Source organism: Photobacterium gaetbulicola, assembly GCF_003025515.1.
GTDB classification, from domain to species: domain Bacteria; phylum Pseudomonadota; class Gammaproteobacteria; order Enterobacterales; family Vibrionaceae; genus Photobacterium; species Photobacterium gaetbulicola.
Genome location: NZ_PYME01000008.1, coordinates 115,343 through 173,013, shown reverse-complemented (window position 1 = coordinate 173,013; position 57,671 = coordinate 115,343). Strand labels below are relative to the sequence as shown.

At 49.4% G+C, this 57,671-nt stretch carries 50 protein-coding genes and 1 riboswitch (1 of these 51 cut by a window edge); of the genes, 29 read left to right on the top strand and 21 right to left on the bottom strand.

The window, feature by feature from the left end:
• Positions 1-166: 166 nt before the first annotated feature.
• The 7 genes from C9J03_RS09390 to ppsA all read left to right on the top strand — a co-directional run bounded on the left by C9J03_RS09390 (position 167) and on the right by ppsA (position 9,305).
• Positions 167-709, top strand: coding sequence for an RNA polymerase sigma factor (locus C9J03_RS09390; protein WP_044620796.1), 543 nt, complete (start codon positions 167-169; stop codon positions 707-709).
• The gene (locus C9J03_RS09385; protein ID WP_044620795.1) at positions 709-1,446 is read left to right on the top strand and encodes a hypothetical protein; all 738 of its coding nucleotides are present in this window, start codon (positions 709-711) and stop codon (positions 1,444-1,446) included. The genes C9J03_RS09390 and C9J03_RS09385 overlap by 1 nt, the downstream gene beginning before the upstream one ends.
• A gap of 177 nt (positions 1,447-1,623) precedes the next feature.
• Positions 1,624-3,369: an acetate--CoA ligase gene (gene acsA / locus C9J03_RS09380; protein WP_044620794.1), complete on the top strand. Its 1,746-nt coding sequence runs from the start codon at positions 1,624-1,626 to the stop codon at positions 3,367-3,369.
• A complete protein-coding gene (gene pdhA / locus C9J03_RS09375) occupies positions 3,366-5,396 on the top strand; it encodes a pyruvate dehydrogenase (acetyl-transferring) E1 component subunit alpha (RefSeq protein ID WP_044620793.1) in 2,031 nt (676 codons plus the stop codon). Before acsA ends, pdhA begins: the two co-directional genes overlap by 4 nt.
• Entirely contained in the window at positions 5,386-6,642 is a 1,257-nt protein-coding gene (locus C9J03_RS09370; RefSeq protein ID WP_044620792.1) for a dihydrolipoamide acetyltransferase family protein, read from the top strand. Before pdhA ends, C9J03_RS09370 begins: the two co-directional genes overlap by 11 nt.
• Entirely contained in the window at positions 6,639-6,881 is a 243-nt protein-coding gene (locus C9J03_RS09365; protein WP_052829576.1) for an acyl carrier protein, read from the top strand. The genes C9J03_RS09370 and C9J03_RS09365 overlap by 4 nt, the downstream gene beginning before the upstream one ends.
• 15 nt (positions 6,882-6,896) lie before the next feature.
• Entirely contained in the window at positions 6,897-9,305 is a 2,409-nt protein-coding gene (gene ppsA / locus C9J03_RS09360; RefSeq protein WP_044620790.1) for a phosphoenolpyruvate synthase, read from the top strand.
• Here ppsA and C9J03_RS09355 read toward each other — a convergent pair.
• The 4 genes from C9J03_RS09355 to C9J03_RS09340 all read right to left on the bottom strand — a co-directional run bounded on the left by C9J03_RS09355 (position 9,302) and on the right by C9J03_RS09340 (position 14,173).
• Positions 9,302-10,135 carry an iron-sulfur cluster-binding protein gene (locus C9J03_RS09355; RefSeq protein ID WP_044620789.1) on the bottom strand — a complete coding sequence of 278 codons (834 nt, stop codon included), beginning with the start codon at positions 10,133-10,135 and terminating at the stop codon, positions 9,302-9,304. The genes ppsA and C9J03_RS09355 overlap by 4 nt on opposite strands.
• Entirely contained in the window at positions 10,128-11,159 is a 1,032-nt protein-coding gene (locus C9J03_RS09350) for a 4Fe-4S dicluster domain-containing protein (RefSeq protein ID WP_044620788.1), read from the bottom strand. The genes C9J03_RS09355 and C9J03_RS09350 overlap by 8 nt, the downstream gene beginning before the upstream one ends.
• Positions 11,152-13,248: a formate dehydrogenase subunit alpha gene (gene fdhF / locus C9J03_RS09345; RefSeq protein WP_044621847.1), complete on the bottom strand. Its 2,097-nt coding sequence runs from the start codon at positions 13,246-13,248 to the stop codon at positions 11,152-11,154. Before fdhF ends, C9J03_RS09350 begins: the two co-directional genes overlap by 8 nt.
• A 109-nt stretch (positions 13,249-13,357) precedes the next feature.
• The gene (locus C9J03_RS09340) at positions 13,358-14,173 is read right to left on the bottom strand and encodes a formate/nitrite transporter family protein (RefSeq protein ID WP_044620787.1); all 816 of its coding nucleotides are present in this window, start codon (positions 14,171-14,173) and stop codon (positions 13,358-13,360) included.
• Between the two features lie 96 nt (positions 14,174-14,269).
• Between C9J03_RS09340 and C9J03_RS09335 the strand changes: the two genes are divergently transcribed.
• The 4 genes from C9J03_RS09335 (at position 14,270) to C9J03_RS09320 (ending at position 19,401) form a co-directional block, all read left to right on the top strand.
• Positions 14,270-16,978, top strand: coding sequence for a cation-transporting P-type ATPase (locus C9J03_RS09335; RefSeq protein ID WP_044620786.1), 2,709 nt, complete (start codon positions 14,270-14,272; stop codon positions 16,976-16,978).
• 273 nt (positions 16,979-17,251) lie between these two features.
• Entirely contained in the window at positions 17,252-17,560 is a 309-nt protein-coding gene (locus tag C9J03_RS09330) for a hypothetical protein (protein WP_039463444.1), read from the top strand.
• 48 nt (positions 17,561-17,608) lie between these two features.
• Positions 17,609-18,100, top strand: a complete 492-nt coding sequence (locus C9J03_RS09325; protein WP_039463446.1) for a copper chaperone PCu(A)C — start codon at positions 17,609-17,611, stop codon at positions 18,098-18,100.
• Between the two features lie 311 nt (positions 18,101-18,411).
• The gene (locus tag C9J03_RS09320; protein WP_044620785.1) at positions 18,412-19,401 is read left to right on the top strand and encodes a calcium/sodium antiporter; all 990 of its coding nucleotides are present in this window, start codon (positions 18,412-18,414) and stop codon (positions 19,399-19,401) included.
• Positions 19,402-19,570: 169 nt separating this feature from the next.
• On the opposite strand, the gene C9J03_RS09315 is transcribed toward C9J03_RS09320, so the two are convergent.
• The 3 genes from C9J03_RS09315 to C9J03_RS09305 all read right to left on the bottom strand — a co-directional run bounded on the left by C9J03_RS09315 (position 19,571) and on the right by C9J03_RS09305 (position 24,390).
• Positions 19,571-21,337, bottom strand: coding sequence for a sodium:solute symporter family protein (locus C9J03_RS09315; protein ID WP_044620784.1), 1,767 nt, complete (start codon positions 21,335-21,337; stop codon positions 19,571-19,573).
• Positions 21,338-21,452: 115 nt separating this feature from the next.
• Positions 21,453-23,681 carry a right-handed parallel beta-helix repeat-containing protein gene (locus C9J03_RS09310; protein WP_044620783.1) on the bottom strand — a complete coding sequence of 743 codons (2,229 nt, stop codon included), beginning with the start codon at positions 23,679-23,681 and terminating at the stop codon, positions 21,453-21,455.
• Positions 23,682-23,694: 13 nt separating this feature from the next.
• Positions 23,695-24,390 (bottom strand): oligogalacturonate-specific porin KdgM family protein, encoded by a 696-nt coding sequence (locus C9J03_RS09305; RefSeq protein WP_044620782.1) that lies wholly within the window; start codon positions 24,388-24,390, stop codon positions 23,695-23,697.
• A gap of 372 nt (positions 24,391-24,762) precedes the next feature.
• Here C9J03_RS09305 and C9J03_RS09300 point away from each other — a divergent pair, with 372 nt between their 5' ends.
• From C9J03_RS09300 to C9J03_RS09270, 7 genes are all read left to right on the top strand, one after another.
• Positions 24,763-25,665, top strand: coding sequence for a LysR family transcriptional regulator (locus C9J03_RS09300; RefSeq protein WP_039458550.1), 903 nt, complete (start codon positions 24,763-24,765; stop codon positions 25,663-25,665).
• A 141-nt stretch (positions 25,666-25,806) separates the two neighbouring features.
• A complete protein-coding gene (locus C9J03_RS09295) occupies positions 25,807-26,985 on the top strand; it encodes an efflux RND transporter periplasmic adaptor subunit (RefSeq protein WP_082060444.1) in 1,179 nt (392 codons plus the stop codon).
• Positions 26,986-26,994: 9 nt separating this feature from the next.
• The gene (locus tag C9J03_RS09290) at positions 26,995-30,084 is read left to right on the top strand and encodes an efflux RND transporter permease subunit (RefSeq protein WP_044620781.1); all 3,090 of its coding nucleotides are present in this window, start codon (positions 26,995-26,997) and stop codon (positions 30,082-30,084) included.
• Positions 30,071-31,525, top strand: coding sequence for an efflux transporter outer membrane subunit (locus C9J03_RS09285; RefSeq protein ID WP_044620780.1), 1,455 nt, complete (start codon positions 30,071-30,073; stop codon positions 31,523-31,525). The genes C9J03_RS09290 and C9J03_RS09285 overlap by 14 nt, the downstream gene beginning before the upstream one ends.
• A 211-nt stretch (positions 31,526-31,736) precedes the next feature.
• The gene (locus C9J03_RS09280; protein ID WP_044620779.1) at positions 31,737-32,486 is read left to right on the top strand and encodes an MBL fold metallo-hydrolase; all 750 of its coding nucleotides are present in this window, start codon (positions 31,737-31,739) and stop codon (positions 32,484-32,486) included.
• A 73-nt stretch (positions 32,487-32,559) separates the two neighbouring features.
• Positions 32,560-33,114 (top strand): sigma-70 family RNA polymerase sigma factor, encoded by a 555-nt coding sequence (locus tag C9J03_RS09275; protein ID WP_044620778.1) that lies wholly within the window; start codon positions 32,560-32,562, stop codon positions 33,112-33,114.
• 643 nt (positions 33,115-33,757) lie between these two features.
• Positions 33,758-34,345 (top strand): hypothetical protein, encoded by a 588-nt coding sequence (locus C9J03_RS09270; RefSeq protein ID WP_044620777.1) that lies wholly within the window; start codon positions 33,758-33,760, stop codon positions 34,343-34,345.
• A 79-nt stretch (positions 34,346-34,424) separates the two neighbouring features.
• Here C9J03_RS09270 and C9J03_RS09265 read toward each other — a convergent pair whose 3' ends face one another.
• Positions 34,425-35,015, bottom strand: coding sequence for an AAA family ATPase (locus C9J03_RS09265; protein WP_044621845.1), 591 nt, complete (start codon positions 35,013-35,015; stop codon positions 34,425-34,427).
• Positions 35,016-35,335: 320 nt separating this feature from the next.
• On the opposite strand from C9J03_RS09265, the gene C9J03_RS09260 reads away from it, so the two are divergent.
• The 4 genes from C9J03_RS09260 (at position 35,336) to C9J03_RS09245 (ending at position 38,498) form a co-directional block, all read left to right on the top strand.
• On the top strand, positions 35,336-36,343 hold the full coding sequence (locus C9J03_RS09260) for a permease (RefSeq protein WP_044620776.1): 1,008 nt from the start codon (positions 35,336-35,338) through the stop codon (positions 36,341-36,343).
• A gap of 29 nt (positions 36,344-36,372) precedes the next feature.
• Positions 36,373-36,612 carry a thioredoxin family protein gene (locus C9J03_RS09255; RefSeq protein WP_039458532.1) on the top strand — a complete coding sequence of 80 codons (240 nt, stop codon included), beginning with the start codon at positions 36,373-36,375 and terminating at the stop codon, positions 36,610-36,612.
• Between the two features lie 183 nt (positions 36,613-36,795).
• Complete coding sequence (locus C9J03_RS09250) at positions 36,796-37,197, top strand: cupin domain-containing protein (RefSeq protein ID WP_197078566.1); 402 nt, start codon at positions 36,796-36,798, stop codon at positions 37,195-37,197.
• Positions 37,198-37,275: 78 nt separating this feature from the next.
• A riboswitch (purine riboswitch) is annotated at positions 37,276-37,375 on the top strand.
• A gap of 112 nt (positions 37,376-37,487) precedes the next feature.
• Positions 37,488-38,498: an adenosine deaminase gene (locus C9J03_RS09245; protein WP_044620775.1), complete on the top strand. Its 1,011-nt coding sequence runs from the start codon at positions 37,488-37,490 to the stop codon at positions 38,496-38,498.
• A gap of 116 nt (positions 38,499-38,614) precedes the next feature.
• Here C9J03_RS09245 and C9J03_RS09240 read toward each other — a convergent pair whose 3' ends face one another.
• The 3 genes from C9J03_RS09240 to norV are packed head-to-tail and all read right to left on the bottom strand — an operon-like array spanning position 38,615 to position 41,553.
• On the bottom strand, positions 38,615-38,959 hold the full coding sequence (locus C9J03_RS09240; RefSeq protein WP_044621843.1) for a TehB family protein: 345 nt from the start codon (positions 38,957-38,959) through the stop codon (positions 38,615-38,617).
• 17 nt (positions 38,960-38,976) lie between these two features.
• The gene (gene norW, locus C9J03_RS09235) at positions 38,977-40,134 is read right to left on the bottom strand and encodes an NADH:flavorubredoxin reductase NorW (protein WP_044620774.1); all 1,158 of its coding nucleotides are present in this window, start codon (positions 40,132-40,134) and stop codon (positions 38,977-38,979) included.
• A gap of 3 nt (positions 40,135-40,137) precedes the next feature.
• Positions 40,138-41,553: an anaerobic nitric oxide reductase flavorubredoxin gene (norV, locus tag C9J03_RS09230; protein ID WP_044620773.1), complete on the bottom strand. Its 1,416-nt coding sequence runs from the start codon at positions 41,551-41,553 to the stop codon at positions 40,138-40,140.
• Between the two features lie 212 nt (positions 41,554-41,765).
• Here norV and norR point away from each other — a divergent pair, with 212 nt between their 5' ends.
• Positions 41,766-43,346 (top strand): nitric oxide reductase transcriptional regulator NorR, encoded by a 1,581-nt coding sequence (gene norR / locus C9J03_RS09225; RefSeq protein WP_044620772.1) that lies wholly within the window; start codon positions 41,766-41,768, stop codon positions 43,344-43,346.
• A gap of 5 nt (positions 43,347-43,351) precedes the next feature.
• On the opposite strand, the gene C9J03_RS09220 is transcribed toward norR, so the two are convergent.
• The 7 genes from C9J03_RS09220 to C9J03_RS09190 form a co-directional block, all read right to left on the bottom strand.
• Positions 43,352-45,238 (bottom strand): methyl-accepting chemotaxis protein, encoded by a 1,887-nt coding sequence (locus C9J03_RS09220; protein ID WP_044620771.1) that lies wholly within the window; start codon positions 45,236-45,238, stop codon positions 43,352-43,354.
• 223 nt (positions 45,239-45,461) lie between these two features.
• The gene (locus C9J03_RS09215) at positions 45,462-46,805 is read right to left on the bottom strand and encodes a sigma-54-dependent transcriptional regulator (protein WP_044620770.1); all 1,344 of its coding nucleotides are present in this window, start codon (positions 46,803-46,805) and stop codon (positions 45,462-45,464) included.
• A gap of 296 nt (positions 46,806-47,101) precedes the next feature.
• Entirely contained in the window at positions 47,102-47,611 is a 510-nt protein-coding gene (locus C9J03_RS09210; protein WP_039465726.1) for a hypothetical protein, read from the bottom strand.
• Between the two features lie 8 nt (positions 47,612-47,619).
• On the bottom strand, positions 47,620-48,294 hold the full coding sequence (locus C9J03_RS09205) for a C39 family peptidase (RefSeq protein WP_044620769.1): 675 nt from the start codon (positions 48,292-48,294) through the stop codon (positions 47,620-47,622).
• 82 nt (positions 48,295-48,376) lie between these two features.
• A complete protein-coding gene (locus C9J03_RS09200) occupies positions 48,377-49,024 on the bottom strand; it encodes a hypothetical protein (protein ID WP_044620768.1) in 648 nt (215 codons plus the stop codon).
• A 176-nt stretch (positions 49,025-49,200) separates the two neighbouring features.
• Positions 49,201-49,536, bottom strand: a complete 336-nt coding sequence (locus C9J03_RS09195) for a hypothetical protein (RefSeq protein ID WP_044620767.1) — start codon at positions 49,534-49,536, stop codon at positions 49,201-49,203.
• A 41-nt stretch (positions 49,537-49,577) separates the two neighbouring features.
• The gene (locus C9J03_RS09190; protein WP_044620766.1) at positions 49,578-50,162 is read right to left on the bottom strand and encodes a hypothetical protein; all 585 of its coding nucleotides are present in this window, start codon (positions 50,160-50,162) and stop codon (positions 49,578-49,580) included.
• A 430-nt stretch (positions 50,163-50,592) separates the two neighbouring features.
• Here C9J03_RS09190 and C9J03_RS09185 point away from each other — a divergent pair, with 430 nt between their 5' ends.
• The 3 genes from C9J03_RS09185 to C9J03_RS09175 all read left to right on the top strand — a co-directional run bounded on the left by C9J03_RS09185 (position 50,593) and on the right by C9J03_RS09175 (position 52,569).
• Entirely contained in the window at positions 50,593-51,627 is a 1,035-nt protein-coding gene (locus tag C9J03_RS09185) for a transporter (RefSeq protein WP_231580618.1), read from the top strand.
• Between the two features lie 122 nt (positions 51,628-51,749).
• Entirely contained in the window at positions 51,750-52,148 is a 399-nt protein-coding gene (locus C9J03_RS09180) for a DUF2750 domain-containing protein (protein WP_039465715.1), read from the top strand.
• Positions 52,149-52,209: 61 nt separating this feature from the next.
• A complete protein-coding gene (locus C9J03_RS09175) occupies positions 52,210-52,569 on the top strand; it encodes a HopJ type III effector protein (protein WP_039465713.1) in 360 nt (119 codons plus the stop codon).
• A 16-nt stretch (positions 52,570-52,585) separates the two neighbouring features.
• Here the strand turns inward: C9J03_RS09175 and C9J03_RS09170 are convergent, their stop codons facing one another.
• The gene (locus C9J03_RS09170; RefSeq protein ID WP_231569065.1) at positions 52,586-52,918 is read right to left on the bottom strand and encodes a hypothetical protein; all 333 of its coding nucleotides are present in this window, start codon (positions 52,916-52,918) and stop codon (positions 52,586-52,588) included.
• A 352-nt stretch (positions 52,919-53,270) separates the two neighbouring features.
• Here C9J03_RS09170 and C9J03_RS09165 point away from each other — a divergent pair, with 352 nt between their 5' ends.
• The 3 genes from C9J03_RS09165 to C9J03_RS09155 all read left to right on the top strand — a co-directional run bounded on the left by C9J03_RS09165 (position 53,271) and on the right by C9J03_RS09155 (position 55,598).
• Positions 53,271-54,059, top strand: a complete 789-nt coding sequence (locus C9J03_RS09165; RefSeq protein WP_044620765.1) for a RelA/SpoT domain-containing protein — start codon at positions 53,271-53,273, stop codon at positions 54,057-54,059.
• A gap of 258 nt (positions 54,060-54,317) precedes the next feature.
• Positions 54,318-55,103, top strand: a complete 786-nt coding sequence (locus tag C9J03_RS09160) for a RelA/SpoT domain-containing protein (RefSeq protein ID WP_044620764.1) — start codon at positions 54,318-54,320, stop codon at positions 55,101-55,103.
• A 213-nt stretch (positions 55,104-55,316) separates the two neighbouring features.
• Complete coding sequence (locus tag C9J03_RS09155; RefSeq protein ID WP_082060442.1) at positions 55,317-55,598, top strand: Rho-binding antiterminator; 282 nt, start codon at positions 55,317-55,319, stop codon at positions 55,596-55,598.
• A 49-nt stretch (positions 55,599-55,647) separates the two neighbouring features.
• Here the strand turns inward: C9J03_RS09155 and C9J03_RS09150 are convergent, their stop codons facing one another.
• Complete coding sequence (locus C9J03_RS09150) at positions 55,648-56,934, bottom strand: L-cysteine desulfidase family protein (protein WP_039465704.1); 1,287 nt, start codon at positions 56,932-56,934, stop codon at positions 55,648-55,650.
• Between the two features lie 359 nt (positions 56,935-57,293).
• Positions 57,294-57,671, bottom strand: partial view of an NUDIX hydrolase gene (locus C9J03_RS09145; RefSeq protein WP_044620763.1) — the 3' portion only. It continues 201 nt past the right edge of the window; 378 of the gene's 579 nt are visible here — the last part of the coding sequence; its start codon lies off the right edge, out of view; the stop codon is at positions 57,294-57,296.

Genomic DNA, 57,671 nt, shown 5'->3' with positions numbered 1-57,671 from the left:
GCCACTCCTTTTCCAAATACTACGACCAACCTCCTTGTTTCACAGGTAAGAGACAGAAGTCGAAAACTTGTTCCATGTCGAGATTAAGAAAAATGATCCCTCTCGTTCAGCCTATGCTTATCGTAAAAATATGGAACAAGAACCAAACTTGAAGCCTCTTACTAGCATGAGTAGATACTCTCAACCACAGCATGACTATGACCAGCTCGTCGATTTGTACTATGCCAAGCTCTACCGGTTTGCCTACAGCCTGACGAACTCACAAGCCGATGCCAGTGACCTTACCCAGCAGGCCTTTTGTATCTGGCTGGAAAAAGGCCACCAATTGCGCGAGCCGGGCAAAGAAAAAACATGGCTGTTTACCACGCTGTACCGAGAGTTCCTGCGCAATAAGCGTAAGATCAGCGTACTAGCGAGTGATGAAGATATTACCGAAGGGGCTACCGAAGAGTTGGACATCCAAGAGCCATTGTGTATTGCCCCCTCGAAAGCCATCGCAGCCATATCGAACTTGAATGAGTTTTATCGCACGCCATTAATCTTATTTTATATGCATGAGCACTCGTATCAGGAGATTGCAGACATCATAGGCGTACCCATCGGTACAGTTAAATCTCGAATTTCAAGGGGAAAAGTAATGCTGTGCAAGATCATTGAATCAGATTTAACTGACTTCGACGAAAGCTTGGAGCAAGTAGGAGCTAAATAATGGACAGCAACAGCATCAAGTCGATATTAAGACTCTACCGTCCCGGGATTGATGATGAAACACAGGTCATCAAAGAAGCGCTACTCCGGGTCGAAAATGATCCCGAACTGAAAGTTTGGTACCAGACGTACTTACAGAATGAGGAGGCTCTTCACCAGAGCTTCAACGACATCGCTATCCCGCCAGGCTTGAAAACAGAGCTTACAAAGCAGTACGCAAAACATAATGCCCCAGCCAAGCGCAACATGTGGCTGGTGCCAACCGCCATTGCTGCCTCACTGATGCTGCTTGTCCTGTCGTGGCTGATGATTGGCCCTGAAGCCAAACCCCGTTTCACCCACTTCCAGCACGACATGCTCGCTTTTGTCACCCAACCTTATGAAATGGATATTGTGGAGGATAATCTAGCGTCGATAGACCAAGGGTTTGCCAATGTTAACTGGCCTACTGGTTATGTGCTGCCCGCATCACTCAATACCCTGCATATCTTGGGCGGAGTCATGCAGCAATGGCAAGATGAGAAAGTCTCCATCGTCTGTCTAGAAAACGATGCCGGCAAGTACATTTGGCTATTTGTCACTACGCTCAGCACGTTCAGTATAGATAAGACTATCCCGATAGAAGCCGAGGTACTACAAAGGGCGCCGCTCCTTACCCATACAGCATGGCAAGATCAGCACTTCACCTACTATATGATTGCCGAAGGTGATATTGATTTTATCAAGAGCTATTTATAACCATCTCTGGACCAAACCTTACTCCATCAGGGTGGCTGAACGCTCCCTAGCAGGTGCCATTTGTCCCTTTCTCTCAACACTGCAATAGCAATTGGCCGTAAATTAACCACAATTTGTTCGAGGCTAGCTTCTGCTGAAGCGCTGTATTCATCCTAACTCATTGTCCCGGGCATCATGATGATAAAGCCAATTTTCAACAAGGTTTTGGCTGAAAACGCCAACCTCGTCAATTACGCACAAGCGAAGACCCAACCGCCTCCGCGCTGTACACAGCCCAAGGGGCTTTCATCCGGAGGGATCAATATCGGCTATGAAGCGGTCGATCGGCATCTCGGAACCCCTTTCGAAGACAAAGTTGCCCTTCGTTGGATCAGCAAGAAGGATCAAATTGTCGAACTGAGTTACCATCAGCTCAGCAAACAATCCAGTGCCTTTGGCTCACTGTTAAACCAACTTGGCCTCGCTTCAGGCAGTCGCATCTTCAGCCTTATAGGGCGACGGCCAGAACTTTATATTGCCGCATTGGGCACATTAAAAGCCGGTTGTGTTTTCACCCCTTTGTTTTCCGCATTTGGCCCCGAGCCCATCCGCTCCCGAATGGAAATCGGCGAAGCAAACGTGGTGGTTACTACCGTTAGCCTCTACCGCAAAAAGCTTAAAAGCTGGTGGCGCGAACTGCCGCACCTGAAGGCAATACTGCTGGTTGACGGCAACCCGGACAACGAGGAAGGTTGCTTTGACTTCCATTTACTGATGGGCAGCGCCGATCCCCAGTATCCAACCGCACGAACCCTGCCGGAAGACACGGCGCTGCTGCACTTTACCAGCGGCACCACCGGAAAACCCAAAGGGGTCCTTCATGTCCACCAGGCCGTTGAGCACCACCTACTATCCGCCTTTTATGCGCTTGATCTCAAGCCGACAGATACCTATTGGTGCACGGCCGATCCGGGTTGGGTAACCGGAACCACCTACGGCATTATTGCTCCGCTATGCATCGGGGTCACCATGATCGTCGATGAGGCAGAGTTTGATGCCGAGCGTTGGTACAAAATACTACAGGACCAACATGTGACTGTTTGGTACACGGCACCGACCGCCATCCGCATGCTGATGAAAGCCGGCGATACCCTACCGTGCCAATTCGACTTGACGGCATTACGCTTCATGGCCAGTGTCGGGGAACCCCTCAACCCAGAAGCCGTTGAGTGGAGCAATCGGGTTCTGAAAATGCCGTTTCACGATAACTGGTGGCAGACCGAAACAGGCGGCATCATGATTGCCAACTATCCAAGTGAGCCCATTAAGCCAGGCTCGATGGGTCAACCCCTGCCAGGAATAGAGGCCGCCATTATCATTGATGATGAACAGGGCCATCTGGTTGAAGCCTCTACCCCGATGACCATTGGCGAGTTGGCAGTAAGAGCTGGCTGGCCCTCCATGTTCAGGGGCTATCTCAACCAAGCCGAAAAATATGCGCAATGCTTCAACGGTGAGTGGTATTTAAGCGGTGATCTCGCGATGATGGATGAAGACGGCTACTTCTGGTTCGTCGGCCGCAAAGACGATCTGATCAAATCATCCGGCCATCTAATCGGCCCCTTTGAAGTAGAGAGTGTCTTGATGGAACACCCAGCCGTTGCCGAGGTGGGGGTGATAGGTATACCGGATCCCGTTGCCGGCCAACTGGTTAAGGCCTTCGTCGCCCTCAAGCCCGGAATCAGTGCTGACGATGATCTGCGGCAGGCATTGCTTGGACTTGCCCGCAAAAGGCTCGGGGCCGCGGTCGCGCCCAAAGAAATCGCTTTTCGAACTAACCTCCCCAAAACCCGCAGCGGTAAGATCATGCGCCGGCTGCTCAAAGCGAGAGAATTAGGGCTCCCCGAGGGAGATACCTCAACGCTGGAGAGTGACGAACAATGACCAACAGACTTCATGTCAACCGCCAACACCTACTCGAGCAACTACGCCAGATGTTGCGGATCAGGCGCTTTGAGGAAAAATGTGCCGAATTATACGCTGCAGAAAAAATCCGTGGCTTTCTTCACCTTTACATCGGCGAAGAAGCCATCGCTGTCGGCGTGATGTCCGCACTCAGCCCCGATGACCAGATCGTTGCAACTTACCGCGAACATGGCCATGCCCTCGCCAGAGGAATGGAAATGGGTAGCATACTGGCCGAAATGTATGGTCGCTCGAACGGCTGTAGCCGTGGCCGGGGCGGCTCGATGCACTTATTTGATAAACAAAGGCATTTTTATGGCGGGAATGCCATTGTTGGAGGCGGGCTACCACTGGCTACGGGGCTGGCGATGGCCAATAAAAAAATGCAACGTGACGCGGTGGCGGTCTGCTTCTTCGGGGAAGGAGCCGTGGCCGAAGGCGAGTTTCATGAAAGCCTGAACTTAGCCGCTCTGTGGCAACTGCCGGTACTTTTCATCTGCGAAAATAACCGCTATGCCATGGGAACCGCCCTTAACCTGTCAGAATCGGAAACCAACATTGCCCGCAAGGCACAGAGCTACGGCATCAATGCTGTTCAGGTCGATGGCATGAATGTAGTAGATACCGAAGCGGCGACTATCAAGGCGTTGGATTATATTCGCCAAGGCAACGGCCCCTACTTCCTGGAATGCCAGACCTACCGTTTCCGTGGCCACTCCAGCTTTGATGCGCAGCTCTACCGAGACAAGGCCGAAATTGCGCTGTGGGAAGAAAAAGGCCCGGTCAAACGCTTGATCGAGTGGCTGCAGAAAAACAGCCACTTTCAAGATCAAGAGCTAGTGGCAATGGAAGCGGAAATTGCCCAGGAAATTGAAATGGCCATCAACGTTGCCGAAGCGGGTGCACAGGAGCCGGTCGAGAACCTCGGTCAGTTTGTCTACAGCGATCCCAGTCATTCACTTGCGCCAATAATTAATACCCAACAGGACGCCGAGATCACCTACCGAGAAGCACTTCGCTATGGCCTTAGCGATGCTCTCAACAGCGACCCGCGTATTTTCCTGATGGGTGAAGATGTGGGTCATTACGGTGGTTGCTACGCCGTCAGCAAAGGGTTAATCGGTGAATTCGGCCCCGATCGGGTCATCGATACGCCGTTGTGCGAATCTGGCTTTGTCGGTGTCGGTATCGGGGCAGCCCTCGGGGGAATGAGGCCCATCGTCGAAGTGATGACCGTCAATTTCAGCTTGCTGGCCATGGATCAAATCATCAACAGTGCAGCAACCCTATTGCATATGTCCGGCGGACAATTCAATGTGCCGCTGGTTATCCGCATGGCCTGCGGGGCAGGCAAACAGCTCGCCGCCCAGCACTCGCACAGCTGGGAGAATTTCTACGCCCATGTACCGGGATTGAAAGTGCTCAGTCCTGCCACCCATAATGATGCCCGGCATATGCTGGGGTTTGCCCTGACAGATCCCGATCCGGTCCTCATCTTCGAGCACGTCATGCTGCTGAACGACAGCGGTCCGGTCAGCGAGGAGCCCGACGGCCCCATGAATAAAGCCCTGATCAGGCGCGAAGGAACTGACATCAGCCTGATCACCTATGGCGGAAGCCTGGCCAAAGTCCATCAGGCGGCAGAGGCACTCAGCCAAGAAGGGATCAGTGCCGAGGTCATTGACCTGCGTTCGTTGCGGCCTTTGGACAGCCAAACCATAGTTGCCAGTGTCAGCAAGACACACCGCGCGGTCATTATTGACGAAGGCTGGTATACCGGCAGCCTTGCCGGTGAGATCAGCGCCATCATCATGGAACAAGCTTTCTGGCATCTGGATGCCCCTGTTGGCCGGGTCTGTAGCCAAGAAGTGCCAATCCCTTACCCCCAGCACCTCGAGCAGGCAGCCATACCCCAGGCCCAACAGATTATTGCCGCGGCCAAGGAAGCATTGGCTATGCCGCCGACTTGGGACAGCAATACGGGAAGCCGCAACCATGGACAGTAACCAAACGTCGCCCAATCTCATCGACATTACCATGCCAGCCCTAGGTGCCGATATGCGCGACGGCACCTTAATCGAGTGGCAGGTCAAACGCGGGGATAAGGTTGCCAAGGGAGATATCATTGCCGTTATCGAGACAAGCAAAGGCGCCATTGATATGGAAGCCTACCACGACGGTACCATTACCGAACTGTTGGTAGAGCCGATCATCAAACTGCCAGTTGGCAGTGTCATGGCAAGGATGACAGCCACCAAGGCCGAGCCCCAAGTCGTAACCACCCCCGCCCTTGGAACAACCGACAGTACTACCGCCACGGGAAAACAGACTCCGGCTGATAGCCGTCAGGACGGCTCGCTCCCCACGGTCATGGTTGAGCGCCATCCCTATTTGGCTCGTCATCCCAGCGTCTTGGTCCAGCCGAACCCGTCGCGGCAACTTGTCTCGCCTGCCGCACGGCTATTGGCCATCCAGCAGGGCATCATGCTGTCAGGTCTAACCGGCAGTGGTCCTAACGGGGCGATTCTGCTTCGCGATATTCCAGCTAAGCCAGAGCAGCACGCCAGGCATGAAATAAAAGACGAATCGTCTTCAATGCGCCAGGCTATCAGTGACGCGATGTCAATGTCCAAGCAGCAGATCCCCCACTACTATCTCGCACTGGATATCGATCTCAGCACCACCCAGGCATGGCTCAAGCAACAAAACCAACACCGTGAACCAGAGCAACGCCTGCTCATCACTGCCGTCATCATTGCCGCTATCGCACGGCAGTTACCACGCTACCCTGCCCTAAACGGCTCCTGCCATGAGGGCCAATTCACTCCTGCCGAGGCTATCCACATCGGCAACACAATCTCCCTACGCGATGGAGGACTGGTGGTACCTGCAATTCTAGATGCGGATCAACGCAACCTGGAACAGGTCATGGCATCACTAAAGGAGATTACCGAGAGGGCGCGACGCGGCCGCTTGCGGAGTTCAGAGCTGACCGGTGCCACTATCACGGTCACTAGCATTGGAGAACGGGGAGCGGACAGCCTCATCGGCGTTATCTACCCGCCGCAAGTAGCGATCATTGGTCTTGGCCGCTTGCGTAAGGCGCCTATCGTCAGCAATGACAAACTCTGTGTTGGCGACGTGATGACCGTGACCCTGTCGGCCGACCATCGCGTCAGCGATGGGCTAACGGGCTCTCGGTTTCTCACGGCGCTCGCCAAACAGCTGCAACACCCAGAGGATTTATTATGACGACCCAAAACTTTGCCGCCTGTATCGCCACTGCACTCCGAAGAATTGCCCCGGAGATCGACCTTCAAGACATCGCTCAAGATGAGGATTTGCGCGAGGAATGCGAACTAGACTCAATGGATTTCCTCAACCTACTCGCAGACCTCAAAAAACAAACGGGCATCAGTATTCCTGAAAGCGATTACCCTCAGGTGAGAAGCTACAATCAACTGATAAGTTACCTCCAAGACCATCACTAATAGCCGGGAACTAACATGAACAAGACAGCGCCTGCTCCGTTGATATATTGGTACGCCCACTTAAGCATCCAGGATATTGCTCTAGTAGGCGGAAAAAATGCCAGCCTTGGCGAAATGTACAACCAACTCCAGCAGGCTGGCATTCGGGTGCCCAATGGGTTTGCAACCAGTGCCCAATTATTTAGAGATTTCCTCACTCAAAATCAACTTGATGCCCCTATAGATGGCTTGCTGGCATCATTGAACAGCGGGGCCGCAAGCCTCAAAGACGTTGGCCAACAAATTCGTGGCCTCATCAGCCAGGGAGTATTTACCGACCAACAAGAGCAGTGCATCATTGATGCCTACCTCCAGCTTGAAAAACAAACCGGCACCTCTTCCCCTGCCGTCGCAGTTCGCAGCTCAGCGACAGCCGAGGACTTACCCGAGGCGAGCTTTGCAGGCCAGCAGGAGAGTTATCTCAATATTCAAGGTGAACGACAGGTCATTGCCGCGTGCAAACAATGCTTCGCCTCGCTGTATACCGATCGGGCCATTGTCTACCGCCAAGAGCAAGGATTCCCCCACCAGCAAGTCGCCCTCTCTGTCGGTATCCAGCAAATGATTGAGTCTGAATGTGCCGGTGTCATGTTTAGCCTTGATACCGAGAACGGCTTTCCTGATGTCGTCATGATCAACGGCAGTTGGGGGCTGGGGGAAACGATCGTCAAGGGCAGCGTCACCCCTGACAAGTTTGTGGTGTACAAGCCCCTGCTTGAGCAGCCCGGCAAATCCCCCATCATTGAAAAAAAACTGGGCCTCAAATATGAAAAAATGATTTTTGCCAGTGGCAGCCACTGCGACACTCCGACGGTTACCATCCCCACAACTGAAGCAGAACGCCATATCTTGGTGATCAATGATGAAGAGACTCTGCAGCTCAGTCGTTGGGCTGCCATTATCGAGCGCCATTACGGTTGTGCGATGGACATGGAGTGGGCCAAAGACAGTGTGACGAAACAACTGTTCATAGTCCAGGCTAGACCGGAAACCGTTGAGGCCCAAAAAAGCCGGACGGTTCTGGTCAACTACAAACTCGAAAAAACCAACGCCCCGGTGCTGCTTGAAGGTGCCAGTGTCGGTGCCGCCGTTGCCTGCGGTCAGACCTATACTGTGCTCTCGCCACACGACATCGACCATTTTCCCGAAGGGGCGATCCTGGTGACCGAGCGTACCGACCCGGACTGGGTGCCGATCATGAAAAAGGCAGCAGGCATCATCACCGACTCGGGCGGCCCAACCAGCCATGCCGCCATCGTCAGTCGTGAGTTAAAAGTGCCCGCGATTGTGGGTACCGAGATGGCAACCCATCGCCTTAGCAATGGCCAAACAGTCACCCTCAGCTGTGCCGGCGGCGCGGTGGGTCAGGTCTATGATGGCAGGGTGGGCTTCACCACCCAGCACATTGATATGGCCTCCATCCCCTCACCGAAAACCCAAGTAATGATCAACGCCGCCATGCCGGATGGCATTTTCCATTGGTGGCAGCTTCCCACATCCGGCATCGGCTTGACCCGCATTGAGTTTATTATTTCAAGCCAGATAGGCGTTCACCCGATGGCTTTGCTCCATCCGGAAAAAATCACTGACAGCCAGGTAAAAAGTGCGATTGAGCAACGCTGTCGCCATTTTACCAACCCGCCTGATTTCTTTACCGATACCTTGGCGTTGGGGATAAGTAAAATTGCCGCCAGCCAATATCCCAAGCCTGTAATCGTCAGGATGTCCGATTTTAAGTCCAACGAATACCGCGGCCTACTGGGCGGGGAAGATTTCGAGCTACACGAAGAGAATCCTATGCTTGGCCTAAGGGGGGCATCCCGTTACTACCATCCACGATACCGTGAGGCATTCCAGCTCGAGTGCCAAGCCATTGCCAAAGCGCGCAATGAGAAAGGGTTCGACAATATCATTGTCATGATCCCGTTTTGCCGCACGGTTAATGAAGCAGACAAAGTATTAAATGTCATGGCGCAAGCTGGCCTTGAACGGGGCCAGGACGGGCTACAGGTCTATGTCATGTGCGAAATTCCTTCCAATGTCATCCTTGCTGAGCGATTTGCCGAGCGGTTTGATGGTTTTTCCATTGGCAGCAACGACCTAACCCAGTTGGTACTGGGGATCGACCGTGATTCGGCGGAGCTCAAGCCCATGTTTGACGCCCGAGACGATGCAGTTAAGCGCTTGATAGAACATGTGATCACAGTCGCCCACAGCAAAGGCTGCAAAGTCGGGATCTGCGGCCAGGCCCCCTCGGATCACCCTGAGTTTGCCCAATTCCTGGTCGCCTGCGGCATTGATTCCATTTCCCTCAACCCTGACTCATTTGCCAAGGGGTGCGATGTGATTGCCAAGGCCGAGCAGTCAAGAGATCAGGAGACCTAACAGGCGATATCATACTGCAGCAGTTCGGCCCACGAGAACGTCGGGCCATGGCTGCACACATACTTCTCATTAAGGTAGCAATGGCCGCAGAGCCCAACAGCGCAATGCATTCGGCGTTCTATCGATAGAAATATCGATTTAGGATCAATGCCATACGCGACAAGATATTCCGCCGCAGCGGTTTGCATTGCTTCTGGCCCGGCCAGCAGTACCGTATCAGGTTGCTCACCGAAGGTATGCAATACCTTCGGCAGGATCCCTGTTGCGGTGCCCGGGTAAAATTCCCCGTCACTCAGGCCAGCCATATCTTCAACCACATTGAAGATAGGGATCAAATGCTGCCAGCGCGCTCTCTCTGGATTGAGCATCAGTGCCGCCTGATTTCTCGCGGCATATACCACTTCCAGCTGGATAAACTGCTGGCTGTCGATCAACTGATTAATCACGCTCGCCAAGGGTGCGATACCGCAGCCGCCACCGACGATGAGAATACGCTGATTAAGCAGCCTCTCCATCGGCCAGCCTCGTCCAAACGGCCCTCTGGCACCGATAATATCGCCCACACCGCACTGGAACAATGCATCGGTCACACTCCCCATCCTACGGACTAGAGCCCGAAAGTTCCCCTGCGCGTTTGGCAATGTGGTAAAGGTGAACGGCGCCTCTCCAACACCTGGCAAGCACAGCATAAAAAATTGGCCGCTTTCCGCTTTCAGCCACGGCGACAAATGCTGTTCTGTCTCTTGGATAGCGAACTGGTAGTGGCGGGTATTTTCACCATCATCATAGCAATCCACTATTTTGATCGGCACCGGGGTCAAGTTAAGCATCGTCTGCAATCCTCTTCATCACTGAATGAACCCCTATCACACCGGGGCACGTCGCCTCGCAGCGGCCACAGCCAACACAACCATAGCGGCCAAACTCAGGGACAAAGTCATCGCTAAATTTATGGTACCAAAAGCGCTTTACCCGCTGGCCAGCCTCGGAGGCCGGGTTATGGAAGCTCGCCTCACGTTGGAAGCTTTCGTACAGGCAAGAGTCCCAGAAACGAACCTGGGTCACCGATGTTTGCTGGGAGGAAGCACTCTCTATCGGGCGGGTAGCAAAACACGAACAGGTCGGACACAGCGTGGTACACCCCGAGCAACCCAGGCATTGAATACCCAGCTGCTGCCAAAACTCGTCGGATATGGCGTGCTGATTGAGTTTGCCGATCCCCTCCAGGATATACTGATAGCGGGGAAAAGACTGTTCGCAATGGCTGATATTCTCCCAGCGCTGGTGCAGATCCTCTGGCGATGCATCCTCCAACGCCAAACCGTGCAGCGCTTGTTTCCCTGCCGCCGACAAGACCACCAGCATCCAGCGCTGGCCGTCCAGTGGGTGCAGGACGAGATCCGCTGTATCATCCCGGACACTTGGCCCTGCGTTAACGAGCTGGCAAAACCCTTGCTCGCAGGGGGTGACGCAATCCACACCGACCAATAGCCCTTGCTTGCGCCGTGCTTGGTAGTAAGGATCGTCTTCAAAAAAGATATCTTGATAATGGATGGCCATCAAATCGCAACTTTTCACGCCAAATAACACAAAAGGCGTTGGCGTCGGCAACACTTCTTCAAAAGTCTCCCCATCGAACACATATAAAGGTTCCTGCTCGGCAAAAAAGAACGATTTGGGCGATTGAAGGGGCTTTTGTTCAACCAAATCGGGCCAGTTACCGCTGCCGACTTGCTGCCAGTGATAATCCGCCCGGGCATCATCAGATTGTGGAACAACTTGGTATATCTCATGCGATTGCGCCAAATGCCTTTGTAACTCATCCAGCGAGTCCAACAGGTAAGTTTTATGCATAACCCCCACCTTTTAGTTGCCAAACCGGGCTAGGTTCATGATTTGCCGGCAAAGCCGCCACTGACACCGCACAGGCCTTCAACTCGGGCATTTTAGTTACTGGGTCCTGGGCGGTATTGGTCAGCTGATTCGAAGGAGCCTCTTTAAAGTGATAAGGCATACTCACCACGCCGGGCGGCACATCCTCAGTCACCATCGCCCGCGTTTCGACATATCCCCGCCGAGAGCGAACCCCTACCGCAGCGAAAGGTTTGATAGCCAGCCGACCAGCATCACGAGGGTTGATAAACAAAATCCCGGGAGGGGTCTCCCGCTCAAGAAGCGGTGATTTCCTACTCATCGAGCCACACCCGTAATGAAAATGGAGCCGGTTTGTGGTCAGCAGCAATGGATAATCCTCATCCGTAGGCTCATCGATTGGCACGTAATGGGCTGGTATTAGCCTTGCCTTGCCGATTGGAAACTGCTGCTGGTGAAGAATTGTCGTCCCTTGCGGGGCATCATCATTACACGGCCATTGCAAGCCATAATCATGCTCCAGCTTGGGGTAATTCATGCCCTGGTATGGAGGGGTCAGTGAAGTCATCTCATCAAAAACGGCCTCGGTCTCTGGCCAATCGAGCTGATCGCTGCCCATCGCCTTCGCCAGGGCTTGCAACCACTGCCAGTCCCCCTTTGCTTCGCCGACAGGAGTGATAACCGGGTGGATACACTGCACCCTCCGCTCACAGTTGGTAAAGGTGCCATTTTTTTCGGCAAAAGAAGCAGCCGGCAAAACAAAATCAGCCAACTTGGCGGTCTCGGTCATGGTCAGCTCAGCGACAACCAGCAAATCCAACGCTTGATAGGCTTCGCGGACATGGTTTTGGTCAGGATCGGTCACGACGGGATCTTCGCCAAATAGAATCAATGACTTGAACTTGCCAGCCAATGCTGCTTTGGTCATCCCCATGGACGTCAGCCCCGGGGTTGAAGCAACCTCCCCGCCCCAAGCCGCTGCAAATTTCGCTTGGACGTTGGGATCATCAGCCAGTTGGTAGCCCGGATAGACATTGGGCAAACAGCCCATATCACAAGCCCCCTGAACATTATTCTGTCCCCGCAGCGGGTTGATCCCTGTCCCCGGTTTACCGATATGGCCACAGACCGTAACCAAATCGGCTAGCGCGATGACATTGGTGGTCCCCGCCATGAACTGGGTGATCCCCATCCCGTACATGATCATCGAGCGCTCTGATTGGCTGTAGTATTCCGCAGCCTGCCGGATCAGCTGCGGGTCAAGACCAGTGAGCGCTTCAACCGACTCTGGCGTGACTTTCTCGACATGTTTTGCAAGGGCTTCGAATCCTTCACAGCGCTGTTCAACAAACGCTTGATCATGCCAGCGGTTAGCAATAATGACGTGAAGCATCGCATTGATAAGCGCCGTGTTGGTGCCAGGCTGAAGCTGCAGGTGAATATCAGCAAGCTTTGCCAGCCTTGTCACCCGCGGGTCTACCACAATCAGCGTTGCTCCCGCCTGTTTGGCCTGGATAATTTGCCCGCCCAACACACTGTGGTTCTCTGTTGGATCCGCGCCGATAACCATAATGACACCGGCCTTGAATACATCCTCGGTGCTATTGGTCATAGCACCAGAGCCAAGCACTTGCTTAAGGCCTGCCACGGTTGGGCTGTGGCAAATCCGGGCGCAGTGATCCACGTTGTTGGTTTTCAGTACGGCGCGGGCAAATTTTTGCGCAGCATAGTTATCTTCGTTGGTTGCCCGCGCACTACTGATCACCCCGACGGCTTGCGGACCATATTGCTCAATGGTATCGAGTAAGGAGGCGCTGATTGAACACAATACTTCATCCCAGCTGATGGGGATAAATTTGTCACGCTCTCTTTTGAGGGGCTGGGTAATGCGATTTTCAGGAGAAACCGCATAAACGGTGCTCCACCCCTTATCGCAAAGTTTCCCCCTGCTAATGGGATGATCCAATTGAGGGGCAACACCACACACCTCGCCTTTCGCATCGCTGGATAAATACATGCCGCAGCCGACACCGCAGAAAGGGCAGACTGTTTTCACAACTTTGGAATGCATACTGATTCCCTGATTGTTGAAGCCAGCTAAATTATAGCACCCGCCCTGATATTCATTTTCCATCGCCAAGGGCAAATACACTAGCGGATAAGGAAGTAACCTTTTGAATCTATGGCTCTTTCCTTAAATAAATAATGTGGTATACCAAACCGACCATCACACTGCCCCCGACAAGGTTGCCCAAAATAACAGGGATCAAGTTACCGACAAAACCCAGTAGCGTGACAGAGTCAGCAACATCCACCGTGCCCGAGAGCTTGAGCAGCATGGCAAGCGGAATGAAATACATATTGGCGATACTATGCTCGAAACCGGCAGCAACAAACGCAGAGATTGGAAACACGATCGCCACCGCCTTATCAATCACACTGCGGCCAGCCAACGCCATCCAGACAGCCATGCACACCAGCACGTTGCACAATAAGCCGCGAAAAAAAGCGGTCCAAAACGGCAACTCACATTTCGCCGCCGCAATCTTGGCGTACATGGCCGCAATGGCACCATCGTTCATGGTCGTATGGCCAGAAAGGAACACCAGAACGGCCAACCCTACGGCACCGACCAAATTAGCCGCGCACACAACCCCCCAGTTTATCAATAACTCCGATGTGGTGATCTTGTTGTCAGCCCAAGCCATCGCCAAAAGGTTATTGCCAGTAAACAGCTCGGCACCCGCCACGATGACCAGCAACAGCCCCAGAGAAAAGGTCACGCCGCCGAGTACTTGCTGCATGGCAAACCCCAGTTCAGCATCAGATTTCACCAAGGTGAAATATAAACCGCCTAGGCCAATAAAAGCGCCAGCCAATATGCCCAGCATCACCATGGAGAGCAGTGGCAGCCTAGCCTTTACCACCCCGATGCTGTCAACCTTCTCGGCTATCTGCTTGGGAGAGAACGCATCAAATCCAAAAATATCTGCCATTCGCTTGTTTCCCTTTCCCATAATTCATACACACAACCTAGACCAGTTTGCCTAATAATCAATAAACGACGATTTTAGGCCGCTGGATATGTTGCCATGTACGAGCCACCTACCCCTTGGCACCATTGCTCTGTACAGCAAACCTTCACGGCTGTGGACAGTCAGCCGGAGGGCCTGAGCGCCGAAGAAGCCAAGCAGCGTCTGCACCATCAGGGCCCCAATAAGTTACCAGACCCACAAAAGCGTTCATTTATCACCCGCTTTATTAGCCAGTTCAACAACCTACTCATCTATGTCTTGCTCGTTGTCATGGTGATTACCGGGCTTCTTGGCCATTGGCTCGATACCGGCGTCATTGCCGGGGTCGTGCTGATCAATGCCATTATTGGCTTCATACAGGAAGGTCGGGCAGAGGAGGCGCTGAAGGCCATCCGCAGCATGCTATCACCCAATGCCGAGGTCATCCGAGGCGGTCGTCAACAAACCATTGCCGTCGAAAACCTGGTTATTGGCGATATTGTACTACTTCAGCCCGGCGATCGGATCCCGGCCGATTTAAGGCTATGCCGCGCTAAAGGGTTGCAGGTATCCGAGGCCATTTTGACCGGCGAGTCTGTTGCCGTTGATAAGCAAAGTGATCCGGTCGGATGCCAAACCGAACTAGCCAGTCGCAGCTCCATGGCCTACTCCGGCACACTGGTCACCCATGGCCTGGGCACCGGTATCGTTGTAGCAACGGGCATTGATACTGAATTAGGGCAAATCAGTGAACTGGTCTCGAAAGTGGCACCGACAGATACCCCTTTGCTTAAGCAGGTAGCTAGCTTCGGCCGCTGGCTAACAGCACTGATCCTGATCTTGGCAACGGCCACTTTTTCCTTTGGAGTCTTGATCCGTGACTACCCTAGCACCAACATGTTTCTTGCTGCGGTCAGCCTAGCCGTCGCGGCGATCCCCGAAGGACTGCCAGCCATCATGACCATCACACTGGCGATCGGGGTCGAGAGAATGGCCCGGCGCCAAGCCGTGATCCGCCGACTTCCAGCCGTTGAAACCCTGGGCTCGGTCACGGTGATCTGCACCGACAAAACCGGTACGCTCACCCGCAATGAAATGACCGTCCGCACCATAGTCACCGCAGACAACCAATACACTCTGAGCGGCACCGGTTATAACCCACATGGCTTTCTGATGCTCAATGGACAGGAAATTGTCCCCGCCCCGGACTCGCCCATCACCCAAGCAATCCGTGCCTCGGTGCTATGTAATGACTCAACCCTGAGTCACAAAGGGCAGGAATGGCAGATCCATGGAGATCCTATGGAAGGTGCACTGCTTGTGGCAGGCGCTAAGCTAGGCCTTGATGCTGAAAATGAAAACCACAATTATCCCCGCACCGACTTGATCCCCTTTGAATCAGAGCATCGGTTTATGGCGACGCTGCACCACAGCCATGAAGGACAGGCCTTTATTTTCCTCAAAGGGGCACCGGAGCAAATCATAGAAATGTGCCACCAGCAAATGACCGATGCAGGGCCGACCCACATTCAACCTGACTACTGGTTAGGCATGATCGAACAACAAGCCCATGACGGCCAACGACTGTTGGCCATCGCTTACAGCCCAACGCATTATGATCAGGTCGAACTGCATTTTGGTGATATCGGCAAACAATTCATTATGCTGGGCCTGTTTGGCCTTATCGACCCTCCACGAGAAGAAGCCATCGAGGCCGTGCAGGCATGCAAGGAAGCGGGTATTCGAGTAAAAATGATCACCGGCGATCACGCCCTGACGGCGCGGGCTATCGCATTGCAACTGGGCATTATCAACACCGACGAAGCCCTGACAGGCCAACAGATGGACAAACTCAGTGAAGAAGCACTGTTTGAGCTTGCTGATCACATTGACATTTATGCCCGCGTTAACCCAGAGCACAAAATGCGCCTCATCAACACGTTGCAGCAGCATAACCACATCGTGGCCATGACAGGCGATGGCGTTAATGACGCCCCAGCCCTGAAGCGCTCCGATATTGGTACGGCAATGGGACAAAACGGTACCGAAGCGGCGAAAGAAGCGTCCGAGATGGTATTGGCCGATGACAACTTCGCCACCATCACGGCAGCTGTCGAAGAGGGACGCGCGGTGTATGACAACTTGCAAAAAGCCATTCTGTTTATATTGCCAACCAATGGCGGAGAAGCCCTGATCATACTTACTGCCGTCTTGCTGGGCTTCCAGCAGTTACCCCTCACCCCAGTCCAGATCCTTTGGGTGAATATGATAACGGCCGTTACACTGGCGCTGTCGCTTGCTTTTGAACCGAAAGAAAAAGGGATCATGCAGCGTCCGCCCCGTCCGACGAACCATCCTCTTTTGAACAACCACCTGATTTGGCGGATAGGTTTTGTGTCGGTGATTATAATGATCGGTACACTTGGACTATTCCAGTGGGAACTGGGGCATAACCCCAGCATTGAACGAGCACGTACCATCGCGGTGAACACCCTCGTTATGTTCGAGATTTTCTACCTGTTTAATTCGCGCTATATCCTTGAGCCCATTTTCAGCCGCCAGGCCATTGTGGGCAATTACTATGTCTTGCTGGCCATCACGCTTTTATGTTTGTTTCAGCTTACTTTTACCTACCTGCCAATCATGCAGGTACTTTTCGGCACTAGTGCTATTGAGATTATGGCTTGGCCAAGGATCATCATCATCGCCTCAAGTGTCTTCGTACTTGTGGAAGCCGAAAAAGCCATCATGAGGCGGCTTCGAGGAAAGTCGACATCAAATACATAACGTACCTCCGACCGACACAAAGTTGCTAGCCTGATCTCAAAAGCACTACAAAACATTAACAAGTAAAGTTACATCCTCGCAGTTGCTTGTTACTATCCGATCATTGTCTAGCCAGTGCACATATTCATGCCGTTCACTTTCCCGCCATGTAAGCCATTCATAAACAGCAGAAAGTTGATATGCTTGCTGGCCGTTACTGCACTCCTGACCTCGTCCCTGCTCTCTTCCGTAGCCGTTCTCAATCCTCGTTTGTTTGTTAAGGAAAAAGTCTGGTTGACCGGCAAAAAAGTCCTTGTTTGTACTTCTTCCGGCTTACGCTGGGTGTCTGTACAGTCTCTTGAGCAAAGCGATCATCACCACGATGATGAGCATCCACGTTTCAATACCCACTGTCCGGTCTTCAAGCTGTATGATAACAATCCCCAGCAGCTAGAAGGGGACTACAAGCTTGTCAGTCAACTCCAATTTATCGGCTACCTTGGCGATTATCTATCGCTGTATACCCCTACTTCTCAACGGCTATTCCTGCTGGCTCCCAAGCATTCTCCACCATTACCATTTGTCTCACTTTTTCATTTCTAACAATCAGCGATCTACATTTTCGTGGCATCACGCCACCCGGAGAACGTAATGAAAACAATAAAAAGCATTCTATTAGGCAGCCTCTTCGCACTCACTAGCACGGTTAATGCGCATGACTACAAGGTCGGCGAGCTACACATTGAGCACCCTTGGTCAAAACAAGTTCCACCAACTTCGCAAGTCGCCGCGGCGTTTTTCAATGTGGTCAGCCACAGTAACAAGGGCGATGAACTGCTCAGCGCAACGTCTCCCATCGCAGGCAAAACCGAGCTGCATACCCATTTCCACGAAAACGGTATGATGAAAATGCGCGAGGTTGAGAAAATTGATATTCCCGCCCATGGTTCACAGGCTTTGAAGCCAGGTGGCTACCACATTATGTTTTTTAAGCTCAACGAAGTGCCTAAGCTTGGCGAGAAGTTTCCTTTGACCCTCACCTTCAAACACGCCGGGACGATTGACCTTGAGGTCACGGTTGAGGAAGCGACTTATGTACCTGAAGGCATGAAAGAAGAAAAAATGGACCACAGCCAGCATTAACTAAGCAGATGGGTGCAGGCTAAGCGTACGGCCTGCCCCCGCTGCGACTGTTACTAAATCTTACATTTCTCTCCCCACACATCCCTAGCTTGAACCCATCCGCCGCGTATAATACGCCCCAGTTTGAGGGAGTAGCTATTTTGCCCGCGGGGCAAAAGGTTATGTCAACATATTTGGCCACATGCCATGGCATATCCAGCTACCGATATATTTTTGGTAGCCCAGCGAGACTCGGACAATCACGCACCAACTGCGAGGGCCAGGTGTGGGATTGTTCGTGTTTTGATTAGCCCTCGCCCATAGAATACTCAATGAACGCTTTTCTCGTCGCTCTTGTTGCCTTGGCTCTTGGATTTGTCTTGTTGTCCCTCAGTGCCGATAGACTTATCGCCTCCTCCGCAACGTTTGCCAAGCTCAATAATGTCTCAATAGTCTTTATCGGCATGACGGTGGTTGCCTTTGGGACCTCAGCCCCGGAACTGTTAGTCTCGGCTACCGCGGCCATCAATGGTGCTGGCGAGCTTTCAATTGGAAACGGGCTAGGCTCGAACATCATCAACATTGGCCTAGTGCTATCAATCTGCATGCTATTCAAGCCACTAACTGTCCATCCGCGTTTTATCCGCCGTGAGTTCCCTATTCTGACCATTGCGATGATGATATCGGGTTTACTGATGGTAAACGGACAGTTAGCAATACGCGACGGCCTTATTCTGATTGTTGGGCTCGTGGCCTATTGCTTCTATTTGGCCCAGTCCGTAAAGCACGGCCATTCAGAGCCCGAAGAGTTGGACTTTCTCAATATATCGAAACCGCGTGCGGCTGTTGAAACCCTCATCATGCTCGTGGTCTTGCTCGCGTCGTCCAAGCTGATGGTGTGGGGGGCGGTTGAGCTGGCCGTCATTGCTGGAATTAGCGAGCTAACAATTGGCCTGACGGTTATTGCCTTTGGCACCAGCCTGCCTGAACTGGCCGCAGCCCTGGCAGGCGTGAGAAGAGGCATGCATGACATTGCCTTTGCCACTGTCATCGGCTCCAACATCTTCAACCTACTGGGCGTCATAGCGTTCCCTGCTCTTTTGGGTAATGGCTTGCAACTGCCTGAGCAGATTTTGAGCCGAGACTTACCCGCCATGGCACTGCTCACCACCGTTGTCGGTATGATGTTTTTAGCGGCGCTAGCCCGCCAGCGTTATGCTGGCGCCACGGCATACAGCTACCAGGTCAGCCGGGCTGGCGGTGGCGTGCTCCTGATGATCTTTGGCGGCTATATGTGGTCGCTCGCCAGCTCGATGATCTAATTTCCCCGCAGGGCTACCCTACCCCTGTAGCCCCGCGCAAAAACGTAGATAAAACAAAGCCGCCTATCAAAGGCGGCTTTTCTCTTGCTAATACCAGCAAACAGTAACCATATACCCGTAGGCGGATTGAGCTATTCACCCTGTTGAGATCACGCTGTCAGCGATAGCATCACTGCGTGCTCGGTGCCGTTACTTTCACTTCATCTAACCGGGCACTTTTCTTCAAACCAAAACCAACGACAAATACCGCAGCGGCACAGGCCAAGAACAACATCCGCCCCCAAAGAGGATTAGGGATCAGAACCATCAACGTTAAGCCTGCAGCCATATATGTTACTAACTTGCCAAGTTTTGCCCGCTGCATACGGTCTACAATGTCTTGCCCTTCTTCAGCGACACACGGTGTGTCCACATCGTTAAAGAACTCGAGCGTTGTTTCTTTATGGATATCCTGCTCTTCTTTATAAAACAGGGTCGATAGGCAGAAGAAACCGGCCGTAAAGAACAGGTGCGCAGCAATGGTGATCATGGTCCGAAGCTCACCGGCCTCGCGACGGGTGAGCTCTTCAATGCCAAACCAACTTGCCACATAGTCCGGGGTAAAGATCTTAACAACCGACCAAGAGACCAGCATCCCGAAGACAACCGTAGCCCACGGCGCCCACTTAGGGGTTTTACGGATAATGATACCAAGGAATAACGGCACCAGAATTGGTGATTGCAGCAATGTTGCCACCTGCATCATTAGATCGAACAGGCTTAGGTGTTTCAGCGAGTTGAAGAACTGGGCCATCATGATGACCAAGATACCATTGACCAGGCAGGCAACCTGACCCGCCCTTAGCAGTTCTCGGTCTGACGCCTGCCCCTTACGGACAACATTCGAGTAAAAGCTGCGGACAAAAATACCTGAGTTTCTATTTAGGGCGGAGTCCATTGAGGACATGGTCGCCGCAAACAAACCCGCCATCAATAAACCGACGGTACCGAGTGGCATGGTTTCACGGGCAAATACCAAATACACCGCATCACTTGCCTTTGCCCCCAGTTCCGAGTACTGCGTTGCCGCATCCGGATAAAGGATCGCCGATGCCCAAGGCGGGATAAACCAGATAATGGCACCAAAGATCATCATTGCCAACGCCATCACTGCAGCCTTGCTAGCATTGTGTGAATCTTTGGCATTCAAAAAGCGATATGACTCCTGCATGTTGTTAATACTTTGCAGCTGCTTCACGATGAAGAAAATGAAAGTACATACCAACAGCAGCGGGTAATTCATGTCCGGCCCCATGACGAAACCGCCAGGGAAGTTCTCAATAATCTCGCCAGGACCACCGACCACATACAGCGCGACGGCAGCACAAGCGATAGAGATCACCGCAACAACCAAGGTTTGGATAAAGTCGGAGGCAACTACCCCCCAGGCGCCACTGAGCAAGGAAATAGCCAGTACCGCAAGCCCTGTGACCCAAATTGTCGTGACAATATCAGCGTTAAAAACAGCCGAAGCAAAGACGCCGAGGCCATTTAGCCAAACCCCTGCGTTGATCACACTGAGGGGAATAATGACCCAGGTAAAGAATTGCTCATTGGTGTTGCCGAAGCGGCGTCGTACCCCTTCCGTTGGCGTATCAACACGCATCTGGCGAAAGCGGCGGGCAAAATAATAGTAGGCAAACACATAAGCAACCATGTTACCGATAAAAACAGCCAATACCGCAAAGCCGTCATTAAAGGCTTTACCTGCCGCCCCGGTAAACGTCCAGGCCGAGAACTGGGTCATGAAGGCAGTGGCCCCCACCATCCACCACAGCATCTTGCCGCCCCCGCGGAAGTAGTCACTGGTACTGTTGCTTGCCATCTTTTTAAATAACAAGCTGATAGCAATCATTAATGCAAAATAGCCCGCGATAACGATGTAATCGTATTCCATAATTAAACCTCTAAATCCAATTTAGACAAGGTACTCATAAAAGGGAAAGCCTAACGCGTTGTTTCCTGTACGGGATAAAAATAAAAAAGCTCCGAAGAGCTTTTTTATTAATCAATTACTGCAAAAGCTCTTTCAACTTCAGCGCTTCCTGCTTACCAGGGATCGCCTGCTGCAAGTCAATCACAGACGCCTGTTTTAGCGGTGTAACAAACTGCTTCTCTTTCTCTTTGCCCTCTTCAGACAATGTCTTGTTACCAATAATTAAAAAGTTGCCAGAAGCGTGAGCGCTATTTATGACATCATCATATTTACCTGTAACATGAAAGCGGAAAGAGGCGTTGTTGGTAAAGGAGCCTTGTTCAACATCACCCGAATATGGGCTCTGACGGAACAAGTAGTTAAAGCGCTTGTTGTCAATGGCAACATTGTCGCTCAACACCAAGGCTCCTGGGTTGAAGTTATCAGTAAACCCATCCATATTGTTGTTGAACGATAGGCTGTTTTTCACCACGTGAGGAACAGGGATGCCTTCACCTCCCAGCTTGAAACCATTACCGATAGTGCCGCCTTTATTATCAACCTCTAACGTACGCCCGTTATTAAAAGCGATTGAATCAATGATGGTCACCGCGCCGTTTGCACCGTCTTCAACCTTGTTGAAGAGATCCCAGCCGTCATCAATATTGTGATGGGAAATACAGCGGATGAAAGTGTTTCCATCCCCAACCCGCATCTTTGCGGCAAAGCCGTCGGCATTGATTTGAGAAGGATCCATATTGTTATAGCTTTCACTATCTATCACCGTATTATGGCTAGCCCATAGTGCTCGGCCGATATTTTCCGGAGAGGTAATTTGGAAACCGGTATCAGGTGCACTGTGGGTCACCATTTTCTCGAACGTATTGTGACTTCCGTGAACAATGAACTGCGCGTGTGCCACCTCGATATTCTGATAATGCCAATAGTTGGCATCATGATGGAACTCAGAGACAAAGCGTACTTTCTCACCCATCGCGCGAAGCGTTTTCGGCTGCTCCGCAGTACCACTGGCCGTAACCGGTACGGTGATACCTTGATAGTCACCATCTTTGAGCAAGATAGTGCCGCCAGCCGGTAACACAGCCATCGCCGTTGCCAAATCGTAAGGGTGGTCAGCAGAACCATCCCCTTCAGAACTGCCATTAGGAGCAGCATATAGCTCCATGGCGTTTGCGGCTGGGGTAAACTCCACGTTATACGAAAGCGACTGAGGCTCTTGCTCTGGTCCTTCTACCGCCGTAAATACCACGTCCACGGCATTTTCCGTCTCATCAAGATCAATGAGGTGGTGGAAAAGCTCACCGGCGGCAACCAACTGCTTAGTAACAACCTTGCCGTTGTGCTTAAGTTCAAAGGCTCCGGTATAGTTCGCCCGAGCCTGCACAGGGTATGCCTTAACGAGGGAGCGCGGTGAAGAGGCCTCCTGCACGATAAGGTTCACTTGCTTGGCTTCATACAGCGGGGCATCCTGCGTATCGGCTTCTGAAACATCCAAGTTGACATTGCTAACTCGCATTTTCGCATTGCGAGAGGCAAAAAAACCAACATATTGCGAGTCAGGGTTCTGCACTTCTACAATGTTCGCATTCGCACCTTTCACTTCCTGGGTAATGACTTCATCACCATATTGGTAACTGACCGTGAACCCTTCATCAGTTCGAGTCAATGTCATGCGATAGCTTTCTGACTCGCCATAAGTGACGCCGTCAACATAATCGACACGACTCAATCGGTTTCCGGCCGTTCCCCACGGCTGATACACACCTTCCCGGTAAGAGGCGTTAACATTGGTCATACCGTCATTGGTACGGGTATGAGACCGAAGCAGGTTCATGACCATATTGGACGAAGAGGGAAACTCCTCATGGCCTTCCGGCTGAGGAACCAGACGCTCGGCACCTAAGATATCTCGTACCATCAGACCGGCACCTTCCTGACGGTTTGGTGTCGCGCCCGTTTCAGGTCCAAGCTGCTCCAGCACAACGTCAGCACTTAGTGTAAAGTTCAAGTCCGTTGGCAGCTCGGTATAGTAAAACGTCAAACCCTCATGTGAGTTTGCCAACTTACCGCCGCGGCTTTCGATGGTAAACTCCGGCTGGACTTGACCTGGCTGAACCTTCTTACCATCGGCAGTTACCTGGTTAACCCCGACTTTTTCAGGCAGGATCGTCGAACCAAAATTCATATCTGTCGACTGGCCGAAGGTAATTGCTTTCCAAGTCAGCTCATCAACATTAATATCAGCCGCATAGATAGAAGGAGCAAATAAAGTACCGAATAATAAAGATAATGTTGTCTTTTTCATTTTAAGCACCTAATTAAAAATTGTACTTCATACCAAAGCGGTAACGAATTGCGTAATCATCTTTATAGCCATCGCCGTCTTTATCAAATGTTAAAGCACCGACTTCTACAAATGGAATCCATCCGCTTGATAGCAATGAATATTCTCCGAAGAAATTAATTAGGTGATCGCGGTCTTTATCTTTCCAGCCACCTTTTCCTGACTCTAAGTCTTTATATTCAATATCTACACCGACTTTACCCCAAGACAGTTTATAATCTGTTACGAGGTTAAGCTGATGGTAGCCAGAATCATCCCCAGAGACCGGGCGGTCCCAACCGTAGCGATAGCGCAGTGACGCCCCCCAATCATCGGTGATCTTAGTGATCCCGCGGATATTAAACTTATGCACGGTCTTTGTGCTCGATACGTCAGCCGCATAAGATGGCTGAAGAGTAAAGTTGTTATTAATCTTATAGTTATAACTTACACCAACTTCATGGCCGCCACTTTTCATTTTACGGACGAATTCATCGTCGTCATGACGCCACTTTGCTTCGACAGATACACCAATACCATTGTCAAACCGGTGAGAGACACTGATGCGATCTCTATGTTTATCACCGTCTCGGTCTGGCATATATTCATGTCTAAGGTTAATCGTTGTCGCAAAAGCCGACGTAGAAGATAAAACAGCAATTAGGGATAGAGATAACAGTTTCAGTTTCATTTTTGAAATACCGTTTTGTTTTATGATGAATTCCATTTCAATATACAAAGATAAAAACAAAATAAAACAAGAAGCGATCTGAAATGTGATCTGTGAAACGGTGTTTCAATTATTATTTTTAAAACCATGACACTTGATGCAAATAAACATACAGGCTTAGATCACGCTTTTGTGAGGGCAGTTTTATGCCATGCAAGTATTTACCCGCCATTACTCAACAAGGACAACACTTATTATTTATTGAATAAATTTAATAAAGTAGGACATCATTGAATGTATCAGCTTGATATTTTTTATGATGCATATCATTTCCGTGCATGGAACTGGCATTTACACTGTAAAGACAATGATTAATGTTGATAAGCGACTTTTATGCGCCTGGATGATCTAAAACTGTTTACCACCGTTGTTGAGCTGGGCAGCTTCTCTGCGGCAGCCAATGCGCTCGACCTCCCCCGCGCCAATGTCAGCCGCCGAATTGGCGAATTAGAAAAGCACCTCAATGCACAGCTATTCTTCAGAACCACACGCAAACTTCGTCTGACACAACACGGTGAAGTGCTCTACCATGAGCTATTGCAAGTGGTTCAGGGAATCGAAAAAGCGCAAGAGGCGATGTATCAGCTAGATAGCAAACCAGCAGGAAAAGTGAAAATCGGGGCGCTGCCAGACAGTGATGAGCTACTTCAGCCTATCCTCAATCAGTTTCAGCTACAGTATCCCGATATCGAGCTAGATGTTCGCTTCAGCACCAATGGCTACCGGGATCTGTATGAACAAGGACTTGATTTAAGTTTCCATGTCGGCCCACTCCAAGATTCAAGCCTGGTTGCGAGACACATCACTTCTATCAATCGTTTCCTTCTCGCTAGCCCAGACTATATTGCACAATACGGAGCACCAGAGAGCATCAATGATCTCGCTCAGCACCGTTGTATTTGCTACCGCTGGTCTGACGGTAGAATTGAAGACACTTGGCGTTTTACAGACTCAACCCTCAAAGTCAAACCTATACTCAGCAGCAATAGTACCGGCTATATCCGCCGCTCGATGATTGCCGGACAAGGGATCAGTTTCCTTCCCCTGCTGTTAGCAATCAATGCAATGGAGTCAGGCGAACTCATTAGAATCCTCCCTGACTGCCAATCCCAGTCAGAGGATGTATGGCTGATCTACCCAGACAGAATGGGCGTAAGCCAAGCAACACGAGCACTTATCAACCACCTGCTGGAGCATTTGCCTAAAATTTTTGATTGTCGCAAAACTCAAGACTAAATAGCGGTAGGTTTGGTGATTATCAACCCAAGCCTTCGTTTTATTGTCACGAAAATCGTGACAGTGTTTCGCATTGCAGCCTAATTATCCTTTCCGATTCAAAGCTTAAAATAACACTGTTTTTTTTGAGTGGAATGAATTATGAAAACAACAAGCTCCTATGCTATGGCTCCAATTGCCATACTTGTGCTTAGTGGCTGCAGTGATACGACACCTGCAGTCGCTGAAAAATCTCCCCGTCCGGTGCAGGTCATCGAACTGGGTAGCCAGCATCAATTCAATACCCGCCAGTTCTCAGGCGTATTGGAAGCTATAGATACTGCCAACCTCGCTTTCAAAGTTCCGGGAACCATCACTGAGGTAATGGTAAAAACAGGGGAAAGAGTCAAACAGGGACAAGTCATCGCAAGGCTTGATCCTCACGACTACCAGGTTGCTGTTTTAGAGCTAGAGGCCCGTCTGGAAGAAGCAAAAGCCGCAAAAGTACTCGCCGCTATTGAACTCAGAAGAGTAAAGCAAGCCGCCCGCGATAATGCTATTGCCGAGGTCAATCTTGATCGCGCACAATCTGGCTACAAGCGCAGCCAAGCCATGGTCAAAGTGGTAGAGCAAAACCTACAAAAAGCCCAAGATGCCCTCGCCTACACCGAGCTCACAGCTCCTTTTGATGGCGTAGTTGGCAAACGCTTCAGCGAACAATTCGAACAAGCCGCCCCCGGCTTTCCCGTCTTTACGCTTCATCAGCCAAACCACCTACACGCTGTTATCGATGTACCGGAGAGCCTAATTAGCCGATTCAAGGACCAACCAACCGGAGCCGTCTCGTGGTACGGCAGCCATGAAGCAATCAAAGCCTCACTCAAAGAGGTTAACACGCTACCGGATCCGATCAAGCAAACCTACCAGATCACCTACCAGTTGGATCAAAGTGCACTGACAATGAAAGATGCAGCGCTTCCCGGCAAGGCTATTCAGTTAACGGTGGCGTTTGAACAAGGTGCAGGGCAGTATTGCATTCCCTACTCGGCCATTAGACAAAGCGGCGAGTTACATTCGGTTTTCACTATCGACAATGGTACAACGCGGCCTAAATCCGTCACTATCGAATCACTCCAGGCCAATCAAGCTTGTGTCAGCGGCAACCTTGCTCCCGGCGATAAAATTATCACCGCCGGCGTCCATTATCTCGAGCCGGGCCAAGCAGTCGGTAAAATTCTCACCACCGCGTTGGTTCAACCGCAGCTCGTGAGCAAAGAGGTCTTTGTTGCTTCAGCACCAACCTCAACCGCACCAGGCAAATCAACCGCCAAAACCCTATAGGTGACAACGATGAATCTTGCAGAATTTGCAATTCGACAGCGCACCTTTATCGTTTTCTTCAGTGTGTTGTGCGTCATTGCTGGTATTACTTCTTACTTCAAGCTGGGTAAGCTTGAGGATCCCACATTTACGGTCAAAAGCGCCGTTGTTGTCACCCTCTACCCAGGCGCTTCCGCGCAGGAGGTCGAGGCGCAAGTCACAGACAAAATCGAGACCCGATTACAAGAGATGGAATCGTTGTGGAAACTTCGCTCTCTGTCTCGTCCCGGCAGCTCGATGGTCTTTGTCGATCTCCAGGAGTCCACCAGCTCAAAGGAACTGCCTCAGCAGTGGGACCTGCTCCGCCGCAAGATCAACGACGTTAAGCTCGAGCTGCCGGCAACGGCTCAAATCAGCATTGTGCAGGATGAGTTTTCGGAAGTGTACGGCATGTTGTTTGCGATAACCGGCGAAGGCATTGAGCCCAGCGAGCTGCGTCTCTATGCCAAGGAGCTACAGCGCCGCCTAAAAGCAGTTGAAGGCATCAAGAAAATTGAGCTGCATGGGGTACGCAACCAAGTCGTTAATATCGACTTACCCGATGAACGTTTGGCTGATTATGGCCTTTCTTCGGCGCAAGTCATCAATCAGTTGGCCAGCCAGAACATGATCTATGATGCGGGTCAGTTCAAAGCTGGGATCGAACGTATCCGGGTTGATCAAGGCAGTGAATTTACCAGCCTGGATGATATTAGGAACCTGATGATCAAAGGCGGTGTGGGGGACTTGGGAACCGGCTTGATCCGCCTTGGTGATATCGCCACTGTCTCTATGGGCTACCAGACGCCAGCTCTGTCTGAAAGCCGCTTCAACGGCATTGATGCAATCACGCTGGCAGTCAGCCCGAACTCTGGCATCAATGTGGTCTCTCTGGGTGATCAGCTCAATCAGGTTATCGCCGAGTATCAGCAGACCCTGCCGCTGGGTATCGACATTAATGCCGTCGCTTTCCAGCCGGAAGAAGTACAAAAGTCGATCAACAACTTCGTGTCCAACTTGATCGAGAGTGTCTTGATTGTCGTCGTGATCCTGTGGTTATTCATGGGCCTGAAAAGCGCCCTGATAGTCGGTAGCAGCCTAATGCTAACTATCTTGCTGACCCTGGTTTACATGAAGATAGAGGCCATTGATCTACAGCGCGTATCTTTGGGCACCTTTATTCTTGCGCTAGGTATGCTGGTTGATAACGCCATTGTTGTCACCGATATGATCATTTCCAAGATCAACAAAGGTATTGACCGACTAAAAGCGGCCAAAGAAACCATCCAGGAAACAGCCGTTCCGCTCCTAGCAGCCACCATTATTGCTGTCATGGGGGCGAGTCCGGTGATGTTTTCCACAACCGACGCGGCTGAATTTGCCGGTTCGGTATTCTGGGTCATGTGCGCGTCACTGCTTCTATCGTGGCTGATTGCCATGACGATTACCCCGTTAATGTGTTGGGCCTGGTTCAAGCCGAAGCAGACACCAGCCTCCCAAGGCAAAGAGCCGCAGGCAAACAAGCCGTCGCTGTACCGCAAAGCCGTCCACTACACGGTCCGCCACCCACTCAAAGGCCTCAGTGTATTGGTACCGCTTCTTGGTATTACCGCCTTTGTCGTGCCTCATATTTCGGTCAACTTCATACCAACCTCAGACCGCGCTATGGTATTTCTCGATTACTGGCTACCGAATGGTGCACAGATAGAGCAAACATCGGCCGATATGGTTCGTATTGAGGACTGGCTGCGTGAGCAACCAGAAGTCAAAGATTTCACTACTTTTGTTGGCGCAAGTGCACCAAGGTTCTCCGTTACCGTTGAACCAGAGCCATATGACCCAAGCTATGGTCAGATCCTGATCAATACCCATGACTACAGCGGCATCGAGGCGCTGGAACGTCGAGGTGACCAATGGCTAGAAGAGCAGTTTCCTCATGCCGAGCCTAGGTTCCGGGCGCTGAAGCTCGCGACCAAAGACAAATTCAGTATTGAGGCCAGGTTTATCGGTCCCGATCCCGAGGTACTGCACGCACTGTCAAAACAGGCCCAAGACATAATGCGAGCCCATCCGAATACCAAGTATGTCCGTGACGACTGGCGTCAGAAAAGCAAAGTCATCGTCCCGCAGCTTAACCAGGAGCAAGCGCGTCGTGCAGGCATCAACCGTACTGATATCGCCCTTGCTATTCAGCGGGCAACTAACGGCGTAACTCTGGCACGCCTTCACCAAGGTGATGAGTTAATCCCCATCAACATCCGCAGTGCCGATGCCGATATTAATTCGCTGGAGACTCTACCTGTACGATCGCTGATGGGATTGCACTCTGTTCCATTGGGTCAAGTTGTCGATAAATTCGAACTCAAGGATGAAGAAAGCATGATATGGCGGCGAAACCGCGTACCCGCTATCACCGTTCAGGCCGCGGTTGACGGTATGACAGCCTCAGATGTCCGTAAGCAACTCGCCGCGGATATTGAAGCTATCGAACTGCCTGACGGCTACCGATTTGAGTGGGGGGGCGAATATTACGACGAAGACAGGGCTATCACAGATACCTTCAACCAACTGCCTAAAGCACTGCTTATCATGGTGATCATCCTTGTAGCCCTGTTCAACGGCTTCAAGCAGCCTGTCATCATTCTAACAACCGTGCCTCTTGCCGCCACCGGAGCGAGCTGGTTCCTGTTGATTGCCGATAAACCATTCGGCTTCATGGCCTTGATCGGCGCCATCGCCCTATCGGGGATGATCATCAAAAACGGGATTGTACTGATGGACCAGATCGAACTGGAAAGAAAAAATGGAAAAGGTCTGGAGGATGCCATCGAGGAAGCCACTTTAAACCGCACCATGGCGATTTCAATGGGTGCGCTAACCACTGCTCTGGGGATGATCCCGTTGCTGTCAGACCGCTTGTTTGACCAGATGGCGGCCACCATCATCGGCGGCTTGGCGGCAGCGACCGTACTTTCTCTGTTTGTGATGCCGGCTCTATACCGTTTGTTTTACCGAGCTGACTTAAAGCACACAACCGACAACGCAGGGCATGATGAGGAGCTGACTCATGAAAAAGCTTAATTTAACTGTATTGACAGCCGCACTGATCCTGACCGGTTGTGCCTCGGCACCAAACTACGAACAACCGCGCAGTACGCTCGCTGACACCTACTTAAATCGAGCGGTTTCGGGGGTAAATAGCGGGCAAAGCCTCACAGGACAGCAGACCAACGCCCATTGGTGGTCCCAATTTAATGACCCAACATTGAATGAACTCATTCGTGATGCCCAAAACCAAAATATCCCACTGAAAGTGGCTTCGGAGCGGATCAGATCCGCCCAAGCCTTCAACCAGATCGTCGAGTCATTCAAAGTGCCGACCGTCGGCCTTGGTGCAGGCTATACCTCGTATGGCATCAGTGAAAATGACCCACTGCTCGGTGCAGCTGTATCTTCCAATAACCCATTGGGTACGGCCATCATAGACAGTGATCAAAGCGCCTTTCATGCCGGTATGACCATCGCCTGGGAGCTGGACTTATTCGGCCGAATTGACAGCCAAGCAAAAGCGGCCTCCATTCGTGCCGAGCAGGCAGAGATCATGTGCCAGGGACTGACAACTCTGATCACCAGCGATGTACTCCACAACTACCTCCAGTTTCGTGGGGCCCAGGAGCGTAAGACAATCGCCCTTGAATTGGTCAAGGATCAACAACAAACGCTGGCATTAGTCGAAAAAATTCACCACAGTGGCTATGGCTCCCAGCTCGATGTCGCCCGGGCCAAAGCAATGCTGGCCGCAACCAGGGCGGTGATCCCACAGTTGGAAACCGCGGAAAATGCCCACCAGCAACGTTTGGCTATTTTACTCGGTGAATCTCCTCGTCATATGCAGGAAAGGCTTGCCGTCAACTCGCCATTACCTTCCTTCAATGGATTAATCCCGACAGGCCTGCCTTCAGATCTATTGCAAAGAAGGCCAGATCTCCGAATCGCAGAACGGGAAATGGCCGCACAAAATGCCGAGTTAGCTGCGGCTGTTGCCAATCAATACCCGAAGTTTTACCTGACCGGGACACCGGGTGTGCTTGCGGGGGATTTTGATGATCTGTTCGACAGCGACTCAGCAACGTGGCTCGCCAGTGTCGGGGTCAGCTGGAACCTGTTCGACGGCGGCCGTACCGATGCCATGATCAAGCTTCAAGAGTCACGCTTTGAAGCCAGCGCACTCACATACCAGCATGCGGTCAACAGCGCTATCGGGGAGGTGGAGACCTTGCTCAATGGCTACGGTAACAGCCAGCAGTATCAGTCTTTGTTGCTTGAGGCCGAAGCAGAAACTGAGGAAGCAGTAGGCAAAGCGCTATCACTCTACCAGGCAGGCCTTATCGACTACCTGTCGGTACTGGATGCCCAGCGCCAGCAACATGCAATGCGCGACCGCGTAGTGGCAGCCCGGCTGCAGACCGCCAATATGGTCGTCGGGTTAAACAAGGCCCTAGGAGGTGATTGGGAAATTTAAATCCTTGCCCAACGTGACTCTCGCTGACCACTCATATATTTCACGTTGGGCCTTTTTCTACTCTAGCGTTCTATGCGTGAGTCACACCTTCCCTCATGTTCATCATATCGGTCTCTGTACTATTCCCTGCTTGATTGGTCTGATGAGTTGTTAAATAATGTTTTTATTGAAGAAAGATAAAATTGCTTTTCATCCACTTAGGGATATCAAGATGAAACTGCACCAGATAGATGGCTATATCCAATCGATATATCTCGTTGAATACCGTTATGGCTTGCTGCTTTTAGATGGCTGCTGCCGTGCTGATATTCCTCATTTGCTCAACTTCATCCGCGAACAGCTTAAGCGCCCAGTCAAGGATCTCAAACTGGTCATTGTCACCCACATGCACCCTGATCACGCCGGTGCGGCGCATCGTCTTCGCAAATTGACAGGATGCAGCATTGCCGCCGCCAATGTCCCCGGCCAGTGGTACCAGGGCATTGATGGCATACTGATGCATTGGACCGACTTGCTGCTAGCAAGTTGGGTCGCCAAGCGAATGAAAAAGACCCGCTGTAATTTGTGGTATAACGCCAAACTAAAGCCAGATTACCTGCTTGACGACCAAGAACTGGTACCAGGCTTCCCCGAGTGGCGGGCACTATCAACTCAAGGTCATACCGACCGGGACTTATCGCTATACCACCAAAACTCCGGCAAGGTTTATGTCGCCGATCTAATGGTAAAAGTGAAAGGACGCTATATTCCTCCCTTCCCGGTTTTCTACCCCAATCGCTACCGCCAGTCAGTCAATAAGATCGTCGCATTATCACCCACAAGCCTGCTACTTGCCCATGGTGGTGAAATCTGCCCGAGCCAGGATGATTTCCAGCACCTTCTCGACAAGGCACCAACCACACCGACAACTCACTGGCGTTCGGTTAAAACAAAATTCAAACGTGCTTTTTCTGCAACATGAGTTGCCAAAAATGCCAATCCAATTACGATACACTCGTTTCGTCAATAATCACTAAGCGGAACAGAGCATTACGATGAGCCAAAACAGCCACAACGCCCGGCCTTGCTTGATGGATGCCTGGGCGCAACATGCCCGGCCCCTCGCCCTCTGGCTAACCACCCAAACGAACGATGCCGAATTGACCGATGATTTGCTACAAGAGGTATTCATTCGGGCAATGGTCAAAGACTATGCGTTTTGCAACATCAGCAACCCCCGGGCTTGGCTCTACCGTGTGGCAAACAATTTGCTCATTGACCACAGACGGAAAAAACATCCCGTGCCATTAGAACAGGATATTGAGCAAGAAAATGACCCGCAAGCGGTTGTCGATACCCTCACCCAGTGCCTAAGCCGAGTCCTGTCCGAGCTCCCGCAGCCAGATAGCCACGTTTTGAAAGCTTGTGACATCAAGGGGATGACTCAACAAGCCTATGCCAACCAACAAGGTTTGACCCTGCCGGCCGTAAAATCACGCCTGCTACGGGCGCGCAACAAACTGAAGCAGCAGTTGATATTATCTTGCCAAGTAAAGCTCGATGCTAACCAGCAAGTGTGCTGTTTTACGCCCCGCAGAGAAAAGTCATGATAGAAAATTTTATTATTATCCCAGATCTAATAACTGTTTTTGAGGCACATTTTTATCTCAGTTACATTCTCTAAAAAATACAGAAGCAAATAATAAAATTAATGTAAGCAAACATTACCAAAACATGAAAAAATAATGAAACATTATAGATAACAGGTTTATGATTTCCTCTTATTGATTGCTTTAAATACAAAACAAGATAAAGCCAAAAAAGGATTACACAGAATAAAAGCAAGGTCAGTTAAAATTGATAACCGCGTTAAGAGTCACTTCAGACTTTAATAATTACCACCTCTGCGATCAGTTTATAACAATCGATGTTGTTATTTGATACCTGTCACTGTTTTCCTGCCATTTTATTGTAGTTTTTAAATTGTCAACCGCCTCAAAAAAGGATTAATCGTGGAATTGGCAAGGCCAAAAAAATCATTGCATTACAATAAATTAACACACAAAAAACAATGATAACCAAAGACTACTAATACCGGAACACGGGGCATGGAAACACTTAAGGCGTCATTTTTCCATTACCTACACATAGTGCGAAGCCAATTATAGCTTTTTTGAAAGCAAGATTTAGTTAGATGACCGGTATATGTATGCCTTAACAATTTGGCCTGAAAAATGCAAAGTAGGTGTAAACATGAAAAAGGTTATTTCGTATTTTTTCACTATAGCAATGTTATTGATAAACTCTGAGGCTATAGCTTCAAGTGTTTTATTCGAGCTACCGTTAGAGGTTGAACTTGGGAAAACAACCAATTCGGAGTTGGGACAGAATGGAGTATGTAAAAAGCAAGTCAAAATAAAGAAAACAACTGCCTTCAACTGCGAAAAGTTTGAATTTTTAGGTGGCGCAGTCGAAATTGACTGCTCAAGCAACCAAATCGCAGAAAGTATGTGGATTGAAATGATACCAGAGAACTGGTACAGCCTCGGACTGCGTATGTACAGAGACAAAGAGGAGGGAATCGCTCTTAAGGATTTGCTCAAAATACTGGAAGCAGAGAACGTTGAAGACTTATCGGTGAAGGAGACATACAAACATACCCACGCAGGGCAGTTAGCTATGCATAATCACCTCATTACGTTTAACATTGGTAATTATCATTACGGGGTGCTTCACGAGTATAAAACCATTGAAAAGGCGCAAGAAAATGCATCAGTGGCACCAGAAATTTTATCTATAAATGAAGGTATTGGTGCTATTTCCGTCGTAGCGGCTTATTAAGCCATTCAAATACTGTTATCAAAGGGTCGCAGGGGCGGCCCTGGTATACCGTAAGCCCCCCATAACACAGCGGTTATAACTACCCCCTCTGATACTGATTTATCACGTTTTCTATCGTCATGATCCCGAACATGATCTTCCGAATAAAGGACTCTGAGCTCCCAACAAAGTAGAAATGGGGATGCCTGGACCAGACTTTCTGAAGTTTTTTATCTAATTGCGCAGCTTGTTGAGACGACTCGTTTCGTACCGGGTTATTGCTACTGATATCATGTCCGGAGGCTCCGGCGGATTCAAAAAAGATCACAGCATCGTAGCGGGCGATTTCATCTTCAAAAGTAGAATTTACCTCGCTAAAAAATTCACTTTCGCTACCAGGCCAGTAAGCCAAACCATCAAGCGAGCCGCGATCACACACCAGTAACCTGTCCGGAAACTGTGCTTTATGGATCTCCTCGACATTCTTTTGCAGCTGAAAAATCGTTTTCTGTACCAATTTAAGCACTTGCTCATCTTCTGAGCGTGTTATGCCGCCAGAGAAAAGTACCGTCGCCGCCTCGGGTACAACAGCTATCTTATGGCCCAGCTCTCTGCGGAAAAGATCCAACGCAGTGGTTTTTCCGCCTCCGGGGCCTCCGGTTACCACAACTTGCAACTGCTTTTTTTTCATTGGCTTTGGCTCGCAGGGTTTATTTATCAGCTTAGTCAAAAAAATGCTTTTTCCGAAAGCCAAGCGGAGCGCTCATGACATCCCCCAAGCAGCCTGTCATGAATAACTGATACCCACACATGACATCTAAAACCTCGTACAGTAAGCGGCAGCTTAATTAAGTAAACACCGAAAAAAGTTGAAAAAGCCGATTTTGGGGGGTTGCCCCACCCCTTACGCTCGTCTAGGGGGCTTTTTCAACTTTTTTGCTCTTCATTAAGAATCCTTTTCATACCTCATTCGTCTTTATCTGTAGTTAGTCTATTTGATAAGGACAAAGTATGTTCCAAGTTTTCACGGATTTCGCCTCGTGGGCGGTTTACTCGGTCTTTGGGTTACCCCCCGATACCCAATTAGCGGGAGCTCTGCATTTTTTCATTGAGGATACCCTCAAGATATTTGCCCTCTTGCTGTTTATGATTTACGTCATTGCTTTGGTTCGTGCATCATTGAATGTTGAACGGGTCAGGGACTATTTGGCCGGCAAACACCGCGCGCTGGGTTACTCTATGGGGGCATTGTTTGGTGCGATCACCCCATTCTGTTCATGCTCGAGCATTCCCGTGTTTCTGGGCTTCACCTCGGCAGGGATCCCGCTCGGGATCACGATGGCGTTCCTCATTACTTCCCCACTGATTAATGAAGTGGCCGTACTTTTGCTCATGAGCCTACTTGGCTGGAAATTTACCTTTGTTTATATTGCGCTTGGCATGTCAGTAGGGATATTGGGCGGGATATTCCTTGACGCCATCAAAGCTGAGCGCTGGCTCCAGCCCTTTGCCGCCAATGCCATGAAACAAGGCAAAGACCACATTAAGCAAAGACACAATGCCACCGGCACTCCAACCCATTCGACGTCTTTGACCCTGGCTGAACGGCACGGCTTTGCCAAAGAGGAGGTCGCTACTATTTTTGCCAGGGTCTGGAAGTGGGTGATCATCGGTGTCGGCCTTGGAGCAGCCCTACACGGCTTTGTGCCTGAAGGCTGGATAGAGGCTTATCTTGGGGCTGGCCAATGGTGGTCTGTACCTGCAGCCGTATTACTTGGCATCCCGCTCTATTCGAACGCGACCGGGGTCATTCCTGTCATGGAGAGCCTGATCACCAACGGACTTCCCATTGGTACCACGCTCGCATTTTGTATGAGCACGGTCGCGGCCAGCTTTCCTGAATTCATTTTACTCAAGCAAGTCATGCAGTGGCGTTTGCTCGCCACGCTTTTCGCGCTCTTGTTGGTTGCATTTACCCTCATCGGATGGGTATTCAATGCCACCTTCCCCGTTCTTTAATAGCAATTGTCTCTGATATAAGGATCAAAATGATGAAAAACGTAAAAGTACTCGGCTCGGGCTGTAAGAACTGCAAAGTCACCGCCGAGCTCATTCAGGATGTGTTCCAGCAGCAAGGTATCGACTTTGAGTTGGTTAAAGTCGAAGACATGGCCCAGATCATGGCCTATGGCGTGATGTCGACACCAGCCGTGGTCATCGATGATGAAGTTGTGCATAAAGGGAGTGTGCCAAAACGAGAGCACATTGAAGCTTGGCTAACGAACTAAACCGCGGCCCTTCAATGGCAAAATAGCCAATCCGGAGTGATGCAGGGGAATAGTTCAGCCCGCTGTCGCTTTCCCCTGCACACACCGGAACTATGACATTGACCGAAAATCGGCCCAATACTGGCAATAACCTCTCCGCCATGTTCTACCCTTATGGCTACAAGTTGTTAAACGGAGCTAGCCATGAAGCCAAGGATGTTATTTCCCCTCTCTCTCGTTTTGACCAGCGTATCGCTCTTTGCCGCGTCCTCTCACGACCTGGTCAAGACCACCACCAGTTGGGATGGCCAGCCCCTGCCCTCTGTTCAGTTCAATCAACCAGAAATCACCATCAAAGAGATCACCATTGAGCCCGGAGAGAAACTCCCATGGCATCAACACCCGGTAATCAATACCGGGATCTTACTGACCGGCCAGCTCACGGTGCACACCCAGGATAAGAAAATCACCATAAGCGCTGGTGATCCCCTGGTGGAAGTGATGAATACCTCACACTATGGCGAGAATACCGGAAGCGAGCCGGCCAGAGTCATTGTGTTTTATCTTGCCGAGAAAGGCAGCAAGCTCACCGTATTGGATAACTAGACATTGCATCACAGGTGTCGCTATGCCAAGATCACGAAAACGTTTGCTTGCACTCTATTGAATTTCGTTACTACACTGGAAAACATAAGCAAACGGCTTCGTATAACCCCATTAATACGGTATGGGGGTCTCTACCAGAATCCGTAAAATTCTGATTACGAAGAGTTAAGCGCAGGTGTGCTTTTCTCTTTGTATGTCAGTATTCGACGCGACAGAAAAGCACCTTAGTAGATCACACTTATTACGCCTACTGCTGTAGTGCATGTATAGAAATATAATAAGGGCTTGATATGAAAAACTTTATTAAAGGACTACCCAAAGTAGAGCTCCATCTTCACATTGAAGGCACCCTTGAGCCTGAGTTAATGTTTGAGCTTGCCAAGCGCAACAAGATCAGCATTCCGTTTTCCTCACCCCAGGCTGTACGCGAAGCCTACCAATTCCATAACCTGCAGTCTTTTTTGGATATCTATTATCAAGGTGCCAATGTCCTTATCACCGAGCAGGACTTTTTCGACCTGACCTGGGCCTACTTACTGCGCTGCAAGCAAGACAATGTTGTCCACACCGAGATATTCTTCGACCCTCAGACCCATACTGACCGCGGTATTGCTTTCAAAACCGTCATAGACGGCATCACGCGTGCACTGAGGCAGGCCAAAGAGCAACTCGATATCTCCAGCCAGTTGATAATGTGCTTCCTTCGCCATTTAGATGAAGAGGCCGCCTTCGCAACATTACAGCAAGCACTGCCTTATAAAGATCAGATCATCGCTGTCGGCTTGGATTCCTCGGAACAGGGCCACCCGCCGGAGAAATTCGCCCGGGTATTCGAGGCGGCACGCAATGCCGGTTTTTTAACCGTGGCCCACGCCGGCGAAGAGGGTCCCGCGCAAAATATACTCGATGCGATATATTTGCTTGGTGTCAGCCGTATCGATCACGGTGTGCGCTGTGTGGAAAGTACCGAGTTGGTCCAGCAACTGGCAGAAAGCAGGATGCCACTGACGGTCTGCCCGCTATCTAACATTAAACTCAAAGTGTTTGAGGACATGGCACAACACAATATTGTTGATCTGCTTGAGACAGGCCTGTGCGTTACCATCAATTCCGATGATCCGGCCTATTTTGGTGGTTATATGACAGATAACTTTGTAGCCGTTGCTGATGCCCATCCGCTAACACGCCAGCAGCTCGCCCAATTTAGCCTAAATGCCATTGAGGCGAGTTTTATCGAACATCCGCAAAAAGCGACCCTGTCACAAAAGGTAAAAGACTACCTTGCCGGTTTTAGCGGCTAATTGCCTCGGCAATGTTGAGGCATTGAGTGATTGTCATACCCCAAGTGGATTCGTGGTGCTTGGAATAACAACAACCCGGCAATTGCCGGGTTGTTGTGATCTATTCTAGCCTATTGCTAATTTGTCTTTTTGGCATGGAACAATGGTTGGCTACCCTTGTCTGCATCCGACCAGAAATTGATGTTGAACTGAGCATCATCACTCATTTCTATACGGTGCCAATATTGCGGTGGGCTGGTGGCAAATTGTCCGGCCTTGATCACCACCTCCAGCTCAGGCTCTGTCGCGTCACTGTTGGCAAACCCATAGTAGGTGACCGTTCCTTCCATGACACACAACTGCCCAAATACCCCCTGTGCGGTATTATGGTGACTGAGCAAGGCCGCAGGTACGGTATCTTTGGTAAAGAATGGCGTGGAACGCTGTATAGTCCAATGTGCCGGGATACGTTGATGGCTCATAGTAACCTCCGTTTCAATCATTTACTGTTTAGTTCTTTCAACAGCGGGAAAGCTGATGGCAGATGCTGCTGGGTAACCACATATCCGGTTAGCTGGCCGCTCTGTTCCCGTGTTTTTAAGGTACTACCCGCTTGATTAACGTCGATCTGCCAGCTCAACGCTTCAGTGCTATCTTCCGGGATATTTTGCCCGGCAAACTGGATCGGAAAAGCAGGCGTTTTGACTTTCACCATCATTGCAGGCAATACCAATGACGTTGGTTGCCCCAATAGTGTCTTGGCAAGCGCATTGGCACTTAACAAAGCAGGCTGAAGATAGGCCAACACCTTACCGTTTATCTCGGCACAATCCCCGATCGCATAGACATCCGGTGCTGAGGTTTGCAACTGGGTATCCACTACGATCCCCTTATTTACCGACATACCCGCATTTTTGGCGATCTGGATGTTGGGCTTGAGCCCTGCCGCAGAGACCACCACATCAACCTCTATTTCCCTGCCAGAGGCAAGCTCGACCGCAACCCTGGAGCCAGGGAGCGTCGACAGCCGTTCAACCGTGTCAGCAAGGAAGAACCGTGTTCCCTGCGTTACCATTACCCGCTCCAATTTCATTGCGATGTAATCGGGTAACTGGTTAGCCATAAGGGTCTGGCATGGGTCAACAACCGAGACAGTTTTGCCGCTGCATGCAAAGTCCATCGCCAATTCCGTGCCGATCAGCCCAGCACCAATCACTGCAATATGACGGGCTCGCTGCAATATATCTTGCGCAGCACGATATTCAGCCAGGCTGTTTAGCGTCACGACCTGTCCCGAAGCATCGCCGCTCATCGGTGGGATAAACGCCCTAGCACCGGTTGCAAAGACCAACTTTCCGTAGTCATAACACTGCCCTCCCGCCACAATATACTTGTGCTTCGTTTCAACCACTTCTACAGTGCTATGGGCATACAACTCCACTTGGTGCTCGGCAGCGAAATCGGTACCGCTCATACGGATCAAATCATTGGCCGTTTGCTGATTCGAACTGGCATGGCTCAGATCCGGTTTGTTGTAGTCATGCCCTTCGTCAGAAGTGAAGACCCGGATCGGAACATGCTTATCTTGACGGCGGATGGCCTTTACCAATTGGTAAGCGGCAAAGCCGCTACCAATAATCGTGATAGGTTTCTCCATCAGTTAAGCCCCCTTCACGGGTTCAAAGACGTCTTTGCCAAGACCGCACTCAGGGCACAAAAAGCTCTCTGGCACATCCGACCAACAGGTACCGACCTCAATGCCTTGGTTAGCTTCGCCCAGGGCTGGGTCATATACCCAGTTACACACCGTGCACAGCATTTTTTGGCTAGCCGCGACTCCTTGAGGCTCGGCGGACAATGGCTTGGCGCTAGGCACTGGTGTTAAAGCCCACTTTCTGGCAATCATCCGGCCGTGCTCGCGGCATTCACGCATTGCTTTGCCGTCCGGTTTCCACTTGGCCTTCAAACCAACCGTTGTGTCGAAGCCAGCATCGGTCAAGCGCGAATGGATTCTGTCAACGGCACCGCCATTCCAACCATAACTACCGAAGGCCCCAGCCTTCTTGTGCTTGAAGCGAAGCCCTGTGATCTCTTCGAGCATGCCAGCTACTTTTGGCATCATCACGTTGTTCATAGTCGATGAACCAACTAGCACTCCTTTGGAGCGGAATACATTGGCCAAGATTTCATTTTTATCTTGGCGCGACACATTAAACACCTTTACGGCAACACCCGGATCCACATCGTGGATTCCCTGAGCAATGGCGTCGGCCATCATTCGGGTATTGTTCGACATGGTGTCGTAGAAGATGGTAATACGATCTTCCTGGTAATCATTGGCCCACTCAAGGTATTGATGGATTATCTGAGTTGGGTTATCGCGCCAGACAATACCGTGTGAAGTGGCAATCATGTCGACCGGCACATTAAAGCTCAGCACTTCATGGATCTTTGCCGTGACCAGGCTACTAAACGGGGTAAGGATATTGGAGTAGTAGCGCAGGCACTGCTCCATCAATTCGCTTTGATCCACCTCATCGTTAAACAACCGCTCATCGCAGTAATGCTGGCCGAAAGCATCATTGCTAAACAGCACCGCATCGCCGGTGAGATAGGTCATCATGCTGTCAGGCCAGTGCAGCATCGGCGCTTCGACAAAAATCAGTTGCTTGCCGTTGCCAATATCCAAAGTATCGCCAGTTCTGACGACCTGGAAATTCCATTCCGGGTGATGATGGTGACCAACAATAGAATCAACGGCATTTTCCGTGCAGTAAATTGGCGTATTGGGGATACGGGCCATCAACGCCGACAGCGCGCCGGAGTGATCTTCCTCCGCATGGTTGATGACGATGTAGTCGATCTCTTGCAGATCAATTTCCATCTCTAAGTTCTGGATAAACTGCTGGCTAAAGCGGTGATCGACCGTATCAATGAGAACTGTTTTTTCTTCACGGATAAGATAACTGTTATAGCTGGTCCCCTTGGTCATCTTATATTCTGTACCGTGGAAGTCCTGTACTTCCCAGTCGCGTTGGCCTACCCAGTGAATGTTGTTTTTAACGTGAATGGTCATCTTGATACCTTATGTATTGCTATGGGCGCTACATGCCCCCCTAAATCTGAACAAGGTATTGCACTGACCATGCCAACTTTTTATCTTGTTGAAATTATTGACTTTAATTATTTAACCAAGATACACACTGTCAAATAGACAACAAAATAACACTGTCAAAACCACATTACCGTGTCATAATGACAACACCCCAACAAATAAAAGTAGCACCGATGAAAAACACGCCGAAAGAACTGACCCAGCTTGCTTTGGATCTGACCCAGGGCATATCCAGCCAAGACCGGTTCGACCGCTTGCTCTCTGTCATCAAATCATTGTTCGGGTGCGATTCCTCGGCCTTACTGGCTTTTCGCGACCAACACTTCGCCCCGCTGGCCATAAACGGCCTGTTCGAAGAAGTACTGGGACGCCAGTTCCTCATCGACGAGCACCCCCGGCTCGAAGCCATTGCCCGCGCCGGTGATATCGTCCGCTTTCCGCACGATAGTGAACTGCCCGACCCCTATGACGGACTCATCCCCAGCCACCAAGGCAAACTCCATGTTCATGCATGTATCGGCTTGCCCCTCATTGCCAACGAAACACTAATCGGTGCGCTAACCATTGATGGCTTTGACCCTCACCAGTTCGACCAATTCAGCGATGAAGAGCTGCGGGTTATTAGCGCCCTCGCTGCTGCCAGTTTACATACCGCATTATTAATGGAGCAGCTAGAGCGCCAAGCCTTCAATATGCCGGAGTCTCATGGACAGGCGGCACTGCATGCCGGGAAATCCTCCCAGGCCGCACAGGTGGAGATGATCGGTAAGTCTAGGGTAATGGAAGAGCTGAGGAGTCACATTCAAGCCGTTGCCGCAACGGAATTGACCGTCCTGATCACCGGCGAAACCGGCGTCGGCAAGGAGCTCATCGCCGCTTCAATCCACCAGGCCTCGCACCGAAGCGGCCAACCCCTGATTTACCTCAACTGCGCAGCGCTACCCGAGTCTGTCGCAGAGAGCGAGCTGTTCGGCCATGTTAAGGGGGCCTTTACGGGAGCCATTAGCGACCGCAAGGGAAAATTTGAAATGGCTGATGGCGGCACCCTGTTCCTCGATGAAGTCGGTGAGCTCCCCTTGGCGCTGCAGGCCAAACTACTACGGGTGTTGCAGTACGGCGATCTGCAGCGGGTCGGCGATGACAGGGTACTGAAGGTCAACACACGCATTGTCGCCGCTACAAACCGCCAACTGCATGAAGAAGTAAAGCAGGGTAAGTTCAGGGCTGATCTCTACCACCGCTTGAGTGTCTTCCCCATTATGGCTCCCCCTCTAAGAGAGCGAGGAAATGATATCGTTTTGCTGGCGGGGTTCTTTATAGAGCGCAGCAAAGGCAAACTGGGGATTCAGTCGATGCGCCTGAGCCGTGAGGCGGTCGATATGCTCTCTGCCTATCCTTGGCCTGGCAATGTCCGCGAGCTCGAACATGCGATAAACCGCGCCTCAGTGGTGGCAAGGGCAGAATCATCGAACCTTGAATTCATTGAGCTCCAGCCTCATCACTTTGAATTGTTGAGCACACCACAGCAACAGGCCCACCAGCACTCAACCGCTATAAGCAATGAAACCCGACAAAAAAACCCAATATCGGTCGAGACCAATATCGGGCTTAAAGACGCGACGAACCGCTTTCAATACCAGCTTATCGATGATTGCTACCAGCGGAACAACCGCAACTGGGCGGCCACGGCCAGAGAGCTGGAATTAGATGCCGGTAACCTCCACCGGCTGGCAAAACGGCTCGGGTTAAAATAACCCAACTACACGATGAAGGTTGAAACCTTGTCGTTCAAGTTTGTCGCCTGCAGGCTAAGGCTCTCCGCTTGCTGACGCGCTAACTGAGCATCAACGGTCAGCTGATCGCTCACATCCTTAATGGTCGTGGTATTTTGGGTGATCTCATCGGTCACATGGGTTTGCTCTTCAGCCGCGGTGGCGATTTGAGTTGCCATGTCACTAATCATGGCAACAGATGCATTGATTTGCTCCAGTGCCACTGTTGCCTCATCGGCATCTTCAACCGTGCACTGGGCGAGCTTCGAGCTGGTCTGCATCAAATCAACCGCCTTGGTAGTGATCTGCTGCAATGTCGCAATCATGCTCTGAATTTCTTCCGTCGATGTATGGGTGCGCTGAGACAGCACACGCACCTCATCAGCCACCACCGCAAAGCCTCGACCTTGCTCACCGGCTCGGGCCGCTTCAATCGCCGCATTCAATGCTAACAAGTTTGTCTGCTCGGCAATTCCCTGGATTGTAGACAGAATGCTATTGATCCCCTGGGCATGTTCATTGAGCTGGCTGATCACCGTGGAGGCTTCATTCACTTCACAGGCCAGATTAGAAATTGAGTGACGACTTTGGATCACCAATTCACGCCCATTATTGGTGTGGGAAGTCGAATCTTGTGCTGCCTGTGCTGTTTGCTCTGCATGTGAGGCAATTTCCTGTGTCGCCGAGGCCATCTCCGTCACGGCTGTCGCAACCATGGTTATTTCATCCTGCTGACGCTGAAGCTCCAGCGCTTGTTTGTCGGCCAATGATTCACTCTGCGCCGCACTCTCTCCCAGCGCTGCCCCCTGTTTGCGGACATGGCCGATTAGGACCTGAAGGCTGTTAACGAACTGATTGAAATTTTGGGCAAGATCACCCACTTCATCCTGGGAGTCGATATTGATGCGCTGGGTAAGATCCCCGCCCCCCTGCGCGATAACGCCCAGCGCCGAAGAGACTTGCTGAAGCGGTTTAAACAAATAGATACACAGCAGGTTAAACAAAAAGGCACACACCACTACCACCAGCAATGTCATGAACACATGCTCGTACAAGGTACTGTATAACGGCTCCAAGACTGATTTGGCATCGATGACGATAACAGTTTGCAGTGGCTTACCCGCAATAGGCGCAACATAAAGGTAGCTATCACTGCCATTGATCACCACGCGCTCAGCATGACTCCCGCTAGCCAGACGTGTCAGCAACTGACGAGTTAAATCACTGTCTTTATAGTTTGTCGGCTGGTTAAGCAACGAGGTATCGGCATGTGCAAAAATATCACCTTGCTCATTGGCGATAAACATATACCCCGATCCAGGCAACACCACTTTATCAAGCTGGCTAATGATACTTTTCATTTCTACGTCCGCGCCAAGTACCGCTTGGGTGCCTAGGACATTGACCGCCTTACCCATAGACACCACGCTGGCGCCCGTTGCCGCGGCAATCGTCGGATTTTCCACCGTTACCTGGCCATTTTGGCCAATGGCGTGCTGGTACCAGTGCCACTGCCGCGGGTCATTATTTCCCTCTGGGAGCAATATCTGGTTTGCGTTCACTTGTGTGCCATCGGTAAACGCCAAAAATACATTGTCGAAACCCGCTGAGTTTTTCACTTGTCGTAGATGAACCGGAATATCTTTGGCCTCGATAGTCTGCGGGAACGCAGATAGTGCCATTGCTTTCGAATCCATCCAGTCAACAACATACTCATTGTAAGCTTGCGCGATCCCTCGCAACCTAGCATTGAGATCTTCGTCAAGGCGCTCAAGGGAAGAAACGAACGAGAGTGCAGTGACCAAAGCGCCACCCAAGATAATGGCAATACTTGCTGAGACAGCCAACTTCTGCCGTAAAGATAAGCTAAACATCAGATTCCTTTTATTATTTGCATTGCTGCTTGATTTAATTCACGGCTCGAATTATTGCATTTTTATCGCACTGAGAATATCTATTAGCAGAAAATTTCAGCCAAAATAGCTGAAAAATGATACATCCTCCGTCCCTTGCAAAAATACATTGACCACAAAAATAATTCGATCCTGTATCATAAAAAAGGCCCCTTTCGGGGCCGATTCATTCTTTTTAAATGGCTCAGTCTCTGGCGTAGCCATTATTGTAATGGCGAACATCAGGGACAATATTGTGCTTATTCAGCAATCGGTACATTGTTGCTCGCGACACCCCCAGATCTTTTGCTGCTGAAGCCACTTGTCCGCGGTGGGTCTCAAGCACAGCAACCAACACGTCTTTTTCGGCTTCATCTTTGATGTTGCGAAGGCTTTGCTTGAGGTTGGATTTACTCGGCAGGTCAAAATGCTCAGCTTTCACCTCGTTACCCTCTGCAAGCAAGGCCGCCCGTTTCACCTGATTGATCAACTCGCGTACATTACCTGGCCAACTATAACGCAACAGTAGCTGCTTAGAGTCTTCAGAGAAAGATGAGGCCATCGTACTGTATTCACGCGCAAACTTGGTCAGGAACGTCTCTGCAAGCAAGAAAATATCTGAGCCGCGCTCGCGCAGTGTTGGTACCTTGATATGGAATACGTTCAGGCGATAATACAACTCTTTACTGAATGTCCCGTTTGCTACCGCTGCATCTAGGTCTGCACTGGTCGAAGCAATGATACGCACATCCCCTGAGGCTTCACCTTCTAGGCTGTCGGAGGTTGGGGCCTGAAGGTAAGCAAGCAGCTTCTCCTGCATCTCTTTCGAGAGCTCATCCACATTATCCAGCATCAGGGTGCCGTTAAACGGTGTCCCGTCTTCTTGGCGGTAACTGCCATCAAGCAACGACATGTTTTCATCATCATGATTGAGCGATGCACAATTAACAGCGATAAAGGGGGTATTCTTGCGCTTGGAAAGATTGTGGATAGATTTGGCAATCAGCTCCTTACCGGTACCATTCTCCCCCGTAAGGAACACATTCACTTCCGTCATCGCCACACGGCGGACCATATCGCGCAGTTGTTTGATAGACTTTGACTCACCATATAACCCCATGTCATGCTGCGAAGTGATCTCAACCCATGAACTTGATTCAATCTCGAGCATCCCTAATTGGTGGCCAATTGTGCTCAGCATATGACTACTCGGGATTGGAACAGTAAAATAATCAATGCAGAAGTTATTGATAAACTGGCAGATTGCATCCGTTTTCAATTGCTCCTTCTTGATAATGGCAATCCATTTTACTTGTTTGGTTTTATTCGCCCTTAATGAAATACTATTCAAGCTAAAGTCATTATTGCTTAAATCGACTACACAGATACACGGACTGTATTCTTCCAGAATTGAGTCAACCGTACGTAAATCATAACAACAGTGGGTTTTCCATCCAGATTGTTCTAATAGCGCAATCCAAGGTTCGTAGTTACATCCCAGTGCTACTAAACGACCATCTATTGATTTATTTTGACTTTGAGTCATCATCGAAGCCACCTTCTATCAACTTATATTTATTTTATTAGTAATGAAAATATAGGTTAACTTTTTATACTTTGGTACGTTTCAAAGGTAAGAAATATAAGCAAAAGAGATATAAACACACATCAACAAACTTAACTTATAGTTATATCAACAAGTTAAAAATTAAAAAAAACAAGAAAAAAAATGAACTTTCCCTAAAGTGATACTTTATCGATTTGGAAATAAAAAAAACATTGTTAAGAAAACAATGTTTTAGATGGTAAAAAAGTACCAAACCACAAAATATTATTGCAACCGGTTTAATACCCGTTATGTAAAATCGCATGCTCAAGCCGATTATTGAACAGGTTCTGCCTGTTAAAGCCCTGAATATCAGCTTCAATATCAAGCACTGTTTCCGTTTTGATGGCTGTATTATCAGCCGAATTTTGCACAACAAAGCCTATTGCATCTTGAGTAGCACTGGTATTGATAATATTGTTCTCACCTACACTGATGATCTTCAACGGGTCGCTGTAGTCATAGGTACGTGTACCATCATGGCTGGTAAGAATACCGTTGCTTATAGTAAAGTCTGCCACATGGGTGTTTAAAACCGTCTCGCCGTTCACTTCTGTAGTCACGGACAAACCGATATTAATAATATTATCATTAATGGACACAAAACCGCCCCTTAGCGAGGACATTTCATCATCGCTGAGAGTGGTTAAACCCAAGCTGTCAATATTAAGGAAACCAATAGATGCATGTGTGATAAGAGCCGAAGCCCCTAGTGTCGATGCAAAAATTAACCGTGTTAACTTTTTCATACTAGCCTCTAATAATCATTACTACCAGGCAGAGTAATACTAAACGTTGATAATGAGTCTCTAACAACAGCCTCTGACACGGGAGATGGATTATATATATTGTAATTATCTGCGGTGATAAAACTTCCTCGACCTTGCTCAACTCGGTTTTTCACCAACAATACTGTTCCTTTGTAGACCTGTTTAAAATCATCGATAGGAATCAGCAACGTACCTCTAGAGGGATCACCCAAAATCACGTTCTTCTGATTTATCCCTTTAATTACAACAAAATGCATATAACCGTCAAAATTTACAATGGTTATTGCTGGGATACGTAAATCATGAAATTTCTCTAAAGGAATATTATAGCCATTGGCATCGAGACCTACAGAATTTAGATAATTTTTCATATCCAACATCGAAAAACCTTGTTTCTCTATCTGCTCTTTATCTCCATGCTTAAACATAAATTCGAATATTGTATTTTCTTGAGATTCAATATCGTAATGGTAAGTCAATAATGACGCTACTGCCGCTGAGCCACAGCTAAAATCATATTGCTGCCTAAAAACATCACCGAACAACTGTTCTTGGTAGCTTTTGACTTCAATATTATACCCCCCCCGGCTAGGGAAGTAGTCTAACGCCTGAAGACTGGATGATGCTAATACGCTGATAAGTATAATAACCAACTTTTTCATGCGCTAACGCCTATCAAACAATATATTTCTTAGTTCTCACCCCAGGATGGAAGCAAGAAAGGGCCTTTCGGCCCTTAGGATTTTAGTATGAGCCACCACCACCACCTGGTAGGGTTGCGCCACCTGAGCCAACAAGCGCTGCATTGGTGCTTGTAGTTTGTTGTACCATTGAGTTGTTACCTACGTTCTGGCCGGCAATGTTGATACCTGAGGCCGCTTGGTAACCACTGTGCATTGTATTGGCATGATCGACATAAACATCGGCTGAACTACCCTTACAGCATGCGCCGCCGTATGTCACAGTATTACCCATTACCGCACCGTCAATCAAAGATTCTGCCAGCAATTCTTCCCACTCATGATGGCCTTTTGAAACAACAGACCAATCATTATGAGAGTTATCTTCTAGAACTTTGTCGTAGGTGTTACCAACATTTTTCATGATCAACTTGTCGTTGTCTTCATTACCTACATAATCTTCAGTGTAAGTCTTGTTAATTGACTTATCGGTGTTCACGGTGAGCGTTTTGTTAAAGCTTCCCTCGATGGTGACATTGTCATAATCATTGTAATCGTCGCCACCATAGCTATCGCCATAACCGCCACCATAACTGTCACCGTAACCGCCACCATAACTGTCACCGTAACCGCCACCATAACTACCACCATCTGCCAATGCCATAGGTGATGCGACTAGAGCTGCTAATAGCATAATTTTAGTTTTTAGCATGGTTTTACTCCAAAATTGTATTTGTAATAGTTTTTACAAGTCCATTTGGTCAAGACTAATCTCATAAAATTAATTACTTATAAACCAGAAGCATTTGTTGTTACGCCCTGCGAAACCAAAAGGTCAACATTTGGTTTTTTGCTGACAGCTTAATGCCAGCAAAGATAGACTAACAATTACTTCAATGTCAGGTTTATCACGGTTGCATTTTGAATCAATACATTACTACCGGTGTTTTGTACGATATTATAAACTCCAGAAGAATTACTTAACGCGCCACCGTCAATAATATTATTCCCAGAATTGTTGTTATACGCACTATTACCTGTAACATCGCCATACATTTCTGAACTTGCCTGAAGACTTTCAGTTTCTAATTCATATTCACCACCCCGAGAGTGGGTCATAAAGTCTTCAGTCAATACTTCAGAACTTGCTAGAATATCCAACTCATCAGTAGCTGCTGTATCAAATGTAATAAATAGAGCCACCATCAGTGTTAAATATTTCATGACATCCTCCTGAGAGCTGCTAAGCAGCTCTCAGTTATGTATTAATTACCCGCCAAGACCGCGTTGGTGCTAGCACTCTGTTGTACCAAAGAGTTATTACCCGCGTTTTGACCCGCAATGTTGATACCTGAAGCTCCTGAGAATGCACCAGTCATATCATTGCTGTGCTTAACAGTCAGCGAAGATGGTGATGATGGGCCATAACCGTAGCCGCCGTGGCCGCCATATCCGCCCTCACAACATGCACCGCCGTATTCTACGTCTGAATAGGTCACGTAACCGTGCAATTCAGATTTTGCGACATGGTATGATTGCAACTCAGTGATATCGATATCCTGGCTGTAGTCATTCATGCTGTTATCTGTCCACTCTTTGCTGTAAGTGTTATTCACATCTTTCATTTTAAGAGTGTCATTGTCTTGGTTGTATGAATCTGTAATTGAGTACTCTTTATCAACATCAAGCGTTGCTGTTTTATCAATATCTTTGTTGTAAGAGTCAGTAATTGTTTTATCAGTACCATCATCATATGATGGGTAGTAAGGATTATATGGTTGGTAATCGTTCGCTAGCGCAAGTGGAGAGCTAACAACTGCTACTAAAAGTGCGATATGTGTTTTACGCATGGTCATACTCCAAATATATTGAGTAGTTATTTTTTTATAATCACTCGCCGTGTTCGCGAGATAATTTAACTATAGTGTTGGCAAGAAAACTTCCTGTATTATTTTTAATAATTTTTTGTGCTTTTCATTATGAACTTTTCCTTTTAATTCCCTGCGCTTATATCGTTAAAAATATGAAATTCATTCTCACTTTTTCAATAATTAGAATTGTGCTTCATTTAATAAACAATATTTTCACTTTCTCAAACACAAGAAATAAAATCACCTTTCTCAATATTAAGACCAAGAATAAGATTCCCAGTTACCATATAATTCTCACCTCTACTATTATTTTCTTATCCAAAGCTATCAGATTTTTATTGCATAGCTATATAAAGCAATAACCACATTATTACTTATGGGTAAGCTAAGTGAATTAAGTGAGGAAATCGTGAGTACTTTCAATAACAAAAGCTTTATCGCGCTTCTTGCTTTGATATCAGGGACAGTCGCAGCTGAAACCGAGCAAACGACAGAGCCAACGCAACCTAACCAAAAGCCAAAACGCGTACAAACCTTTGGCGATCTCCTTGACCCAGAGCTGCCTGGAGTCTTGACGCCCAAAGGCTCGTTTGTACTAGATACCAGCTTATCTTTTACACAAAACTCATCGAATACCGTATCGGTGGTAGGCTACACTGTCCTACCCTCTCTTATTGTTGGCCTCATTGAGGCTAATGACACAGATCGTACAACCCTAACCTTCGGCCTCACCGGACGCTACGGGATCACTAACCGTCTTGAAGTAGAAGCCAGAATCCCCTGGGTTTATCGTTATGACTCCATATCACGCAGAAGTGTCAATTCAGGGAGTGATTCAGCCGAAACCCGGACGTTTGACAGCAGCGATCTCGGCGACATTGAGGCAGCGTTCAAGTATCAAATCAATATGGATACCGCGCCATACTGGATTGCAGGGTTAAGATTCAAGACGACAACAGGCACCTCCCCCTACGATGTACCAGTGGATACCCAGTTCGGCTTCGAGGAACTCCCCACCGGTTCAGGGTTCCCCAGCATTGAGCCCAGCGTCACCATGATCATGCCGATGGATCCAGCCGTTATCTATGCCAACCTCAGTTATATCTGGAACATCAAAGATGATGTCACCTCTGAAATTGATGGTGAGTCGGTGAGAAATGAAATCGACCTCGGTGATACGGTCGGATTCAGCGCCGGTATGGGTTTTTCCGTAAACCCAAAATTTTCTTTCAGCCTGGGCCTTAGCCACAGAACAATTTTAAAATCGAAAGTTGACGGTTCGACACCATCCGATGCCAAGCTGCTGCAACTCGACTCCATCTCCATGGGAGCAAACTATGCAATTAATCCTGAGACCACATTAAACGTTGGGGTGAGTGCGGGCTTAACCGCCGATGCGCCTGATTTCCAGCTTACTGTCCGCGTTCCATATACCTTGCGTTAACTCGTCACCTCCCCCCAATTATTTAATAGCCTTATCCAGTACGGTTAAGGCTATTTTCATGACTAAAGTCTAATTTTCCTCTATGCTATGACGCTACTACTATGGGTAACAGGAAAATACAAATGTCCACACCGTTAGAACCAAGCCAAATTGAACAGATTCAAGCCTATGACGCTGAACAGCGCTATAAGTATTTGGTGAAAGAAGTGGTGAGTAACCGCGAAATCTGGATTCTGACAGATGAACATGGTTGCGTCATGCTCAATACAGATGACGAGGACTGTGTACCAGTATGGCCAAACAAAGAATTTGCCGAATCTTGGGCAACAGGCGAGTGGGAAAACTGCAAAGCCGAAGCGATTTCATTGAACAAATGGCACAGCCGATGGACATACGGCCTGGAGGACGATGAACTGGCCATCGTTATTTTCCCGAACCAAGATGAAGATGGTCTTGTGGTATTCCCGGATGAGCTGGACTTTGAACTAAAACAGCAGGCAAAAAAGTCAGGTAATCGTTAAACCGCTTGTAACGATGGGGCGATAAACTTAATTTCGCCCCCTCAGTAAAAGGATAATTGCTATGGAAACGCTACTTGCGAAGCTGAAATCACACCCTCAGACGGTCTCTTTCACTGAGGTGATAACCATTATTGAGCAGAATTACACCTATCAACCCACAGCCTTTACCAATGGTCTTGGTAACGACACCTTGTTCAATGAAGCTGGAACCAACGAGGGCTCCTGCCGGATTTTCGCTTTTGCCAAGCTTAACCAATTATCAGAAGCTGAAACCCTTGCCTGTTTTGGCGACTATTACCGCAATGATGTCCTTCAGCACCCCGACGCAACCGATCATCAAAACATTCGCCACTTCATGAAATATGGCTGGCAGGGCATTCAATTTGACAGCCCCCCGCTCGAAGAAAGAGCCTGCGCCTAAAAAACTTAACCGCCGCTCAGAGCTTTTGCTGGCAGTGGGAACACTTCTCAGGTGGCTTCATAAAAAATGGCGCGCGTGATGGGCTACCACAGCCATCACAAAATTTAGTCGAACGAATAGTCAACCACGTTAACGGCACCATAAACACCAGCAAACCTATCATCATCGGCAGTGGCGGCTGGGCGTATACAATCACCGCAGCAATCACAACATTGCTGGCAATGGTATATCTCGGCCACAACTTACGCTTCCTTGCGACATCCGTCCCTCGCTGAAACAACATATAGCTACCTGCTGCCATCGCGAGCCAAATCGCCGCAAAAATAATCATTAAACTTTGTTGCATCATTTACCTCTTCAGTTGCCTCACCCTTGGATTCTAACATTCCTCACCCTAGCTACGTATATCCCTTTATGATCGCAAACCCTTTAAGCCGTAAAGGAACCGTATTCGACAGAGCACTCACTGTAGGGAAGCGCTCAAACAGGGCCATGCGCTCAATTTTCCGCCATCTGCCCTACAAAGGAGAAATTCCTATTTTTGGTAGAGATCACACAGTAAATATTCTGATTGGGAAGCTGCTCACAGGATGATGATTCACTGCCAGCTTTTCGCCTAGGTTCATATTGAAAAGCCAGCCTTTGCCCAGATATCTTAAGTGTACCGCTTGATATTGAAGCGGTGATACCAAGGAGATCCAATGATCGCGAAGTCTTTGTTCAGAACGTGTTTTGTTCTGTTATGTGTTTTCGGGCGTGGCCCAGTTGCCAATGCAGCAGTACCACAATTTAGTGATCCGGAGTTTAAGCTTCCATCCCCAACACAAGACACCAAGGATAACTTCCAACGTTCCCTAAGCGGCTTATTTTCAATTCCGAGCTTCAGACAAGAAGCATTAAGCCAGCCTTACCAGAATTTCGATGAGCTTTACCAACACGCCCAAGCCGCCCAGCAGGAACTCGAACAACTTCTAGCGCAAATCAGCCTCCACACCGCAGCACAGCCAATCCTTCCCGGTGTTAAATCCCGCCAGCGCGCCGAGCGGAAAATCGCCACCGAACTCAATGGTCACCCAGAAAGACTTACCGACCTTGCCCGCGGTAGCCTTGTCGCCAATAATATTTCGTCTCTGGTCGACGCTTTTAACCACCTTAACCGCGAGAGCACCATCGTCGAGACCAAGAACCGATTCAAACAGCCGGCCTCTTCAGGCTACCGTGATCTAAAGGTGCTGGTACAGCTCCCAGAAACCGGCCTCATCGCTGAGGTACAGCTACACTTAGACACCATTGCAGAGATCAAAAGTGGTCCCGAGCACGACATTTATGAGTCTATTCAGCACATCGAGCGCCAAGCAGGCCAAGAACAACGTGTTCTCAATGATATCGAAGTAGCAAAAATCAAAGTCTTGCGACAGCAATCTCAGCAAATGTACCAGCAGGCTTGGCATCAATACCTGCAGCCAGAACCGCTTGCCATGGCCAGTTAACCGATTTATTTATCAAGGGGAGCTTATCGCTCCCCTTTATATTTCAGATGATTACAGCCCCCACTGTCAGCCCTCTGTTAACTCTCACCGATGAACATTCAAAATTCATCCCGCGTTCAGATAACTTTGATAATCTAACAAGCGTAGAGTAGCTAGCAACTCAAAAAATACGTCACTTTTTCTGAGCCGGTTTACCCGCTGAGATGCACCTTTTTACGTATGAGGCCCGATCTGTTCGGGCGACCAAGGAGTTGTTTGATGGATTTGAGATCTGTACTTCGAACGTGTTTTGTTCTGTTCTTCCTGACCCGCGGGTCAGCGATGGCAACACCATTGATGACAGACTACTCTGCACAAGATTACGAGGTATCACCTAAGCATTCTGAAGCCAGTAAAAAGTCGTTCCAAAAAAGCCTGAGCGGACTTTACAGCATTGAGAGCTGGCGCGCTGCCGATATTCAGCAGCCTCACCTTAATTTTGAAGATTTGTACAACGTGGCCCCTTCAGCCCAGCAGGAACTGGCTAACCTGATGAACGAGGTGGGTATGATGACAGACACCAGTATCGTGATGCCTGATGTTAAATCAAGAGCACGAGCAGAAAAGAAGATTGCGACAGAGCTCAATGGCGATGCCAGTAAAATTACTGACCTTGCCCGAGCCTCACTGGTTGCAGACGATATTCCGGGCCTGGTCCATGCCTTTGAGCTGATCAGCAAAGAGGCGACGATCGTATCGGTGAAGAACCGATTCAAATCGCCGACGGATTCTGGCTACCGAGACTTAAAACTGCTGGTGAAACTGCCTGAATCTGATCTAATTGCAGAAGTACAATTGCATCTAGAAGCTATTTCTAACGTAAAAAATGGTGAAGAGCATAAAATCTACGAACAAATTCAGCATATTGAGCGTACGGCTCTCAGCCAGAACCGCCCACATAATGAATTTGAAATGGCGCAAATTAGCAAGCTAAGAGCAACATCAAAATCCCTGTACCATGATGCATGGCAGCAGTACCTTCAGCCGGCCAGTATCGCTGTCTAACCTTTCCCCCTGAGGTCACTCGCTAGAAATCAGAGTAGTGGCCTCTTTCTAATAAACATACAGAAGCCAAAAGTATTTCAAGTTGTTTCAGTTTTGAGCATGATTCTCATTTTTGGCTACGCTTTTTAGGTGGTGGCAATGCAATCGTGAGCAAACATTCACTCAACTTGGGGCAAAAACAACAACGCAGCCCCTAATTATAGAGACCGCGTTATGACAAATCGTTACCAACCCATAGACCACAGGCTGCAAAACTGTCTTGATCAAGCCTGTGATGCCCATTACGACGTTCGCCTTGAACTCACAGATAGCAGCACCTTGGAAGGACAATGTATTAACACTGAAATTCACCCGGACCGCTCCCAGTGGCTGGTCTGCAAAACGCGCTACCAATACACCAAAATCAGGCTAGATTTTATTGCAAGAATGAAGTCACTTACCCCCGGAGCAAGCTTTTCGGAAGTATCATCGGCGCACGCTATGGTAAAAGGATAAAAAAGAGCACCTAAGTGCCCTTCTATTGTTCCTCAGTGACAGGCAGTGCTCACTTATGAACCATGATCTCCAAGATCTGGACATCAGTTTGTGTCATTGCGCCATTCGCCAAAGCTGACATGTTTCTGATTGAGGCATCGACATCATCGGCAACGATCCCTTCATTCCCCGTTACCCGGATCCCTTCAAGTGCCATCAATGCCGCTTTTATGGCTGCACTCGCCGACGATGACACTTTCATCGCGCAGCTGGTTTTGGCGCCGTCACAAATAATCCCGGTAATATCGCCAATCATGCTGCAGATAGCATTACTGATATGGCGGAACTGCCCCCCAAGTAACCAGGTCATCCCAGCCACTGCGCCCATCGAGGCGGTAGTGGCACCGCAAAGGGCCGATAGCTTGTTCTGATAGCTTTTGATATAGATAGCCATCAAATGCGACATCATCAGGGCGCGCAACGTTGTTTCGTGATCGGCTTTAACATGCTCGGCGACCACCACCACAGGCATTGTCGCAGCAATACCTTGGTTACCCGAGCCAGAGTTGCTCATCGCCGGTTTCATCGCACCATCCATGCGGGCATCAGATGCCGCGGATGTACGACGCAGAATATCTGTCAGCAGCCCTCCCGACAGCAGACCGCGATCGACATTGCGTTGGAACGTCGCGCCAATTTGCAGACCGTACTTTCCTGTCAGCCCTTCTTTCGATAACTCATCGTTCAATGCATAGGCTTGGGAAATAAAATCAATGTCTTCCAAAGGAGCGTTCAAGGCGAACTCAAAGATATCCTGGGCCGTCGCCTGCTCGAAGATATTCTCTCTTACCGTCACCTGGCTAATGTCTGCCTGATCGGCAATAAACAGTGGCTGGCCATTTTTTTCAATCGAAACAATACGCGTATGGCTATCGGCAATAATAACGGTCACCGAATCATCACCACCGGTTACGGTCACTTTGGCAAACAAGATATTGCTGACATCCGCCACACCAACCGACACCACACCAGTGTCTAGCATTGCTTTGGCGCTAGCAACATCTTGCGAAGTGATGTTTCTCAGTACCTCTAGGCCCGCATCCGCATCACCTGCCAGCGCACCCACTGCAGCGGCAATCGGCAACCCCACCATTCCGGTTCCCGGTACACCGACCCCCATTCCATTTTTCATCAAGTTCGGTGAAACATAGGCGTCAATTTTGGTTGGAGCACAATTGAGCTCACGCGTTGCCACGGCAGCAGCCAACGCAACAGAGACAGGCTCGGTACACCCCAACGCAGGCACAACTTCACGTTTTACTGTCTCAACAAAACCATTCCACAGATGCTTTTTCATGTTCATCACCTTCATGACATTAGGTAGGGTTGCCGGGCTCATTAGAATGCAATAGAAGAAAACATAAGCCCTTGTCTTTATGAGGTTTAATGTACTGCTATCTTGAGGAAAATATTTTCTTATTTCGCCTACATAAACCAGTTAAATTAGAAAAATTTTCTCCACAAAAAGAAAAGCGTGACACAAATCAACCGGTATATCCCTTTCAAGGCAAATAAAACCACTACCAAGCAAATCATCATCGTCTCACCTGATGATTCAGACAAATTACGCCCACAAAAAACGGCCTCATCTGAGACCGTTCGAAGTAAATTTCCAACCATGCTTCGCTGTCTAGCGGTGATGGCTCAAGCAGCCAATCAGCTTGCGGCTTTAAAGAGGGTTTCCCCATCTTCCGCCGTTCCTTTGCCCAGCAATTCAGCAACAATGGCTTTCAGCAAGAAGGTTTCACGTTCGATCGACATGCCTTTTTTCTCGCTGTTGGCAATGGTGTGCTCATTGTGGGCAATCGCATCATAGATATTGATCCAAACCGGCTTCATACCGTTTTTCACTTCATAATCTTCCAGCTTAGTGTCGCCCAGCTGCTCATCGATGCTACAGACGTAACAGTAAGAAAGCATATGCATGATGTCATGTTCTGGCTTGTACCATGGGCGGTACTCTTCGTAGATACCAAACTCACGAATATCACGGATGTTTTGTGCGCCAGTTTCTTCCTGCAGTTCGCGGATCAA

What these genes read in the sequence shown, in the direction of transcription:
- C9J03_RS09390 (WP_044620796.1), top strand. Translation starts at nt 167, where the DNA reads ATGAGTAGATACTCTCAACCACAGCATGACTATGACCAGCTCGTCGAT.
- C9J03_RS09385 (WP_044620795.1), top strand. Translation starts at nt 709, where the DNA reads ATGGACAGCAACAGCATCAAGTCGATATTAAGACTCTACCGTCCCGGG.
- acsA (WP_044620794.1), top strand. Translation starts at nt 1,624, where the DNA reads ATGATAAAGCCAATTTTCAACAAGGTTTTGGCTGAAAACGCCAACCTC.
- pdhA (WP_044620793.1), top strand. Translation starts at nt 3,366, where the DNA reads ATGACCAACAGACTTCATGTCAACCGCCAACACCTACTCGAGCAACTA.
- C9J03_RS09370 (WP_044620792.1), top strand. Translation starts at nt 5,386, where the DNA reads ATGGACAGTAACCAAACGTCGCCCAATCTCATCGACATTACCATGCCA.
- C9J03_RS09365 (WP_052829576.1), top strand. Translation starts at nt 6,639, where the DNA reads ATGACGACCCAAAACTTTGCCGCCTGTATCGCCACTGCACTCCGAAGA.
- ppsA (WP_044620790.1), top strand. Translation starts at nt 6,897, where the DNA reads ATGAACAAGACAGCGCCTGCTCCGTTGATATATTGGTACGCCCACTTA.
- C9J03_RS09355 (WP_044620789.1), bottom strand. Translation starts at nt 10,135, where the DNA reads ATGCTTAACTTGACCCCGGTGCCGATCAAAATAGTGGATTGCTATGAT.
- C9J03_RS09350 (WP_044620788.1), bottom strand. Translation starts at nt 11,159, where the DNA reads ATGCATAAAACTTACCTGTTGGACTCGCTGGATGAGTTACAAAGGCAT.
- fdhF (WP_044621847.1), bottom strand. Translation starts at nt 13,248, where the DNA reads ATGCATTCCAAAGTTGTGAAAACAGTCTGCCCTTTCTGCGGTGTCGGC.
- C9J03_RS09340 (WP_044620787.1), bottom strand. Translation starts at nt 14,173, where the DNA reads ATGGCAGATATTTTTGGATTTGATGCGTTCTCTCCCAAGCAGATAGCC.
- C9J03_RS09335 (WP_044620786.1), top strand. Translation starts at nt 14,270, where the DNA reads ATGTACGAGCCACCTACCCCTTGGCACCATTGCTCTGTACAGCAAACC.
- C9J03_RS09325 (WP_039463446.1), top strand. Translation starts at nt 17,609, where the DNA reads ATGAAAACAATAAAAAGCATTCTATTAGGCAGCCTCTTCGCACTCACT.
- C9J03_RS09320 (WP_044620785.1), top strand. Translation starts at nt 18,412, where the DNA reads ATGAACGCTTTTCTCGTCGCTCTTGTTGCCTTGGCTCTTGGATTTGTC.
- C9J03_RS09315 (WP_044620784.1), bottom strand. Translation starts at nt 21,337, where the DNA reads ATGGAATACGATTACATCGTTATCGCGGGCTATTTTGCATTAATGATT.
- C9J03_RS09310 (WP_044620783.1), bottom strand. Translation starts at nt 23,681, where the DNA reads ATGAAAAAGACAACATTATCTTTATTATTCGGTACTTTATTTGCTCCT.
- C9J03_RS09305 (WP_044620782.1), bottom strand. Translation starts at nt 24,390, where the DNA reads ATGAAACTGAAACTGTTATCTCTATCCCTAATTGCTGTTTTATCTTCT.
- C9J03_RS09300 (WP_039458550.1), top strand. Translation starts at nt 24,763, where the DNA reads ATGCGCCTGGATGATCTAAAACTGTTTACCACCGTTGTTGAGCTGGGC.
- C9J03_RS09295 (WP_082060444.1), top strand. Translation starts at nt 25,807, where the DNA reads ATGAAAACAACAAGCTCCTATGCTATGGCTCCAATTGCCATACTTGTG.
- C9J03_RS09290 (WP_044620781.1), top strand. Translation starts at nt 26,995, where the DNA reads ATGAATCTTGCAGAATTTGCAATTCGACAGCGCACCTTTATCGTTTTC.
- C9J03_RS09285 (WP_044620780.1), top strand. Translation starts at nt 30,071, where the DNA reads ATGAAAAAGCTTAATTTAACTGTATTGACAGCCGCACTGATCCTGACC.
- C9J03_RS09280 (WP_044620779.1), top strand. Translation starts at nt 31,737, where the DNA reads ATGAAACTGCACCAGATAGATGGCTATATCCAATCGATATATCTCGTT.
- C9J03_RS09275 (WP_044620778.1), top strand. Translation starts at nt 32,560, where the DNA reads ATGAGCCAAAACAGCCACAACGCCCGGCCTTGCTTGATGGATGCCTGG.
- C9J03_RS09270 (WP_044620777.1), top strand. Translation starts at nt 33,758, where the DNA reads ATGAAAAAGGTTATTTCGTATTTTTTCACTATAGCAATGTTATTGATA.
- C9J03_RS09265 (WP_044621845.1), bottom strand. Translation starts at nt 35,015, where the DNA reads ATGAAAAAAAAGCAGTTGCAAGTTGTGGTAACCGGAGGCCCCGGAGGC.
- C9J03_RS09260 (WP_044620776.1), top strand. Translation starts at nt 35,336, where the DNA reads ATGTTCCAAGTTTTCACGGATTTCGCCTCGTGGGCGGTTTACTCGGTC.
- C9J03_RS09255 (WP_039458532.1), top strand. Translation starts at nt 36,373, where the DNA reads ATGATGAAAAACGTAAAAGTACTCGGCTCGGGCTGTAAGAACTGCAAA.
- C9J03_RS09250 (WP_197078566.1), top strand. Translation starts at nt 36,796, where the DNA reads ATGAAGCCAAGGATGTTATTTCCCCTCTCTCTCGTTTTGACCAGCGTA.
- C9J03_RS09245 (WP_044620775.1), top strand. Translation starts at nt 37,488, where the DNA reads ATGAAAAACTTTATTAAAGGACTACCCAAAGTAGAGCTCCATCTTCAC.
- C9J03_RS09240 (WP_044621843.1), bottom strand. Translation starts at nt 38,959, where the DNA reads ATGAGCCATCAACGTATCCCGGCACATTGGACTATACAGCGTTCCACG.
- norW (WP_044620774.1), bottom strand. Translation starts at nt 40,134, where the DNA reads ATGGAGAAACCTATCACGATTATTGGTAGCGGCTTTGCCGCTTACCAA.
- norV (WP_044620773.1), bottom strand. Translation starts at nt 41,553, where the DNA reads ATGACCATTCACGTTAAAAACAACATTCACTGGGTAGGCCAACGCGAC.
- norR (WP_044620772.1), top strand. Translation starts at nt 41,766, where the DNA reads ATGAAAAACACGCCGAAAGAACTGACCCAGCTTGCTTTGGATCTGACC.
- C9J03_RS09220 (WP_044620771.1), bottom strand. Translation starts at nt 45,238, where the DNA reads ATGTTTAGCTTATCTTTACGGCAGAAGTTGGCTGTCTCAGCAAGTATT.
- C9J03_RS09215 (WP_044620770.1), bottom strand. Translation starts at nt 46,805, where the DNA reads ATGATGACTCAAAGTCAAAATAAATCAATAGATGGTCGTTTAGTAGCA.
- C9J03_RS09210 (WP_039465726.1), bottom strand. Translation starts at nt 47,611, where the DNA reads ATGAAAAAGTTAACACGGTTAATTTTTGCATCGACACTAGGGGCTTCG.
- C9J03_RS09205 (WP_044620769.1), bottom strand. Translation starts at nt 48,294, where the DNA reads ATGAAAAAGTTGGTTATTATACTTATCAGCGTATTAGCATCATCCAGT.
- C9J03_RS09200 (WP_044620768.1), bottom strand. Translation starts at nt 49,024, where the DNA reads ATGCTAAAAACTAAAATTATGCTATTAGCAGCTCTAGTCGCATCACCT.
- C9J03_RS09195 (WP_044620767.1), bottom strand. Translation starts at nt 49,536, where the DNA reads ATGAAATATTTAACACTGATGGTGGCTCTATTTATTACATTTGATACA.
- C9J03_RS09190 (WP_044620766.1), bottom strand. Translation starts at nt 50,162, where the DNA reads ATGCGTAAAACACATATCGCACTTTTAGTAGCAGTTGTTAGCTCTCCA.
- C9J03_RS09180 (WP_039465715.1), top strand. Translation starts at nt 51,750, where the DNA reads ATGTCCACACCGTTAGAACCAAGCCAAATTGAACAGATTCAAGCCTAT.
- C9J03_RS09175 (WP_039465713.1), top strand. Translation starts at nt 52,210, where the DNA reads ATGGAAACGCTACTTGCGAAGCTGAAATCACACCCTCAGACGGTCTCT.
- C9J03_RS09170 (WP_231569065.1), bottom strand. Translation starts at nt 52,918, where the DNA reads ATGATGCAACAAAGTTTAATGATTATTTTTGCGGCGATTTGGCTCGCG.
- C9J03_RS09165 (WP_044620765.1), top strand. Translation starts at nt 53,271, where the DNA reads ATGATCGCGAAGTCTTTGTTCAGAACGTGTTTTGTTCTGTTATGTGTT.
- C9J03_RS09160 (WP_044620764.1), top strand. Translation starts at nt 54,318, where the DNA reads ATGGATTTGAGATCTGTACTTCGAACGTGTTTTGTTCTGTTCTTCCTG.
- C9J03_RS09155 (WP_082060442.1), top strand. Translation starts at nt 55,317, where the DNA reads ATGACAAATCGTTACCAACCCATAGACCACAGGCTGCAAAACTGTCTT.
- C9J03_RS09150 (WP_039465704.1), bottom strand. Translation starts at nt 56,934, where the DNA reads ATGAAAAAGCATCTGTGGAATGGTTTTGTTGAGACAGTAAAACGTGAA.